The following is a 49,128-nucleotide window of genomic DNA, read 5'->3' as shown; positions in this document are numbered from 1 at the left end:
AACACCTCGTTATCATCGAATCTAAACCAAATCTAAAACCATAAAATAAATGAAAACCTACACCCCACACCCAGAAGCTAAGGAAGTAACTCTTGCCCCGACGACCCGCGCGGCGGAGAAGCGGATTCATGAAATTATGGTTGCCTATCCTGGTGTTTCGCTGGAGGAGCGGAAAGGCCTTTGTGATATTGAGAATTGGAACTACGAGGACCGCATTCCGGAGTTAGAGTAATGAGCCGCGCATTGGACTGGATGCTCTGCGTAAGATGTCTGAACGGCTAAAGGATAAAACCGAAACAGCTTGCTAAGGAAATGGACCAAATGATTGAGCGTTTTGGTAAGCCAAAGCATGTAGAGCAGATCAGCCCGGATCAGTACTGGCATGAAATGGCCAAAGCTTCTTTGTGGATTTCCCGGACGACATCGACCCGGAGGATATAAACTTTTACAGGAGGTCGACACGGCCTCAAGAATTTTTCAACGGGTAGCCGCCAATCGGGGGGCTGCCCATGAGATAATGAAAGCCCTCGACCGCTTTGACTTAGTGCCCAAACGTAAGATGAGCGATGCCGACCGTGCCCGCGAAGGCGCTCTCGGCCACATTCGCCATCATCAGAACCACTGGGTTGATTTGATACACCGGGTATCAGCCCACACCACAAGCCGCATCAGACCTGCACCGCCGCACACACACTGAAATCGCACAGTTCGCTATTCACAAACTGGTCTGACTATGAGTAATGACATCCGCGTAAGAGTTCTCGTCGCCACGGCTGAAGGCCAGCGCGAAATGAAGGAGTTTAACTCCTCCATGGGCAATATGGGCAAGCAGGCCGAGCAGACCAGGTAAACGCACCAGCTCCTATTTTAAAAATATATTCTCATAGCGAAGAAGTTTATAGGCGTTGCGGGTCTGGCCGGGCTGGTTGTAGGTGCTACAGGTGATCCGCAGCGGCTTTAACCGTATGATGGAGCGCGGCCAGGAGTTTGAATCATCCCTTGCCGAGCTCTCTGCCATCACCGGTATAACAGGCGCCGACCTTGATGATCTTGGATGCACAGGCTGGAACATCCAGCAGTACGGTACAGCCACAATGATGTTATTCAAGCGAATAAGCTGGTCGCCTCTCAGCTGGCTGAAAAGATTGACTTCGGTACTCATGAAGGTATTGCCCAGCTTCAGAAAATCATAAAGAAGCGGTGATTCTTCGACCGCAGCCGGTGTGGATCTGCCTACGTAGAAGTGCTCACCACGGCCATGAACCAGTTTAACATGGAGGCTGATGAGGCGTATCGCCTGATTAACTCCATTGCTGCCGGTTCCAAGTTTGGTGCTGCCGAGCTTCAGATCAGTCAGCCGTCTATCGTGAGGCCGGTACAGCTGCGGCTTCGACCAACCGATCCTTTGAAGAACTAAACGCCTCTGCTCGGTACTCAGCTAGGGGACGCTATTACCGGATCGCGGGCCGGTACACAGCTGCGGAAACATTTTTACACGTTTGGAAACCAGGGCTGATCGCCTTGCAAAGTATGGACTTGAAGAGGTGAACGTAAAGCAGGATGCATGGAATGTTACTCTTGATAAGCTCCGCCCTCTCCTGGATGATCTTAACGCCCTTGTAGATGTATTCAAAGAGGCAGCCAGCACGGCCAGAATATTGATCGACAGTGCCGATTTGCCCGTTGCTACGATGACGGACAAAGTAACCGGGTCCGATGTGGTGATGACAGGCAGAAGTAAGAATGCAAACATATGAAGGCGCCACTAAAAGACTTAGCGAAGCAATTACAAATGAATTAATCACCGCATTTCAAGAGACAAATGGAGCTATGGTGGTTGGTGCTGAACCTTAACCGAATTTACAGAAGCCAGCAGTGATGCGATAGTGGGATTAATGACTTTGTGGGAACTGAATCGATGTAATGAAATTATCCGGTTCCGTTCAAACCTTATATGAAAGGTTCTTTAAGATTCCTGCAGCTATAACAAATTTTTCTTGGTATAACTGAATCAACAAAAGCAACACGTGATTTTATCGAATCTTTAGAGGATTCAAATACAGAATTAAGTGAATGGATTCACCTACAAAAAACCGATCTCGATTTTTATAGTGAGAAATTAAGGAATAAGAGCTTGATATAGCTGCACGTGAATCTTACAACAGAGCTCTAAATAGATCCATTGATAATATTAGAACATTTAGAGATTCACTTGACACACAAATTCAAGCATTAATTGAATCTCGGGATCAACACGAAAAAGGTACTGTAGAGTATAACAGAGCATCAATTCAATTAAGGGGTCTTACTGAAAACTATGAAGAGGCCACCCGAATTATTGAAGATTATAATCAAAGCACCAGTGATAGTACTACTGAGCAGACTAAAAAAATTGGAGTTTAATCAGGAAGAAGAAGAGTCAGTTAAAAGTCTAAGTGCACAAATAAAAGAATTAAAAAATGAGTATGATGAACTCTTAAGCCAGGAGGAACTTAATACTCAGGATAGCTTTCGTTTACATCAGTTAACTGCAGAGATTGAACGCCTTGAGCAGTTATTGGAGAAAAAGAGTATTACTCTACCATTCAAATTGAAGAGCTGACTCTGGATGAAGAAGTTGCCCGATTACAGGAGGAGACTGCACAGCGCGAAAGAGAGCTTCATCAAGAAAGAATGGAGCGCATTGATGAAGATAAAGCTGAGACTCGTAAGGCTGAGGCTGAAAAAGGCGAGGCCTACGAGTGATTCAGCTAAAGAATATGAAGATGCCGCCCTGCAGGATTGTAAGTGCATCCATCATGCGGGCCGATTCAGCCGGTGAAGCAGCCAATGCAGCGATCGACGCCATCATGGCCGAAGTTAGTTAGCACTGGCCATCCGATCCGTGATGGAGAGAGTCCCTTTCCCTAGCAAACATATGCTGGCTGCGGCTGCGGCGGCAGGTGCGGCAAGAGCGATTACGAAGTGCTCGTCCGGAGTTTGCAGACGGTGGACTGATTATGGGCCCGGAACAGGACGATCAGATTCTTCTGTACTGATGAGAAGGCAGCCGCGGGGAGTATATGCTGAATGAGCGATCCACCCGCGCAATGGGAACATCCCGAATGGACAAGGTGGACCGAATCGCCTGCAGTGGCCGGTGCTGTTCGGCCGATTTGTAGACGGAATGCAGGAGCCTTCGTTTAATCTGAACGCTGTGGATAGAGCTGTGGCTACGAGATCGGGAGGTATTAACAATTCAGATATGGTTGAGGCTATTGAGAATCAAACACGCCGGCTTGAGAATGTAGAACGGCGAGTGGCTATCGATGTAGTGAATTTAATGACGCCTACGAAGCGTGGCGTTTTAAGCAGGAGGACTTGAGAGGTGGCTAAATAAAATCGCATATGAGGTGCAAAGGGCGGCTATGCCGTAACCTTGTTCTTAGAGGATGTTAGTGATACGGGCATCTCTATGGACTTGACCATTAAAGATGTTGTGGAGGTATCAGGAGAGCAGCCGTAAGATCCTGCGCGGCCACTTGCAAAGTGAAATTGATATTCGCTCATTGACAAATCAAATGAGATCGGTGAGTACTACAGCAACACGGATCGAACCATATATGCCGAGGTTGAAAAAGACTCACAGCTTATTCTAAGCGGCATCGCAGACATTCAGAACAAAAATGTACCGTCAGAAACACCACCTCACTTATTAACCTGGTTTGCAATGATGGTCTGAAATGTTGAACCGTCACAAAATCGGCTCCACAGTTTGGCCATAGAGCGACGATCTTCAATGCACTCAATGATGTGTTCGACCAAATGCCAACGGATCTATGACCGTTCAAATTCCTGCTGTAGCATTTATTTCCATAGCGGTACGTGGGCGCGGGTCCGGAGAGAATTGGTAACACACGATTTAAGGTTGCTGCATTAATGAAGGGCCGGTCAGATGAACTACTATGAGTACCTTCTGCAGCTTGCTGATGACTTACGGGGTTACGATCTTTCAGCAGAACGGCGTTTGGTGGCTATTGTCAACACATGCCAGAAGAGTGGGCATCACTCAAGTTTTTGATTTGAATACAGGACTTGAAACAGTTGATTTTAGCAGTACCCTGAGCTACTCTGATCTCAGAAAACAGAACAGTAATGAGCCTACTTATTTAAGGACCAAGTTGGTAAGGAACGCAGAAAGTGCATAGGAACAGGTAAGAGATAACGATGCCATCTTGAATCCGGAGTTTAATCAGTGGTCTACAGTGACATCTATCCTTTGGAATGGGAGTTTGAAGACCCCACCCGTTTCGAACGGCCAATTATGACTCAGGTGGGTATCAAGCCGCGCGAAGACACACGGCAAAATAGTGAGTCAGATAGTCCACGAGTTAATAAAGGCTTCACAGACGTTGATATTGATATCCGTTGTAGCAGTATGAAGTTTGAGAAGATCAGGCCGCAGGTCTACATACTATTCGCTATGCGCGTATCAGAGGGTATAGAGATCAGGATGAATATGGCTTTAATGAGAACACCAATGATTTTGAGATTGGCCATCATGGCTATTTAGAGTACACTCAAGAGTACCCTGAACTTGAAGAGCAGGTAGACATTGATTTTATACGAACGGTAACCCTTCAGCATCAACTAAATATTTTACTGGACATCTACTATGAGATTGAGCTTGACAATGCAGGTGGCTTGATTGATCTTCCAGGGTGGCTTAATGCAAATATAACTATACAGGATGCTGCTGATGTGATAGAAGAGAAGACAATGGAAGTGTCAGGCTCTCGAACAGTGAGTCAGCTCAGGCCTGACCGATCAGCGTTTAGGCTATCCTATATCAGACATGCAGTACATTTATGCCGGTACATGGAAAGATACGCGCGATGGATGGGGAACAGGATCGAATAAGAAGTATCAGGCATTGGCTCAAAGGATAGGTACGAATTTTTCAGGTAAAAGAACTATATATTCGATCTTAACGTGCCAAAGAGTATGACATTCAAACTCAATGATGAGATTGACTTCATATGGCGTGCGCCGGGATTTGGCGATGTGTACCGCTTCGAATACGTAAGCATGCAAGAGCACAATCAATCAACACTCACTACTAACCATAGGTAGCACGCCACAACCATCTAAACTAAAAACGCGGTTACGCTTACCATTTGTCGCAGTTACTTCAAGACAGAGGAGTTAACTGTAATAATGCTCTTACAATCCACGGCAGCATTCTCTTTTCAGGATGATGATTTCAACGGTGGACGAGAATTTGGGATAGGGGTTCCGCTGCTGGATTTCAAGGGATCTCTGCAAAATAATTTTATGTACCGGCTTCAGTTACAGCTTACCCGCACACCATCCGTAATAGATGCATTTGTCGGTTATCGATTTTCAGAAAAATTCCGGTTGATTGCCGGTGAAAAGAAGCCTTTTATGGTCTTGGAGCTGGATCCGAGTCCGGCCAAAACAGATATGATCAATCGCGCCAGACTGGTTGGAGCGATGGTCAATTCAAGAGAGACAGGTTTGACTTTTCTGGGCGATATTGACGAATTTTACTACCGTGCGGGAATTTACAACGGCACCGGTTACAGCCGGGCCAACGATAATAGATTTCTCTATACGGGGAGAATCGGATATAAAACAGGTGATTTCAATATTGGTTTGAATGCTTCACTGAACCGGACCCGGGCAGAATCTGTTGGTAACACAGGTTTAGTATCGGCCGGTGACAGGTCTATTTATGGCGCCTATTTTAAATACAGCGGTGAGACCTTTTTTGGAACTGCTGAATTTCTTCAAAGCCAATTTGATTTGGCCAATACAACGTTAGAAGAAAAAATTACCGGGTCTTACGGAACCGTTGGCTATCACGCTAATGAGGAAAATGATTTTTTGATTCGATGGGATCACCTTTCGTTCGATGTTTCGGGAAATGAGGATTCAGATCGGATTGTGTTGGGTTGGAATCGCCAGCTTACTGAACTGGTGAGCATTCAAGTGAATGGGCTCTATCAGATAAATGAGGTTTCGGATAACCAGGCCGGAGTTTCGGGTAATTTCCAGTTCTATTTCTAAAGAAACTATCGGTCAGTTTCTGAAGGGAACAGTTAAACCGGATCAACCTATACGCCACAGCGAAAAAGTGGAGATTTGCAGGATTTAAGAAATTTGTGAGATCAGCCGATAAGTGCTAATCACTAAGAAAATTAAAAAGAAGATTCTATGAAAAAGTTACCGCTATTTATTGCTGTTTTATTAATGCCTCTCTCACTGGCTTTCGGCCAGACAAGTTCGGATACCGTAGATGATTTAAAAGACCGGTTTAAATCGGAGGAGTTTAATGTAGGACTTCTGCTTCAATCTGTCGGAGTACTTTCTTTGGATGACGATAATTTCAATGGAGGACGTCAGTTTGAATTGGGAGCTACCCGGCTGGACTTCAAAGGGCAGTTGCCCAGTAATTTTGTTTACAGGATGCAACTCGACTTCCGCCGTTCTATGAGTGTAATGGATGCACAGGTGGGCTACCGGTTTTCAGACCGGTTCAGGGTTGTAACCGGAATGTTTAAGCCGTTTTTGAGTGCTGACCTGGATCCGAGTCCCGCTGCTACCGATTTTATTAATCGTGCACGCCTGGTCGGATCGATGTTGAATTCCCGGGAATTGGGAGTTACGGCTTTGGGAGAAACGGAAGGTTTCAACTATCGCTTTGGAATATATAATGGAAACGGGCGACAGCTTGGAAACGACGACAACCGTTTTCTCTACACCGCACGATTCGGCTATCAGGTAAATCTGGAAGATAATGGCACGGTAGACTTCGGCTTGAACGGAGCCGTTAATACTTCTGAAGGAGAATCAGTTGGCAACACCGGGTTAACTTCTGCCGGTGATCGCACGATTTACGGAGCGTTTGTGAAATACGACAGTGACACATTTTTTGGGACAGTCGAATTTCTCCAGACTGATTTTGAGTTGGCAGGAAGTGGACTGGACGAAACGATTACCGGGTTTTACACAACTGTTGGAAATAATCTTACAGATCAAACTCAGTTACTTGCCAGATGGGATCACCTGTCTTACGATCTCACGGGTACTGATTCAAACCGTGTAGTTCTTGGATGGAATTATCAGGCAACCCAGCTGGTCAGTTTTCAGGTAAATGGTCTGCTTCAGTTTAATGATGGAGTCGACAATCAGGCCGGTATTTCAGGGAACCTTCAGTTTTATTTCTAAGAAATATGAGCTCTATTTGTAATCTTTTCTGATTACGTTGAAAAAAGTATTTACTGATACGGAGAGTTTACTGGTTTGGCTCTATGTTGATTCGTGTAGGTAATGAAAATATTACCACAATAATGTACAATGGTTAACCTGCGCGCTTTAGATGGCAGTAGTAACATATTTGATGTTTCACATCAACGAACGTGCTTGCCCCAAAGTGGGCAATGTCAATAACATAGTGCATCGCGCTATGTAGGGTGTATCTCCCCAAAATGAAAGCCCTGTAAGGGCGTAAGCCAGGCAAAATAAATCAATGCCACAATTTCTGTCTAAAGTATACACGCATATCATAATCAGTACAAAACACAGAAAAAACCGGATCGCTGAAACGATCGAAAACGATTTTTATAAAACTATCAGCGGGCTATGTAAAGACCTGCAATGCATTCCTGTACAATAGCTTATTGGACCGGCGCCCACGTTGGGGCTGCCGAATGGGTTGATTGGCTATCATCGCGCGCTGCACGATGTTACTGACCGGCGCTCCTTTGGAGCTAAATCATGCTAACTCAAAATAAAGATGATGGTTCTGTATCTTTGTTAGGCGATCGAACTTTCAGCCTATAGCCTGTTTTTTAAGATAAAAACTGGTTACATCTGGTAATTCACACCCACGGATTAAAAAAAGGAGTGCCAGGCTTATCCCGACACTCCATTTTAATTTGATAATTAATTTACCACTTCACTTTTTTCCATAGTATCCAGATTCCGATCAGTACAAACGGGACACTGAGTAGCTGTCCCATGTCGAATGCAGCATTAGCCAGAAAATCAGCCTGAGTTGTCTTTGTGAATTCAACTAAAATACGTCCTGTGAAAAGAGTAACCAGAAATGTACCAAAAAGTGATCCTTCCGGCGGGCTGGTTTTGTATTTCTTATAAATGACCCAGAGTATTGCAAAAACAATCACACAGAGAATGGATTCATAAAGCATGGAAGGATGACGTGGTATCATTCTCTCCGCTTCATTTAGATAAACGGAATTCTTAAAAACAATACCCCAGGGAAGATCGGTTGGGTTACCGATAATTTCAGAGTTGAAAAAGTTGCCAATACGAATAAACATCCCGCCGATTGCAACTCCCGGAACAACCCTGTCTGCTACCCACATAAAGGAGGTGTTGGCTGTTCGTTTGGCATAGAGATACATTGCAATAATGATTCCAATCGCGGCTCCGTGACTTGCAAGGCCGCCGGTCCAGACCTGGGGAATCAGGTGGATATTCCTGAGGAAATACTCAGGATTATAGAAGAATACGTGTCCCAGTCGTGCACCGATTACTGTTGCTACAATTACGTAAATAAGGAGTCTGTCGAGCTCTTCCTGGCTGCGCCCCGCATCTTTATACATTTTTAGCCCAATGAAATAACCTGACATAAACGCCGTAGCAAACATCAATCCATACCAGCGAGGCTGCAAGGGACCGAATGAACTGATCGTTGGGGAATCTATAAACAGAAAGGGGAGCTGACCGAGAATAAACGCACCAATAATTAGGCTTGCTGCTTTCCATCCGGCCGGTTCGGGAGCCGGCTTCCCATTTTGAGCAGGAGGCTTGATTTTGCCCCAGCCGAAATAGATCAGAGCTGCTGCAATTACAAGTCCCCAGATTGAGATTGGAATTGGAAAAGTGATTTCGGGAATGTTGACCAATACGGGGTCAAAATCCCAGACAATATGATTACTGTTGTTCATAGGATGATTTTAATTCAAGTAACGCCGTCCAAAATACAAAAGAGTGATGGAAGCTGCATTTAGATTTTGTCTGCCAACTTATCACTAATTACCGCCAAATATTCTGCGAAGTACATCCCCGGCACCTTCTCGTAAGCGTTCCTGAATAATCTGCTGAATAACAGTTGTATCCGGTCTGACCTGGGGATCCTCAGATGTGCCCGTAATAAGAATAGGAACTGCCATTGTTCCATCTTCCCGCTGAAGTGCGTCGGCTGCCTCGTTAGATATAACTGTTGCGATACCGCGTTTAAACCTTTCGGGCAGAAACAGTGTGGCCTTATAATTGATTACATCGGAAATCATGTGCTGTGTTCCCTGCAGTTCCATCCCGATGTTGTCACTTGTAAGCCTGAAATCTTCCAGGGTCATTACAGTGTCTTTTAGGGCAAATGTTGCTGTAAATTCGTCCAGGTTCATTCTTTGGAGTTCATCCGCTCTCAGGAACTGAGCAAGCCGCTCTTGAATGGGATGCCCTTCAATGCGTCCCTCTGCTATTCCAAAAGTACCCGTGGCATCTGTTGTGGTGATGTCGGGTGCAGCCGTTTCATCCAGCTCGGTGTAGTAGTCGAACTCTGAGCTGAACAATCCGCTGATGTATTGGTGAAAGCGACCATCGCTTCCCATAAAACCGGTATCACGGAAAAATGCTTTGGCACGCAATTCATTGAGCGAACCCTGAAAACGGATGTTGGTTCGAAGCGGCTCCGGAACTTTCCAGATCATTGTACCGGTAGCTGTGCCTTCAAACATTTTGGCATCTGCTTCATCCAGAACCAGCTCATTGGGGTTCATGCGGCCTGAGCCGGTGATTTCTGTAATCGGTAATCCAAAAATGACAAGACTATCGATACGGGCCGTTACATCTGCCGTCAGATTTGGGAGATTAATCGGCAAGGGTTCTTCGTCTGTTTCCTCCTCCCAATCTATCATCTCATCCATGTCAAGAAACCGGCTGTGGTAGTTTCCGGTCATGTTAGGCATGGTGGCCTCCGAATTATGGTTCTCTTCAAGGAATCCAAGATATTTGCGAAGAGAGCCTTCCAGGTCAAAATCCGAAGAGCCGTAATTCATGGAGAACTGCTCTAAAGACATCATATCGGGAGATACATTCAATATTCCGTTAAGGTCAGTTACAGGCAATGGAATAGAATCTCCGGCAGCATTTACATTGCTTACCTCGAGCGAACCGTTTAGTGCTATCTGAGTCGGATCACCCACCGGACCTTTGGCATTCAAATTCATGACTGCATTTCCGGTCAGTTCCTGAATCCAGGGTTCCAGAGTGTAATACGTGGAGATGTCGGAAAAAATAGCATTCCCATCAAATGTTAAATCAATACTGGGATCTTCGCTTAAATAGTTACTGACACTTCCTGTCATAGCGAGGGCGTTGTCACCTGTTCTGAATCGTGCGTTACTGATAATGAGCCGTGTTCCTGTTGCCTCGGCTACAAATGTAATATCTTCCAGAGGACGGGCAACTGTTCTGTGAGAAATGTAGCCGTTTTGCAACTCAAAAGTACTTCTTTGGAGCAGTGCTTCCATGCGATCCGGATCGGGCTTTCCCTGCAAGCGAACCATGGCATCCAACTGTCCTCGCATCATCAAGGTGTCTTCATCAATGGGGTAGAACTCTTTGATGGAGGCCAGGTCGAAGTTCAAATTGGCTGACAGATCAACTGAACGGGTGTCTTCATTGAGTGGGTTCAATACAGAACCATTCATCGTAAATTGATTGGAAGCGGCTCTTAAACCTGAACGGTTTATGGTAATTCGATCTTGATTCGCCTCGATGTCTGCTTCAATATTTTCAATAGGCCGAGGTACATCCGCATATTTAAGTCTGCCTTCAGTAAGTTTGAATATTCCTGAAAATGTAGCCTCTTCGGGTTGATCCAGCCGACCGTTTGCGTTGGCATTGGCCTCCAGTATTCCGGCAAGCTCTTCAACACCAAACTCCTCAATAGGGTAGAATCGACTGAGGGTGCCCAGATCCACATCACCGTCCAGTTCAACGGAAAAGACGCCATCATCATCCAGCGGGCGCTCAATTGTTCCGTTTGCAGTAATTGTGTTGTCGCCGGCGCGGGCACGGAATTCACGTATGGTGGCCAGCTCATTATTAATTTCAACCTGAAGGATTATATCTTCGATTGCGTCAGGAAGATCCGGGTTTTGAACGAACCCGTTTGCAACATCAACCACGAGGTCAAAACTCGGCAAATCCTCTTCTGTAATTTGTCCGGAAACGGATCCTTCCAGCTGCATGGAGCCGCGGGTTTCGAGGCCGGCCAGAACATCATCATATTCGGGCGGCGCAAGACGTAGAAGTTCTCCAAAATTATCGGAGCTGGAGGAGAACTGAAGATCAAGAGAAGGAGCCTCAGCGCTCCAATTTGATATGTTACCGGTGAGGTTGAGTGCCAGGCCGCGAATGGAGAAAACGCCCTCAGAAAGCGTCAGAATTTCATTTTCCAGATCAACGGTGGACGTTTGATTAAGACTGAGCGATAAGTTGCTCACGTAATTGGTCTCGTCAATTGTGGCACTCAGTGAGCCGAGCTGTGCATCGACAGTGCTTTCAATTAAATCAGCAAAGCGCAGGGAGATATCAGCGTCAAGATCAGATAAGTTGATCAAAGATCGAGTGGTTTCATCTCTGTAGATAAGTTCTGCATTCTGAATTGTAAACTGTGAGATATCAATGGCAGTGCCTTCCTCTTCGCCGGCTTCGGCAGGCTCTTCGTTAGCTAATGCGAGCAGAAAATCTATATTTGATGTGGAATCTTCGTAGATATGATACGAGATAGATGGGCTGTTAATCGTCAGCTTGGAAATAGAAAGTTCACTTCTGAACAGCGGGAAAAGTTCAACGCCTACAAGAAGATTGTCGACTGTGGCCAGCGTATCGCCTTCGGGAGTTGGGAGCAGGAAATTTTCCAGTTCAACACCAAATTGCGGGAAGGTGCGAAAAAAGGTGAGCGACATGTTTTCAACCTGAACATCACTCCCGGTCATGGCTTTAACTTCAGGAAGAATCATACTCTTCAGGCGGTCATCCGTAAAGTAGATATTAAGCGCTACAATCACGATGGTGAGCAGGATGATGAAGCCTGCGAGGATCTTGAGAAAGGTTTTCATATGTCTCCGATTGTTATTGTACTATTTTAGATAAGATAACAGGTTTCAGCAAATTTTCGAGCTGGGAAAGGATACTCCCAAAGAAAAAAGCCTGTCATGCTCAATTCGTCAGCAAAACAGGCTTCTAAAAATTCCGAGTTGATTTTATGCTTTATCCAAGCTTTTCAAGGGCCGTATCGATTCTTTTGAGAACCGTTTCTTTTCCAAGAAGCTGCATTGAGGCAAAAAGATCGGGACCAAAACCCTGGCCGGTTACCGCGATACGCAGGGGCATCATCAGTTTACCGAAACCTACATCATTAGCTTCAATTACATCTTCCAATTGACTTTTGAGCCGGGCAGCCTCAAAGTCATCTCCCTCAAGCCCGTTAATTTTCTCTCTGTATTGTTTAACCAGATCAGAACTGTCGGCTTTCCACTTTTTGAGAGCTTTTTCGTCATACTCTTCAGGATCTTCGAAAAAGAAACTTCCCATATCCAGAAGCTCATCAATTTTACTGACACGGTCTTTCAAAAGCGAGATTGCTTTCTGGAGGTATTCCTTATCCGGAAATTCAACACCTTTGGCTTTTGCAATAGGACGTAATCTTTCGGCAATGGCTTTGTCCGTTTGTTCTCTCAGATAGTGCTCATTATACCACAGTAATTTTTTGTGGTTGAAAACCGCGCCGCCTTTGCTAACCCTGTCCAGCGTGAAGAGATGACAGAGCTCATTCAGTGAATGTATTTCACTGTCGTCTCCGGGACTCCAGCCCAGGTACGCAAGGAAATTGACCAGAGCTTCAGGCTCGTAATTTTGTTTGATATACTCTTTAGTATTTACCGGAATTCCTTCTTCTTCCGCTTTTCGCTTGGAGAGTTTCCCTCCACTTGGCGACATGATAAGCGGAAGATGGGCCATCTGAGGAGGTTCCCAGCCGAAAGCCTGATAGAGCAGAATGTGCTTTGGTGTACTGCTGAGCCACTCTTCACCGCGAACCACGTGAGTGATTTTCATCAAGTGATCGTCTACAACATTAGCGAGGTGGTAGGTTGGCATTCCGTCAGACTTCAACAGAACCTGATCGTCCAGCCCTTTCGATTCGAAAGAGACATGACCGCGGATCAGATCTTCGAAACGGATGGTTTCTCTTCGCGGTACCTTCAGGCGAACTACATATTCATCACCGGCTTCCAGTTTTTTCTCCACTTCATCCTGAGGAAGCGTGAGGCTGTTTTTCATCGACTGACGGGTAACAGAGTCGTATTTAGGTGAAGGATTTCCCGATTTTTTGAGGCGTTCACGCATTTGTTCGATCTCATCGGTTGTGTCAAATGCGTAGTAGGCCTGGCCATCCTCAATAAGCTGCTTTCGCGTATTTGTGGTAAATATCTTTTCTCTCACTTTGGCGATAGGGTCCGAAATCTCCTCCCTCGTTGGGACCTTCATCAATATCCATACCGCACCATTTCAGTGAGTCAATGATATCCTGTTCTGCTCCCTCTACATATCTGCTCTGATCGGTATCCTCAATTCTTAAAATAAATTTCCCGCCATTGTGGGATTTTGCAAACAGATAGTTATATAGTGCTGTCCGGAGTCCACCGATGTGTAAAAATCCTGTGGGTGATGGTGCAAAACGAACGCGTACTGATCCTTCCATGAAACTTGTTTTATGATGAAATTTAATTAGCTTTTAAAAATACGGCGATTTATGAACGAAGGCTAATCAAATCCAATTGGTTCTAATGATGAACCCAAAAGCCATTAACTAAAAATACTATTCATATGAAATTTGCACGAGTCCTACTCTATTTCACCTTTTTTGTGGCTTTAATCTTTTTAATGTCCGGTTATGGATATCAGTGGAATATCTGGGATCTGGGTACCGGTTTTACTCTGCTGAGGTATGGTGCTTATACCTCAATCGGAATTTTTTGGATTAGCTTAGTGTCACTTTGGTTTTTACGGAAATCCGGATTTAGAGCTGTTTCCTATTTAGTTATAGTTCTGATCCTTTCGGGCGTTGCTTCCGGTACGGCTCTCTACTGGCAGCAGAGAGCACAATCGGTTCCGGCTATTCATGATATTACTACCGATCTGCAAACACCTCCCGAGTTTGTTGCCATGGTGCGCTTGCGGGCTGATGCACCCAATCCTCCTGAATATTCCGGCGAAGAGACTGCAAATGCACAGCGAGAGGCTTATCCTGAAATTGAGCCGCTTCAGCTGAACGAGAATGTACAGCGTGTAATGGATGAGGCGGTGATGCTGATTGTTGACAGGGAATGGGAGTTGGTGGCTATCAATCGTCAGGAAGGAAGAATAGAGGCAACGGAAAACCTGGCGTGGTTTGGATTTAAAGACGATGTGGTGCTGAGGTTTACAGAAACTGAGGAAGGAACACGCGTGGACATGCGTTCCAAATCCAGAATTGGCCGGAGTGATGTGGGTGTGAATGCCAAACGAATTGAACAATTTCTGAATGATCTCCGGGATAGAGTCGAGTAAAGGTTTGTCTGAATAGGAACAAGGAACCGGTCTTGCTGATTTTGTTCTACAAAGATTCTGAAAGTATATTTGACCTGAGTTCAACATAAAATCGATAAAAAAAGTCCCCCTTGGAAGGGGGAAGACTCGAAAGAGCCTAAGGGGGATGATCCGCTGAGTGTTGATTTGATGCAAAAATTTAAAATCTGGCTTTAATATCACAATAGTTCAGCCCTCATTGCCCTCCACTAGCTGTTGGAGGAACACTTTCTAACAAATTCTTATCCCGAACTCGTGTTATTTAGTAAAAATTTTAATCACTCACTAAACCAGTTTACAGATTATGTCCGATTCAAAAATCCCGCGGTTTCATCTTGCCTTTCCCGTTAAAGAGTTAGAAAAAACAATGACCTTTTACAGAGACCTCCTTGGCTGTAAAACAGGTCGAAGCTCAGAAAAGTGGATCGATTTTGACTTTTGGGGGCATCAGGTGGTAGCTCACGTTAGCCCGGATGATGCGGGAAAATCGGCCTCAAACGAAGTGGACGGACACGCCGTGCCCGCCAAACATTTTGGTGTAATATTAGAGTGGGATGAATTTCACGAGCTGGCCGAGCGGTTAAAGCAGCATGAAATCGACTTTGTGATTGAGCCCTATGTTCGTTTTGAAGGAAAGCCCGGTGAGCAGGCAACAATGTTTTTCCTTGACCCAAGCGGAAATGCGCTGGAATTCAAGGCATTCAGAGATGAGAGTCAGATCTTTGCCAAATAAGTAAAGGTATTTTACCCTTCAATTTGTTTGAGTTTAAACTCCGAAAGTTCAAGCCGGGCGTGGCTTAAAACGCGTTTGGCTTTGTCCCTGTCTCTTCTGCGAATGTGTAGAGTGGCTGAGCCGTGATCAGCCCCCGGGAGATCATTCATGACTTTCATCGATTTTCCCACAAGTTCAATTTTGGCTCCAATCCAGCCCGCTTTATAATTTATCTCCTCCACATCCTCGAAAGGAATTATAATCTCTTTCAGCTCGGACTTGATGAGGCCAACAACGGTGTCCTGGCTCTCCAGCTCCAGGATAAGTTCATCGTCACCAATATGAAGCAATCCACGCGCTTCAGCCAAGCCGTAATTCAAATTTTTTATTCGGAAAGGGATTCGTTTGCTCATAGTAAAACTGATTAAGCCCGGAATATTCAGGTCGTATTTTCAGATAGTTAAAGTATTGTATTTCTGAATGATTCAAAATATAGATTCTCTTGCAGTGATCCTCTTCAAAATGTAAATTGAAAACACTGCAGTAAAAACAGAGAGAAAATTGGAATTGAAATGGGGACAATTCTAGCTAAGATCGTTGGATTATTATGTTTAACCGGTTTAACAGCCTATCCGGGAAGTCATCTCTTTGGGCAATCATCGGTCGTTATAAATGAGTTTATGGTGGATCCGCCACCGGAATTTATTTCATATGTGGAGTTATATAACAACGGCACAGAGGCTGTGAATCTTCAGGGTTGGCAGTTATTCCGTAGAGATGAGACAGAAAATATTGGAGGAGTGATTACAAACCAAGAGATCATTCTTCAGCCTAATGAGTTCATAGTAATTACCCCTGATGCCGCCACACTTGAATTTATATACGGTGATATGAACCAAATAGAGATGTCTATTTTTCCTGACTTTGGAAGAGAGGTTGGCGACGAGATCCGGTTGTTTAATAGTTCGGGAGAAGCAGTTGATTCGCTCAGGTACACCATTTCTGAATGGGGTGGAGCAGGAGTGGCACTGGAGCGAAGACGCGCGGACTATCCTTCAATCTATAGCGAGAACTGGGCCGAAAGTCCCGCCGAACTTTTAGGCACTCCCGGAAGTGCAAATCTGGTAGACAGTGAATATCCATTTACCATCATCGGAATACAGGTGAGTTCCAATAGGGATATTTTCCTCATTTTCAACTCTGATATAAATCCTGATGATATCTATCCCGGGCAGTTCGAACTGGATGGGCGCGAACCCGACTCTGCTGTTCTTGCCGATCCAAATATTGTGCGGCTTCAGTTTGATATGCAGCCGAAATCCGGAGAAAAAACGGTTCGAACCGGAGAAATCCGGAGTTTACCGGGATGGTCAATCGATGACGGTGAAGAGTTTACTTTTACGATTTACGACACCTACACTCCGGGTGATATTGTGGTTAATGAAATTATGTATAATCCTCCAACCGGTTATCCGGCCTATGTGGAGCTTTTCAACAGAAGTGACAAGTACTTAAACCTGAGAAACTGGAAACTGCTGCGCAAGGAGATATCTACAAATCCGGGAGGGGTAATATCCACCGGCCCCACTACTATTCGACCGAGAGATTACCTGGTTTTGACAGATAATTTTAGTGCGCTGGAAAATATTTTTGGAGAAGTTCATGCTGTTGAAATGAATGATTTCCCGGGTTTTACATCAACACTGCCGGATCAGGTTCGTGTATTTGATGCTTCAGGCCTGCTTGCAGATTCATTAGAATACGTACCGTCGGTTTGGGGAGGAAGAGAAGTTGCGCTGGAGCGGAAAAGCCGGAAAGTGGGTTCTGTTTATTCCGAAAACTGGGCAGAGTCGCCTGCCGTCTTGCTGGGTACACCGGGTGAAGAAAATCAGGTTCAGCCCGATACGGACAGGCCCGAGCTAAATGCAGTTAGCTTTTTCGAGAATCGCGGATTTCTACTTCAGTTCAACAAAACTGTAGATCCGGAAAGCGCAGTGGAGCAAAACCACTACGATCTGAACCCGGCGATCGGTATCCTCGAAATTATTGCAGACCGGAGTGAGGTATTCATTCAATTACGTCAGGAGTTTCAGAATGGGAGACAGTACACGATCACTGTTGATGGCGTGACGGACCTTTTTGGAAATCAGATGCTGCAAACATCCAGAACACTGGAATTCCTGGAGTTTGATGAAGTATCACCCGGCGATATAGTGATCAATGAAATTCTATATCGGAGAGAAAGCGCGGGGAGTCCTGAATTTGTTGAGGTTTTCAACAGAACGGACAAAACAATCGATTTAAGTGGGTGGCAGTTTTGTGTCGGATCAGGCAGTACCACTTTGCCACAAAACAGTGTTTTAAAGCAGAACGGTTTTCTGGTGTTTACAGACCAGCAGGATTTTGCAGACCAATCGCCTCAAATTATTTATTTGTCCGGTTTTCCGGGACTGAGCAATACCGGGAGCAGTGTTGGGTTCAGAAACGAAGATGGGGTCACCATGGATAGCCTGGCCTACAATCCGGAGTGGGGAAGTCATACGCCCGGTGTTTCCCTGGAGAGAAGAGACCCGGCTTCTCTTTCGATCGATCCTTTTAACTGGAGGGATAGCGCTGCGGAGAGCGGTTCCACGCCGGCTGCAGAGAATAGCCGATACGAGGTGGATTTAACTCCGCCAAAGGTTCAGTTTGCAAATCTGAGCCACCCCGATTCACTTGAAATTATTTTCAATAAATTTGTGGATCTAACCGACAATGGACAGGCGCAATTTTCAGGCTCTCCCTCTACCCAGGTGTCGTCATCAACCCGGTTTTTGGTTAATGGGGAAGAAGCTGACGTGATTCATTACGATGAGGGAAGAGCAAACCGGATTATTCTTGATACAGGGCAGATTTCCCCCGGTGAGGAGAATATTTTAAAAATAGAGGATTTAACAGATTTCAAAGGCAACACCACAGCTGATGAAATAAATATTGCGCAGCCTGTTTCAGAAGGCGATTTGGTTATCAACGAGATCATGTATCATCCGCTATCGGGTGGAACAGACGGAGTGCCCGATCAATCAGAGTATCTGGAGATTTACAACAAGCAGCCCTATGCAATTTCTCTGGAAGGGCTTATTTTTGCATGATGAACCGGACAACAGTAATAGCATCACCAGAATAGATCCCGTTTCATCCTCTCAGCGGTGGATTCCGGCAAACGGTTTTGCGCTGTTTTATCCTGAACCAGAGAATGTTTCTTTGTTTGAAAGCCGAACCGGAATTGCTTTTGGTCTTTCTGAAGATGATGACTGGTTAGGGTTGAGGGCAGATCGTGCCGGTTTGAGTTTAACGCTGTCGGGCCGCGCGGTGTATTTAGCAGACAGTTCAGGAATGGCAATTGACAGGGTGGACTATAAACCGGAATGGCATAATCCAAACCTGATTACAACACAGGGTGTATCCCTGGAGCGAATCAATCCGGATTTTGAGTCCAATGATTCATCAAACTGGGGATCTCATGCATCTGTCATTGGAGGAACACCTTTAGGCCGGAATAGCCTTCATCAGCAAACGGGCATCGAGAATGGTCCTGAGGGAGTTACGCTTTCTCCCAATCCCTTTTCGCCGGATGATGACGGGGTAGACGACAACTTGGTCATCAACTATCAATTTGAGGATCCAAATTACATGCTAAAGGTGCGGATTTATGATCGATACGGTCGATTGGTGCGAAATCTTGCAAATAGCCATGCTGCCGGATTAAACGGATCTTTAACTTGGGATGGGCGAACTGATGATGGGCAGAGAAACAGAATTGGAATTTATATTATCTATGTTGAAGCTTATAACGGATCGACGGGGAGTAAGAAAGTTTACAAGGAGCCGGCCGTGGTGGCGCGTCAATTTTAACCCAAAATATTCATAATTTTTAAGTAAATATTACGGGTTAAATGCCAATACGATCTGCTAATTCATTTACAAAACCAGCGTGCTCCTCTTTCATAAACACACTTCTCAGTATTTGAACATAATCCGTATCCGTCCGGTAGTTTGGAAAACGGGCTATAAACCGATCAGCGGGAATTTTGTATAAGCTGAGGTGATAACTGTCGGCCGGGTTTTTCTGATTCATCCCTTTTTCAAACAGAGAATGGCTCAGCTTATTAATTTCAGACGTATTGGTTTTTTCGGGAATACGAAAATAACCAACGATATCCAGGTCGGGCTCCTGATAGAGCTGAAAAGAACTGCTTTCCTTTAAAAGAATTGAGAACTGAACAGCGGCTTCCCGGGCTTTCTTAAGTACAGCTCCAAGACCGGTTTCAGTTAGGGGCAGCATCTGCAGGGTAGCCCAAAATGCTGCAGCAGAGGCTCCGGCTCGTGAACACTCAAGGCTGATCTCTCCCAGGTGAAGATCTTCTGAAGTGAAGTAGGTGTAGGGTGAATCGTGTTTGTAATATTTCCCCACAGAGGGATCCTTGTATAGAATACTTCCGCACCCATAAGGCTGCAGTCCATGTTTGTGTGGGTCAATGACAATACTGTCGGCCTCACTCAAAAACTCCCACTCCTCTTTTTTGGGTAGATCTTCTTTGATCAACGAGAAAAAACCGCCATAAGCTGCATCAACATGAATCCGAATAGAGTGTTTTGCGGCGATGTCGAGAATTTTAGAAAGAGGCTCGGTTGTTCCCAGACCTGTTGTTCCCATTGTAACCACGATTGTGCCTATATCCTCTGCGTGGTTTTCAATAAAATTGAAATCGGGAATATCGTTTACGTCTACCGGAATTTCCAAAAATTTAGTGTTCAATACATGGCACATCCGACTGTGCGTGTAGTGTGCGTTGCTCGTGGCAGCAATTGATTTCTTCGGATGAATTTCCCTGGCCACAAAAAGAGCTTCGAGATTGGCAATGGTTCCGCCGGAAGTCAGATGGCCTAAATAGGTATCGCCATATCCCACCATTTTAGCGAGTTCTCTTACGGCTTCTTTCTCCATTTCGGAGGTTGGCGGTCCGCCATCCAGTGCGTGGTTGTTCGGGTTGATGGTTGCTGTAAGAGCATAGGCAAGCCAAGCCACAGGGTGCGGAGGTTTGAGCATCTGTCCCGCATAGGAAGGGTGGTGAAAAGGATAATTTCCCTCCAGATGTTCGGTAAGCCGGCCTAAAATATCTTCAATCTGTCCGGAATTAGCCGAAGAGTCCGAAGAATCCTCTCCATATTGAGAGCGCCAAGCGTCCAGTTTACGCAGCGCTTGCTCTAGAAGCGGAATGTAAGGAGCGAATTGGTTCAAAATCCTGGTTTAGATTAGAATGAATGATACGCCCAAAGACAGTACCTGAGCCACCTGGAGCTCTTTGGAATAATCGTCATCATAGATGAAATCGAGTCGCAGCGAGGCGTTCATGAAGTCGTTGATTTTTCCTGTAATCTGATTGATTACAATGAGGTCTGTGCTGCTTACGGCCTTATTCATGTTTGTAAATGTTTCCACGGATGATGACAAGCTGAGATTGGAGGCTAACGTTTTTTGATAGTTAATTCCAAATGTCAGACCGGCTTCATTTTTGAAAGTTTCACCGACATCCAGGCCGTAAAGTGTGGAAAGTGACTCATCCCGGACAAACGTTTGCTGAAGTCCCAAACCGGCCTCAAAGGAAAAATTCTCGGAAGGAACATAGGCCAGACCCGCATTTTCTGAGAGGTAACCCGGCGCCATAAATTTTGAAATCAGGATGTCATTTTCATCCGGTGCTTCTGCATATTCAAACCCTTCCGCAAACTGAGTTCGGAAGTTTATGTTACCAAATAACTTGAAGTCACCGTCTGTTTCATCACCAAGGTCATATAGAAACCGATTCTTGATTGAAAGGCGGTCATCTGTTTTTCGAACACCTTCACTTTCAATCTTGGTTTGACCATAGCGGGTGTTTAGTGCAAATATGTACGAAAAACGCTGCTTTTTATAGGTTGCAGTAAATGCTGAATTTCCGGTAAATGCAACGTTATTTATTCCACCCTGAGACCAATTTGAGTATGAAGCCTGAGAACCGTTCAGTCCGGCTACCCATCCAATTTCCCATCCGTTCAAGGAATCGGGTACCGCCATGTCCTGAGCGTTTACTGTTAAAGAAGCAATAAGAGATAGTAGAGTGAGTGCGATTAACTTTTTCATAGGGGTGTCTATGATTAATTATTTCGTTGTAATTTCAATTTTCAGTTAAGACAATAGAATCGGGTACTCCCTCTTTTAAGCTTACTGTAATCTGTTCATTTAATTTTGTGGGAATATTCATTCCAATAACAGCTGCCTCTATCGGATACTTTCTATGTCCGCGATCGACTAGTACCGAAACAAAAATTTTATCAAAACGTTCTCTTCCGGTAATTTTGTCCAATCCTTTCAGAATTGTTTCTCCGCTAAAAATTACATCATCCACAATGACCAAGACGGTATTTTCGTTTACAGGTTGGGACAATGTGAAAGAATCATCCGAATGCGCCCAGAGTTGTTCAGAGTAAACCGGTGAATCAGATCCCTTTTTGATGAAATGACAGAGCTGTTCTGCCAACGCAAATCCCCGTTCATTAAGGCCGATTAACTGTATCTGTTTACCATGCGCTTCTTCAACAATTTGGTAAGCCATTCGTCTTACGGTACGTTCAATTCTGTTGCGGTCTGATAGAATCATGAGATTAAATAAGTTGTCTAAAATTATATAGAAAGTATTCAATTTAGTATACTATATACAAATACGGATAATGTAAATTCGAAGAACAAAAGGGAGCATTATGAAACATTTAGTTAAACAATCGATTTTAGCCGGCGGCACCTTTGCCGGGGGTGTGGTTGCAGGTTTTTTGATGGGCAGCAGGAGAGCTGAAGTGCAGAAAGCTTTTGATTCAACCAAAGAAAAATCAAAAATTATGGTTGATTCTGTTCTTAACCGAACAAACCGATATTCTGAGCTGGGCAAGGTTCGGCTGAACGCATTAAAAACCGACTTAGCGAAAAATTTTAAAGATCCAATTCCTGATCTTTATAAAGCAACCGAATCGCTCACAATTGATGATCTGGAACTGAAGCTTCCCCGATAAAATGAGGTCCCGATATAACGAATCCCTACTCCAGTGGATTTGGGAAAACCTGGAGTTTGATGTAGATCATCTCAGAACACAGGATGGTCATTCATTACAAATCCTGGATCCCGGCCGTAAAAACAGCGGAGCAGGCCCCGATTTTTTAAATGCGTGCATCTCTGTAAACGGTCTCAAGCTTTACGGCTCAGTTGAAATCCACAACCACGAAAAAGAGTGGTTCGAGCATTCCCATCAAACAAATCCGGATTTTAACAGTGTTATCCTACATGTGGTTTTAGAGGGGAACAGCGGTAGAGCAGTAACTTCAGATGGGCACAAGCCTGCGCTGTTCAACGTTAGTTCAAAGTTGAACAAAGCTCTCTACAAATTACTGAACATTAAAGAGAAGGGCGCTTTACCATGCGCGGGAAGTGTTACACACATTCATCAGCGTGCATTTGAAATTCAGATAGAGAGGGCGCACAAAGAGTATTTTAATTATAAAGTAGATGAATTAATGGCAGGTTACGATCCCGGTCTGCCGCCATCTACTGCCTGGCGAAAAGCTTTTCTTTTACAGCTGTACAGTGCCCTCGGTATTCCCGCCAACCGTATTTCGATGGGCCGATTACTAAAAGATATTATTCAACAATCAGACGCAGGCATCTACCGATAGAGATGAGTTTGTTCAGCAGGTGTTGGCGCTTGCTTTTGAAAATCCGCAAAGCGAAAAGTATAACTGGAACTTCTCAGGGATGAGGCCGGGAAGTCAGCCGAAAAACAGAGTTCGGCAAGCTGCAATTCTGCACCATCAATTTATAGATGTGAAGTTCGAAACTTATCTGAAATCGGGAACAGACTCCTGGAATTCGTTAATAGCTTCCTTGTCCAAGTCTGAGTTGCCCGGTAGTTCCCGGATGGAAATTATACACAAAACGGTTTTTCTTCCATCCATATATCTGCTCGGCGATCTGTTTTTTGCACAGAAGTTATGTTCAAGCGCATATAACGGCTGGGTAAACTCAATTGCGATACTTCCCAAAGAAGTACGCCGTCCCTTTGAAGAGTCAGGATTTGAGATTGGGAAAAGCGTTAAAAAATTTGGGCTTGCTCACCAGTATAAAAGATTTTGTAAGCAGAGGAACTGTCACAGATGCGAGGTGTTTAAAAGTGTAATTAATCCTTGACACATAAATATCTTGTTTCTATCTTTGGTTTCTGTCAATTCGATGAATTGCCCGGTCGTCTAATGGCAGGACAGCTGGTTTTGGTCCAGTCAGTGGGGGTTCGAATCCTCCCCGGGCAACATGTCATAATAAAAGGATGCCAGAGAGGTACTCCTTTTTCTTTTTTATAAAACTTTACTTGTCAATCCGTTGGATACGCCATTAGCTATTTTTGCCGGTCGAAGTAATCTTGCACTGGCCAGGGCCATTGCTGAGAGTTATGGTGCCGATTTAGGCGAGGTGACGATCAAATCTTTTTCTGATGGCGAATTGTATGTAAAGTACGAGCAGAGTATCCGTGGGGAAGACATATTTGTAATTCAGTCTACTCCGCCACCCGGCGATAACATCATTGAATTATTGCTCCTGTTGGATGCTGCAAAACGGGCTTCCGTTAAACGTGTAACGGCTGTTATTCCATATTTTGGATATGCGCGTCAGGATCGAAAAGATCAGCCGAGAGTCTCCATCGCTTCAAAAATGATGGCTAACCTATTGGTTGAGGCCGGCGCAGACCGAATATTGACAATGGATCTTCACGCTTCGCAGATACAGGGATTTTTTGATATCCCATTGGATCACCTCTATGCGAGCCGGATTTTTATTGAGCATTTTACTGAAAATCCGATTGAAAATTTGGTAGTAGTAGCACCCGATGTCGGAAGTTTGAAGATGGCGCGAGCCTATTCTAAGAAGCTCGGCGCGAGTCTTGCGTTCATCGATAAGCGCAGACCGAAGCAGAATGTTGCCGAGGTGATGAATATTATCGGTGAGGTTGAAGGAAAGAATGTATTGATCGTAGATGATCTGATTGATACTGCAGGAACGATAACGAACGCCGCAGTTGCTCTCAAGGAGAGAGGAGCGTTGAATATTGTTACAACCTGTACACACCCGATACTGTCGGGCCCTGCGTATCAGCGAATTGAAGATTCTCCGATCGATCAGTTGTTAGTAACGGACACGGTTCCATTGAGGAAGCCATCCGATAAAATTAAAGTATTAAGTGTTGCGGGTATTTTCGCAGAAGCGATTCAGCGGATTCATACCAACGAGACTATTAGTGCACTTTTTGATGATTAATCAATAATTTAAAAAACCATGAAGCAACCGGATATATATAAACTGGAAGGCGAGAAAAGAGATTTAGGGAAAAAATCAGTTGCTCACTTGAGAGATGAGCTGAAAGTACCTGCTGTTCTTTACGGTCCTAAAGTTAAAGAGAACGTCCATTTTTCCATTTCGGAAGTGGACATCGAGAAAATTCTTTCGTCATCAGAAACCAAGCTGCAAGAGTTGACTGTTGATGGCACAACCTATAAAACTCTACTTAAGAACGTTGAGTTTGATCCGGTTACCGACCGGGTTCTGCATGCCGATTTCTATGTATTGGACGAAACACAGCGTGTAAAACTGAAGATTCCAATCCGACTTACAGGAACGGCTATTGGAGTTCGAGACGGTGGTGGACGAGTATTCCAGACCATGCGCATTGTACGTGTAAAGGTAATGCCGGATAAAATTCCTGCAGAGTTTGAAATGGATATTACCGATCTCGGTATTGGAGATTCACTGCACGTAAGTGAGTTGGATATGGAAGGAATTGATCCATTGGATGATCCACGACGAACAATTGTAACCATCGCACCTCCTAAATCTGAAGCTCTCTTTACAACTTCTATTGAACCTGATGAGGAAGAACTTCTTGAAGGTGAGGAAGCTGAAGAACTTGCAGAAGGTGAAGAGGCTCCTGAAGGAGAAGAAGCACCTGAAGGCGAGGGCGAAGAAGAGAAAAAAGAAGAATAACATAGTATTCTGTTATGGCGCTGATTGTTGGCCTGGGTAATCCCGGTGCGGAGTATGATGGTTCTCGCCATAACATTGGTTTTGAGGTTGTAGACAGCCTTGCCGAAAAACTTTCCATTTCTTTTGATCCCGATAACGGCCTTTACCACAGAGGTGAAGGCCGTTTTAAGGGACAATCCGTAGTTCTGATCAAGCCTACCACATATATGAACAGAAGCGGTAAAGCCATTACAAAAGCATTAGCAGAAACAGACAGCCGAAAGTCTGATTGTTTGGTTTGTTACGACGACATTAACCTGGACGTTGGGCAGATCAGGTTGCGACCCGGCGGGAGTGCCGGCGGACATAATGGAATCTCAGATATTATTGAAAAACTGCAGACAAATTCGTTTCCAAGACTTAGAGTTGGGATAGGAAATGACTTTCCCAGAGGGAGACAGGCAGATTATGTGTTGCAAAAGTTTACAGCGGAAGAGCGGGAAACGATTACGAAAGTGATTGACCTTGCATCGGATGCAATTTTAACGTTTATTCGTGGTGGTATTGATACCGCAATGAATGAATTTAACTAACTACAGAGCGTTATTTATCGCTAAAAATAATCAAAATAATCATCATGCTTAACACAATAATTATCCTTATTCCGCTTGCCGGAGTACTGGCATTACTGTTTACTTATATCCGTGCAAAATGGGTGAGTAACCAGGAAGTTGGAACCGAAAAAATGGAACGCATCAGTCAGAACATTGCCAAGGGCGCGATGGCATTCCTCAAAGCTGAATATAAAGTTCTCAGTATTTTTGTAATCATCGTGGCAATTCTTTTAGGGCTTCAGGGTGCAAGCGCCGAGAATTCATCGATACTCGTATCTTTTTCATTTATTGTTGGGGCGCTATGTTCCGGCCTCGCTGGTTTTATTGGAATGCGTGTTGCTACCAAGGCCAACGTAAGAACAACGAACGCAGCAAGAACAAGTTTAGGACAAGGATTAAATGTAGCCTTCAACGGTGGTTCTGTAATGGGACTTGGTGTGGTAGGTCTTGGAGTTCTAGGATTAGGACTTCTATTTCTCTTATACACCAAAATGTTTGGTACTGAAATTAATAATGTTCAGCAGGTGCTCACTGTAATCACAAGTTTCTCATTCGGTGCATCATCTATTGCACTTTTTGCTCGTGTGGGCGGTGGTATCTATACAAAAGCAGCCGATGTTGGTGCTGATCTTGTAGGAAAAGTTGAAGCCGGTATTCCTGAAGATCACCCGTTGAACCCTGCAACCATTGCAGATAACGTAGGTGATAATGTTGGTGACGTTGCCGGTATGGGCGCCGACCTTTTCGAATCTTACGTCGGTTCTATAATTGGTACAATGGTACTGGGCGCCGCGTTTATGGGACTTGGAGGTTTCGAATTAACCAATGAGTTTGGCGGATTAAATGCCGTGTTACTGCCGTTGGTTCTTGCCGCAGTAGGAATTGTAACATCCATCATTGGCACATTCTTTGTAAAAGTAAAAGAGGGTGGAAATGCTCAAAGAGCGTTAAATACCGGGGAATTTGTCTCTGCTTTCATTATGTTGGCTGCATCCTATCTGATTATTAACTGGATGCTTCCGGGATCGTGGGAGTTTGGCGGAATTACCTATACCGCAATGGGAGTTTTCTGGGCTACAATTTTTGGCCTTGCTGCAGGTTTGTTAATTGGCCTGATTACTGAGCACTACACAGGAACTGATACCAAGCCGGTATGGTCTATTGTGAAGCAGTCTGTTACAGGTGCTGCCACAAATATTATTGCGGGAGTTGGGGTCGGTATGATCTCAACAGCTATTCCTATCGTAATTATTGCTGTCGCCATTTTGGGCGCTTACCATTTTGCCGGACTTTATGGAATTGCGATTGCCGCTGTTGGAATGCTTTCCAACACGGGAATCCAGCTCGCCGTAGATGCTTACGGTCCTATTTCTGATAATGCCGGTGGTATTGCAGAAATGTCTGAGCTTCCGCCTGAAGTGCGAGAGCGAACAGACAAACTGGATGCGGTTGGTAATACAACGGCAGCGATCGGTAAAGGATTTGCGATTGGATCCGCTGCCTTAACGGCACTTGCGCTTTTTGCAGCGTATATCACAGCGTACAACACAACAAACCCTGAAAGCATCATTACGGCGATTGATATTACTGCGCCGAGTGTAATGGCTGCTCTTTTTGTAGGTGCTATGCTGCCTTACCTGTTCTCGGCACTGTCGATGCAGGCTGTGGGACGTGCTGCAATGAGCATGATTGAAGAGGTTCGTCGTCAGTTCCGTGACATCCCTGAGCTTACCAAGGCACTGGATGCCATGAGAAGAAACGAAGGTAAACTGCTTGCAGACTGGAGCGATGATGACCGTGTGCTGTTCGATGCAGCTGATGGAAAAGCGGAGTACGAGAAATGTGTAGCCATTTCAACTCAGGCTTCTATCCGTGAAATGATTGCTCCCGGTCTTCTTGCCGTGATCGTACCGGTTCTTTTCGGTTTCCTGGGCGGACCGTTGATGCTGGGTGGTCTTCTTGCAGGAGTTACTGCATCCGGAGTTCTGCTTGCACTCTTTCAATCTAACGCCGGTGGTGCTTGGGATAATGCCAAGAAGATGATTGAAGAAGGCGTGGATATTGATGGAAAATCGTACGGTAAAGGTTCTGAAGCTCATAAAGCAGCTGTAGTGGGCGATACCGTTGGTGATCCGTTTAAAGATACATCAGGGCCTTCTCTGAACATCCTGATTAAGTTGATGGCTGTAGTTGCACTTGTTATCGCAACAATGATCTAATCAACTGTAATCGTTAAAGTTTTATTGAAAACCCCGATGAGAAATTGTCGGGGTTTTTTATTTGTTTGAAATTCAAAGCTACAAAAAGCAACGGGTGATTATGGCAGACTTGTTTAAACTGATTTATGAGCACGATATACGACTTGATCAACTGAGAGAACGGCAGCTCGATAGAGATTCGCAGGAGGTATCGGGAAGTATAGAAGATTTTTTAAAACCGGATCCCACCTATTCAAAGTTCTATTTTTCGGGTACGGTATTGAACAAAAAAGAGTTCGGGCTGAACTGCTTATCACACTATGATGAATGGATAGATCGATTTTCTGAAGCTCTTATGGAGTATCAGGTATTTCGTGATGAAGATCAGGTTTCAATAAAAGACGGTATTGAAGGTTCAAAAATGGGAGAGCCTCTCATACTATCCAAATCCTATAAAAACAGCTGGACAGATCAGGATTTAAAGCTTGATTATAACAGCAACGTAGGTCATAAGAAATCCGGACTGGCTAATGTTTTAGAGGGTGATGATCTTGTTCTATATAAAGAGCCTGCCCACAACGGATACGATCTGCACCTCTTTTCAAAGCAAAATATTTACAGGCCATTTTTTGAACAGTTTAAAAAAATGGTTTCCGATGAGTTTCGATTTTTTAGCATCAACGGAAAAAGAGTGCGATCTGAGCGGAAGTTCTATTTTGAAACATGGACCCTGGACCGTCCGCCGCATGGTGCAGAAGAGGTTTTTAAGGATACAGTATTGTAGCGGTTTATTTTATCAATTTGGCGACGATGATCATGCGGGGAGATTCTGAAAGAAATGGAGCTCCATCATAATTGCCGTACGTTTCAATTATTTTAAAGCCGCACTCTCCAAGTACCTCGTTAAACCATTCAAGTCCGTAAAGTTTTACCCGTTCTATGTATTTAACAGGCTTATCTAAAGATTCACCCGAAAACTGTATGGTTTTAAAAACCATACCGTCTTTAATTTTTCGAGTTACGTTGTAGATAAGGTTTTCGTAGATACCGCTCTCTGATGGTACAAGATTTTTTTCCACGTAATGAGGGTTGAGATAATCAATAAAGAGAACTCCTCCTTCGATTAACATTTTTGGGGTGTTTCTCAGAACTCTCCGATTCTCTTCATCCTCCAGAAAATATCCAAATGTTGTAAACAGATTTACTATTGCATCAAACTGCTTGGGCATCGGATCTCTCATATCCCGTACGAGGAACTCAACATTGTGAAGCTTCTTCTGTTTGGCATTTTTTTTAGCTTTTTTAATCGCTTTTTCAGAGAGATCGATCCCGGTAACCTGATAGCCTCTTTGTGCAAGAGTGATAGAGTGACGGCCACGGCCACATCCCAGATCCAGAATGTTTTGATAATGTGATACAGGAATAACTTCCTCAATCAAGTCGGCTAAAAATGCTGCTTCCTTCTCATCTCTGTTTGAGTATAGTTTTTCGTACAAAGGGCTGTCAAACCACTCTTCAAACCAGCTCATTTTGTTTAAATGTTAATTAAGTGTTGTTTGAATACGGGCTCAATCTTAGGCTTTTAATTATTATCTTCCAAAAGTTTAGAATCAAAAGCAGATATGAATTATTCAGACAAACTAAGAAGGGCGGTACAGTCGGCAAATTCAACTCTTTGTGTAGGATTAGATCCGGTCCCGGAAAAAATACCGGCGCCACTCAGGCAGAAATACACCAATGAAGCGGATCTTATTTTCGAATTTTGCAGGCGGGTGGTGGAATCGACCAAAATCCATGCCTGCGCCTTCAAGCCAAATGTGGCTTTTTTTGAGGCATTAGGATCTCCGGGCTGGGAGGCATTTGAAAAGCTTCTGGACGTAATTCCAAGCAATCGGATTGTGATTGCGGATGCCAAAAGAGGCGATATTGGGAATACCGCCAGGATGTATAGGCGAACCTATTTTGAACGCTATCAGACTGACGCACTCACGTTGAATCCCTTGATGGGGCTCGATACGCTGGACCCTTTTCTGGAAGATGAATCGAATGCAATTTATACGCTTGCATTGACATCAAATTCAGGATCAGCAGACTTTTTTCAGCGTCGGTTTCAAGGAAGGATGACACTCAGTGAATACATTGCCGAAGAACTATCTAAAAAACAGGAGATGAGTAAGGCTCATTTAGGAATGGTGGTTGGAGCAACCCAGATTGATTCAATAGCTCCTGTAATTCGTGCATTTCCCGAGGCCAGTTTACTTATACCGGGGATTGGTGCACAAGGCGGTTCAATTGAAAAATTAAGTACTCTGCTTAAAGATCACATTGGGATTCCGGTTATAAATTCATCCCGGGGTATCATCTACGCCGGGGGTGATGAAGAAAACTGGGCGGAACTCATTTCACAAAAAGCATCAGAACTCAAAGAAAATCTGAAAACAATTACCCTAAGATATGTCGAATAAATTGCCAGAAGTGATTTTATATACAGATGGTGCATGCAGCGGAAATCCCGGTCCGGGCGGATGGGGAGCGCTGTTGATTTGGAATGGAAAACGCAAAGAGCTAAAGGGCGGTGATCCGGCAACGACCAACAACCGAATGGAGATGCGTGCGGTTATCGAAGGACTTAAATCGCTGAATAAAAAATGTCACGTAAAAATCCATAGCGATAGCGCGTTGATTATCAATGCATTTACACAGGGATGGATTGAAAACTGGCAAAAGCGCGGCTGGAAGAAATCAAACAAAAAACCGGTTGAGAATAAAGAGCTTTGGCAGGAAATGTTAAAGGCAGCAGAACCACATAAGGTTAGCTGGATTAAAGTGAAGGGGCATTCAGATAATGAGCTCAATAACCTCGTTGATGCTTTGGCTGTTGCTGAGTCGCAAAAATATCTATAAAGACAGTTAACAATAAAGAACACTGTGTGAAATGAGAAGAGCCAGAAAAGAGACACCTCGCGCATCCAATAAAGAGATCTTTGGGTGGGCGATGTTCGATTTCGCCAATCAGGCATATACGCTGCTGATTATTACGGTGATTTTTCCCGTTCTGTTTACAACAGTTATCGTTGGAGATGCGGACAATGATTTTAGGCTTGGAAATTTACTTTGGAGTATTGCTCTTTCGGTGAGCTATTTTATTGTGGTCCTGTCCGGTCCTGTTTTTGGGGCGATTATGGATTATTCGGCCCTTAAAAAGAAGTTTCTGTTTTACAGCTATCTGCTGACGATTATCTCCACTGCGTTTCTCTATTTTGTTGAACCGGGCCTGGTTGTACTCGGTGTAATATTAATCATCATATCAAACTTTGCTTATTCCATAGGGGAAAACTTTATAGCCTCCTTTTTGCCAAGTCTTGGACCTCCGAGCGATTTGGGAAAAATATCCGGATTTGGCTGGGCATTAGGCTATTTGGGTGGATTGGTAGCTGCAGGTTTTGTGATCGTATATCTGGGAGATGCCACTGCTGAAAATTTTGACCGGATCCGATGGGTTGGGCCATATGCGGCATTCTTTTTTATGATTACGGCTATACCCACATTTTTATGGGTGAAAGAGCCCGGTCCCAGAAAAGAACTGCCCGAAGGTGAGACGTTTTTCTCAATGGGATTTAAGCGTTTAGGGGATACAGTTAAGGAAATTGGATCGTTTCGTGATCTGGCAATCTTTTTAATTTCCGTGTTCTTTGCGATGGCGGGAATATACATTGTTGTATCATTCGCCTTCATTTACGGCGATCAGGTTGTTAAATGGGACGAGACCGTGAGGGTGCTGATGTTCGTAGTGGTTCAGATTACAGCGGCTATTGGGGCCTTTTCGTTTGGGTTTCTTCAGGATAGATTTGGTGCGAAGATCATATATAACTTTAACACTGCTTTTGTGGTTTATTGGAGTTTTGGGAATCTGGGCGGTGACAGATATTACAGTGTGGATTAACACAACCTTTTCGACAGCTTTTGAGGCTCAATATGTATTTCTGTATATCGGAATTATTGCAGGTTTAAGCCTGGGATCGAGTCAATCGGCGAGCAGAGCACTCGTTGGATTGTTCAGTCCGGAGCAGAAATCAGCGGAATTTTTTGGATTCTGGGGACTATCAAACAAAATTGCAGGTGTTTTTGGAATTATCGGCTTGGGTCTTCTGCAGGCCGAATTTGGTCTTCAGCAGTCTGTACTCTTCTGTGCGGCGCTTTTTTTGATGGCTATTTTGGTCTGTCTGTTTGTTGATCAAAACAGAGGAGAAAAAGCGGCTGACTGGTATCATGACAATCGAGAGTAGCACGGAAGTTTTTCTCGAAAAAGTCGAAAAAAAGGTAGGAAATTCCCCCTAATGTGTTAAATTGAGCCGATTAAGGTACAGGGATGGAAATATATCTTTGCACTGATTACAGGATGAGTTATCTCATCAGATAAATTACTAACTAAATGGAATATTGATATGAGCAGAATGGACGAAATTAAAAACCTTGCAGGCGAACTGGAAGGCGAACTGGACAAGTTCTACAATAAAGGAAATAAAGCTGCAGGTACACGTGCCCGTAAGCAACTTCAAGAGCTGAAAAAGTTATCTCAAGAAATCCGACTTGAAATTCAGGATATTAAAAACAAAGACTAAAAGGGTCTATAGTTTTGCAGGCCACCCCGATTTTATCGGAGGTGGCTTTTTTTATGCGATCTATTTTCCCGGTTTATCTGTTTTTGGAAAACTATTGTACTCTCTACAGGTAAAGATGTAGTTTTGGGTCAAATCTAATATTGTCTTACATGAAAAATACTCCATTTCATAAACTACCTCCTCGCGCCATCAAAGTTTGGCAGATGGGAAGTGCGGTCGGTAATCTGTTTTTCTTTGGTATTCCGGCAGTATATGCCGCTGTTTTTGGTACCGGATCTTTTCACTTCTGGATAGTTTTGACCTCATCGGTTGTTATTTTTGGATTCTGGATATTCACGGTAGCATTTCTTCCGTTCTTAAGCTGGAAAAACTGGAGATATGCAGTGGATTCCGACGAAATTGATTTAAAAAGAGGGGTTTTGATAAAGAGTCGAACTCTTATCCCGCTCAGCCGCGTACAGCATGTAGACACACGGCAGGGCCCGCTACTCAGATGGTATAGTTTAGCCACGGTTACTATTTCCACGGCTGCAACAACTCATGAGATCCCGGCTCTGGATGTAGTGATCGCGGATCGGGTACGGGATCAAATTTCTAAATACGCACGACTGGCAGAAGAAGATGTTTGATTTTCAAAGGCAACATCCGGTTGCAGCTGTAAGCAGAGCCTTCAGTCTTATAAAGGGCAATCTGGTTACGATAATCGTATTTCTGGTTGTAGGAGCACGCAGCGAGAGCTTTCCGTTTTTATGGTGGATTGGAGGCGGTTTTGCTTTTTTGCTTGTAGTGGGTGTGGCAAACTGGTGGCGATTCCTGTTTAAAATAGAGGAGGGAGAGCTCCATATAAAAAGCGGAATTTTTGTACGAAAAAATCTATACCTCTCTAAAGACAGAGTGCAGGTCATTGATATAACTTCAGGGGTTATTCAGAGACTGTTCGGACTTGTAAGAGTGGATATTCAAACTGCCGGATCATCTTCTCGCGAAGCGGCAATCGATGCAATTTCTTTAGATAAGGCAAGGGAGATAAACCGGTTACTAAGAGATGAAGACAGTGAAAGTGAAGAGGGAGAGGAGAGTGTTTCGCAAGTAGAAAGCGCTAAAAAAGAGTTTGGCTTACCGGGCAAAGAACTGCTCATTGCCGCATCAACATCCGGTAGTTTTGGAATTGCACTCTCAATCTTGGCAACCGTTTTTTCCCAGGTTGAACCCTTAATCAGTGAATCTGAACTTTTCGAGTATGTATTCGAAATTCTGCCGTCTCAAACGGATGTTGTATTCTTTGTTACCGTAATTGTGATCTTTGTAGTTTTTGCCTGGCTGCTCTCCTTTTTTAGTACACTGTTCAGCTACGGTAATTTCAGCTTGACAGTTAAAGAGAAGGAGATGGTAATTACCCGGGGTATTTTTGAAAAGAAGAGAGTTACGGTTCCTTACAATCGAATACAAGCTATTCATGTTGCTGAAGGGATGATACGTCAGCCTCTTGGTTATACTTCCCTGCATCTTGAAAGCGCCGGGTACGGAGATGAAAAGGGGACAGGCTCTATCGTACTCTTTCCATTAGTGAAGCGATCAGAAGTACTTCAGTTGCTGAATGAAGTGGTGCCATCCTATCAAAAAGAGATGGATGGACTGAAACTGCCAAAAAGAGCTTTGAGGCGTTATCTATTCCGGTCTACCTTCTTTATTACAGCAGCAATTGTTCCCCTCTATTTTTGGCTAAGTTTAAATAACTGGATTTGGTTAATACCGGCGCTTGCTATGCTGTGGGGATGGTTAAAATACAGAGCTGCAGCAGTGGGCTGGAATGAGGGTTCATTTATCTTCAGAAGCCGGACACTGTCGAAATCAACCGCTTTTATCAACCGGAACAGGATTCAAAATATTACGATAAGTCAAAGTCCTTTTCAGCGATGGCGAAAATTGTGTACAGCAGAAATTCATGTAGCATCCGGCGACAGGGGGAAATCATTCTCTGTGCGTGATTTGGAGGCAAGGACCGGGGTTGAGCTTATGAGAGAGATGAAAATAAAAAAAGGTTCAGATGAAATTTCTGAACCTTTTGAAAACAGTGATCGAATTTTAAAATTACCGGGCTGGAATCAGGCGGCAAACTGAACGGTTTGAATAGCTTCCTGAAGCTGATTCATTCTGACCGGTTTCAGTAAATAAGCTGAATTTTGTACCGTAGTTGCCTCTTGTTTGATTCGTAAATCATTCTGGGCAGTTATGTAAACAACTGGAACATCAGAATTATTACGAATTGTTTTCATTGCCTCAATTCCTGAGACGTTATCAGCCAGCATAATATCCATGATAACAAGATCCGGCTTCATTTCTTCTACCGTATCAACTGCATTTCGTCCGCCGGGACAAGTAGCAAGCACTTCATATCCCATGGATGTAGCCATTTTTTTAAGAACGATGGAGAGCAACCGATCGTCTTCTACTATAACAACTTTTCTTTTCATAAGTGAGAGACACCTTTCGTGAATTTTTCTTTCTCTAAAAATACACTTAAACAAAGATACATTCAGTTAGCAATAGTTAAGTATGGCCGGTTAACATGAGAATTTATTAACAGATGGCAGTTAAATACCATCTGTTTAACAAACTATCAGGCTGTTGCAGGCTCTTGGCCTTCCGTATATTCTTCCAATGGCAGGCATGAACATATAAGGTTTCTGTCCCCATACGCATCATCAACTCTGCCTACAGCAGGCCAGAACTTGTTAAATCGAAGATTAGGCAGCGGGAAGACGGCTTCTTCACGGGTATATGGGTGATTCCATTCTCCGGAAGCAATGACCCGCATGGTATGCGGAGCATTTTTCAGCACATTGTTCTCCTTATCTGCTTTATCATTTTCAATGTCACGGATTTCATTTCGGATTCCGATCATTGCCTCGCAGAACCGATCCAGCTCATCTTTTGATTCACTCTCAGTCGGCTCTATCATTAAGGTTCCGGGTACGGGGAACGACATGGTCGGTGCATGAAAGCCATAATCCATCAGGCGCTTTGCAACATCCGGGGCGTCAATTCCTGCACTCTGTTTAAATCCGCGAATATCGATGATAAATTCGTGTGCAGATCTTCCGCTCTTACCGGTATACAAAATCGGGTAGTGATCTTTCAGCCGATCCTTTATGTAGTTTGCATTTAAAATAGCGGCTTCAGTTGCCTTAGTAAGTCCTTCGCCTCCCATCATTCGAATATAGGCGTGAGATATGGTCAGGATGCTGGCACTGCCCCAGGGTGCTGCTGCAACAGCCGGAATGGCATTGTCTGACCCTGTCGACACTACATCATGTCCCGGCAGAAAAGGAGTCAGTTTTTCAACCACGCCAATTGGCCCCATTCCGGGCCCTCCACCGCCGTGTGGTATTGTAAATGTTTTATGCAGATTGAGATGGCACACGTCGGCACCGATTGCTGCCGGAGAAGTGTAACCCACCTGGGCGTTCATGTTGGCACCGTCCATATAGACCAAACCGCCGTGCTGGTGAATCACTTCGCAAATTTCCTTTATATCTTCCTCAAACACACCGTGTGTTGATGGGTACGTAACCATCAATGCGGATAGACGATCGCTATATTTCTCTGCTTTTTCACGCAAATCATCCAGATCGATGTTCCCATTCTCGTCGCACTTCGTTACCACCACTTCCATTCCGGCCATAACAGCACTGGCTGGGTTGGTGCCGTGTGCAGAAGACGGCACGATTGTGACGTTTCGTTTATTATCGCCGTTAGCCTGGTGGTAAGCTCTGATTGTCATCAGTCCGGTGTACTCACCCTGTGCACCCGAGTTGGGCTGAAGTGAAATTGCATCAAAACCTGTAATTTCGGCCAGCCATGCCTGTAGTTCATCAAAGAGCTGATGGTATCCTTTTGCCTGATCAAAAGGTGCAAAAGGATGAATTTTACCAAACTCCGGCCACGTGAGCGGGATCATCTCAGCAGTGGCGTTCAGCTTCATAGTGCACGAACCGAGTGAGATCATGGAGTGTGTTAAATCCAGATCACGGTTTTCGAGCTCTTTCAGATAGCGAAGCATTTCATGTTCGGAGTGGTACTGGTTAAAAACCGGGTGGTCCAGGAATTCTGAAGATCGGGTTAGTTTCTCGGGAAATTCAACCGATAGATTTTCAGAAGCTTTTGTGACATTGAACGACAATTCTTTGTCCACGGCTTTAGCAAAAATGTTTAGAACCTCTTCGGCATCTTCAAGATGCTTGGCTTCATCAAATGAGATGCCAATCAAGCCATTTTCATACCGGAAGTTGATATTTTTTTGAACAGCCAGCTCCCTAACTTTTTCAGCAACCTTGCTGTCCACGTCCGTTACCGTGATGGTATCAAAAAAGTGTTCATTGGAGATACTGAAACCCAGCTCCTGCAATCCCTGTGCGGTCAGTTTTGTGAGACCGTGTATCTTGGATGCAATTTTCTTCAGGCCCTTGGGTCCGTGGTAAACGGCGTAGAACCCGGCTATTACAGCCAGTAATACCTGGGCTGTACAAATATTGGATGTTGCTTTTTCCCTTCGAATATGTTGTTCACGTGTTTGGAGAGCCATTCGGTAGGCAACATTTCCTTCAGAATCCTGTGTAATTCCGATAATTCTACCCGGTATCTGACGCTTGAATTCCTCGCGTGTAGCGAAGTAGGCAGCGTGTGGTCCGCCATATCCCATTGGAATTCCAAATCGCTGAGTAGAGCCGACAACAACATCAGCGCCCATTTCTCCGGGAGGAGTGAGGAGAGTGAGTGCCATCAGATCGGCGGCTACCGTTACATAAACATCGTTTTCATGCGCTGCGTCAATCAGCGAGGAATAATCTTTTACGGAACCGAATGTGTCAGGATACTGCAGAATCATTGCAAAAAGCTCAGGATCTGTTACATCAACGTCTTCAGGTTTTCCAATTTTTAGCGTGATATCGAGTGGTTCCATTCTGTTTTTCAGAACGGAGAGGGTTTGCGGATGACAAGTGTCGGCTACAAAAAGTGTATTGGCAGATTTCCTTTTCTTTCCTTTTCGACGGCTATAAAGCATGGATGCAGCTTCTGCCGCAGCCGTTCCCTCGTCCAGTAGCGAGGCATTGGCAAGCTCCATTCCGGTAAGATCAGAAACCATCGTCTGAAAATTAATAAGCGCTTCAAGACGGCCCTGAGCAATTTCTGCCTGATAGGGTGTATAAGCGGTATACCATCCCGGATTCTCCATTACGTTGCGGAGAATTACGTGCGGGAGAATGGTATCGTAATAGCCCATTCCTATATACGACTTAAATACCTTGTTCTTTGAGGCAGTCTCTTTAATATGGCTAATGTAGTCTACCTCGCTCAGTGGTTCGGGTAAACTTAAAGGCTTTTCTAAACGTATCCCCTCCGGAATAGTCTCGTCAATTAGCTGTGAAATAGATTCAGCGCCAGACACTTCGAGCATTTCTTCAATCTGCTTTTCGTCAGGACCGATATGACGCGTGGAAAATTGCTCTTTATCAAATGAAATTTTCATGGATGGGATAATATATTTTTGCTTAATGGTAGTCTGTTGAGCAAACAATCTTTGTTTATAAACGGTTCAGCCAATCTCTAAAAAAAGCATAAAATTTACCGCTTAAACTCCAAATAATTTTATCTGCAAAATATAAGGTTTTTTAGGGGGCATTACATCCCCGGCAGATTACTTTTTTAAGATCATATTTCATTAATTGTATTCTCTGTGTAGTGACTCCTGAAGAACACATTCAACGTGAAATAATTATTTTTAGCCAAGGCTAAATATTTGTACATTTAAAACAAAAACGACCTATGGAACTTATACCTGATTGGTTTTTTGAACTAAACCCAATGATTCAAGCCCTCACCGGCGGGCTCTTTACATGGGGAATGACAGCATTGGGGGCTGCCGTTGTATTTTTAACAAAAAATGTTGGCCAGAAAACCCTGGACAGTATGCTTGGATTTGCGGCCGGAGTTATGATTGCTGCCAGTGTTTGGTCGCTCATTATCCCTGCTATTGAAATGACGGAAGCAATGGGCGGTATTGGCTGGATTCCTGCTGCGTCAGGATTTTTAATTGGGGGTCTTTTTCTAAGACTTTGTGATGCTTACATGCCTCACCTTCACATAGGTTTGCCAATGTCTGATGCCGAAGGTGTTGGCACCAGCTGGAGAAGATCTACTCTTCTTGTGCTTGCAATCACGCTCCATAATATCCCTGAAGGATTGGCAATCGGTGTGTTGTTTGGTGCTGCGGCAACCGGAATTGATCCAACTGGAACGGCCACCATTGCCGGTGCAATTGTATTGGCTATCGGTATTGGAATTCAAAACCTGCCTGAAGGCACAGCTGTTTCTGTTCCACTTCGCCGGGAAGGTGTTGGAAGAGGAAAAAGCTTTTTTTATGGACAGCTCTCCGGTGCTGTTGAGCCGGCTTTTGCCGTAATTGGTGCTCTTGCGGTGATATTTGTTCAACCTATTTTGCCTTTTGCTTTGGCATTTGCTGCCGGTGCCATGATCTATGTGGTTGTTGAAGAACTGGTTCCGGAATCTCAACATCATGGAAATACTGATTTGGCAACATTGGCCACGATGGTGGGATTTGTGCTGATGATGACGCTTGATGTGGCTTTGGGATAAATAGTTGAATAGCTAACTTCTCTTTATTGAATGACTACCCCATCCTCAGATGCTTGTTTAATCACATTTCCGGAAGTAAAGGCATAGAAAGGGGAGATGGGATACCCGGTTTTTCGTAAAGCTTTAGCGGTCCACTTATTCGAGGTTCTGGGTAAAATGTAAATTTTCTCTGATTCCAGAAAGACGCTGTTTCGATAGAGTCCATCGGCATAAAAGACCGGATCTCCGTCTTTATTTTTCTTGATGGTTTGGTCTATAAATTTACCCAGCTCAACGGCTCCTTCTTCCGTGATCTTGATCTCAACAACTTTACTTCCCGAAAAGTACATCTCAACAGGAACATCGAATCCTACAACGTGAATAGCACTTTTGGTTGGTAGCAGTGCGGCTCGCATCATGATCCAAAAACCCGCTTCAGTATCTGAGTAATACCTGGCATCCCCCCATCCGAATTTTAAGAATTTAGTATCCGGGATTTCAGGGTGTTCAGGAATCTGATTTAAAACGTATTCCGACTCTATTGCAATTCCTGCGTGCCATCCGTGACTTACAATGTATACGGGAACGGTACGCAAATCGGGGTCATCAGGATAGAGATTTCGCACGGGGTTCAGGCAACCGGTGAGAATCACCAGAGTGAATAAAAAAAGAAGTGGTTTATTCTGTTTCATTGATTACTGATTTGTTTTTACAATCTAACAGATAGAAAACAAATCTCAGAATAATTCGATTTAACGGGCGTGGTTTACAAGCTTCTTGAAAATATTTCGCTGTCTTTTAACCTGAATTAAGTATTCCGGGTGCCACTGTACGCCTATTACAAATGGAAAACCGGAGTGTTCAAAGCCTTGGGTGATGTCGGTATAGAGCTCTTTGGCAACCAGCTGAACTCCCTTGCCCGGATCGTGAATCGCCTGGTTATGAAGTGCATTTACATTGCAAACATCGGTATCCAATATTTTTTGCAACTTTGATCCCTTTCTCAGCTTGACTCTCTTTTTTGGAAAGATAGACGCAATTTGAGGGCGCTCTGTGTAAAAGCCACTTATATCCTGATGCAGTGTTCCCTGAAAATGGACATTCATCAACTGCATGCCCCTGCAAATACCCAGTACCGGTTTATTTTGATTCAATGCATATTCTAGCAACTGCAGCTCAAGTTTATCCCTTTCGATATCAATCGGTGAGGTTTTGGTTGATCGAAAATATCGGCCAATCCAGTAAATGGGGAAAAAGATGATGGAAAGTATCCACTCAAATATATTTCTCTTGTTTTTCACCAAGACGGATTTTTCAATACGTTCCTGTCCATATTTTTTTGGTTCAACATCAGCTCCGCCACCAAGAATTAACCCGTCAATCTGGTTTACATCAGCAGGTCTGTCCGGGGTGATTCTGAGTGGTTTACCACCGGCTAAGCGCACGGAAAGGGCAGTAAAAAACCATGCGGCGCCACCGCCTTGGTTGGGTCCGGTTATTCCGATCGTTGGCCGTTTATTCCCAAACATGCTTCACCCAGCGGTCCATCAGTTTAATCCATTTATTGTCGAAGCGAATAAGTGTTTCCCGTTTCATTTTCAGATATGCTCTCGAATATTGGTTTAACGATTTTTCATCTGAAGCGAGTTCTTCTACCAGTACCCATCGATTCCATTCCTGAGATAATGACCATGATTCATCTTCAAGTGAGCAGTTGGGTAATCTATAGTGATACGTAGGCCGTGATGATGTGATACTGTCGGAAATTAAGGACGAGGTTAACTCTTCATTTAAAAACATGAACAGAGGCAACATATCAAGCGGGCGATTGCGGGAATTGTCAAACGTAAAGTAGTCTTTGATCAGCTGATTCAGGTTCGGCTTGTAGTCCGGATTCAGAATATGAATAATATAGTCCTCCTCATATTCATTGATATACGGTGTGATCTGCCGGCTGATATTGATTTTAGAGTCTTTGCGAATCCAGTGTGCGAGTAGAATGTATGCGCGCAGATGATTCAATACAGATTCAACAGTGGAATCCGGAATCTCAGGATTGAGGTGCAGTCCGAACGCATAGATAAATGAGCTCCCTGTTCCTTTCGCTTTATGAGCCCTCAACTCATCAACAAGCTTATTAAGTTCACTCATTTTGGAAAGCTGGATGGGTGGAGTGATGATCTCGAATGGAACCACCGAAGAGGCCATCCCCTTCAACGAATCTTCTAATGATTCTCTTTTTTTGAAGGAGCTGATATCTATTCCAATCTTTTCGAATATCTCCTCATATTTTTTATCCCTTAAAAGCTGAGCATCCAGTTCTAATCTGAATGAACCGAAAGATGTATGATTAACAGAGTATGCATAAGTTGATTCTTGTTGAATCTCACCTCCATAAATGGATTGTATAATTTCGGAGGCAAGCTCCATGGATATCCCGGTAAACTCGAACTCATAACCCACTTTTCTCTCTTTCCCCTGAGGGTTTAAGAGTGATGGTGGAGATTTGAAACTGTTTATTTTCATCCGATAACTGTTTGATGGGTAGCAGGCAATTACAACAAATACTAACTTAAAAACGTGTTGTCAGAATGCCGGATTTTCAATCCGGACTATTAAAACGAAGGGTGAGAGGGAATTCTTGATCTGATGCAGGCTTCTCTCTGAGAAACATCAGTTCGAAAAGCTCTCCGTTATTCCAGGTTTCAACGAATTCATCATAAGTTTTGGAACCCGGATTTCCACTTTGTCCTCCGGGATAAACGCCATATCCGCGTACTCCTTCGGGATCCAACTCCACGATCATTCTCCAGGACGGGCCGTGGCTGCCCCAAATAGCGTTTACAGATTCATTGCTGCCATCTGTGAAGAGGTCGGTTACTCCCATTCCCGGGATCTGTCCCAAGTGATTTAGGTTTGTGTTGTTATAGTGTCCCCACTTCCAGTTCTCTTTGTTAGCACCAAATCTGTCATTCAGGTTGGAAATGGCTTGTTTAAACGCCGGGTATGTTAAATCGGAAAACGTCTCCACAGCTTCGGTTTCCGGGTTATTAAACCATGGTGAGTCAGGGTTGTTGATGATTAAATCTACCGTTACATCGCGATCCGGTTTCCTCATGGGAATTTGAGTGCTGTACTTATTATCCCAAATCGAACTGTAGAGCTCACGCCACCACTCTCTGAAAATTGCAGGGGCTATTTCTTCTCCAATATTGTTGTAATTCCAATTATTCAGAATATCTATGATCTCTTTTTCTGATTCTTCCAGTTCGTCAAGGTTGATTGTAGTTAACAGTTTGGGCAGCAATCTTTCCCCATGATAGCTATATGAGTCGAGGTGTAGATCTTTAAAATCCTTCCACGGTAACGTTCTCCATCTCAGCAAGGCGATCGTTTATTCTTCTGCCGCGTTCAAACGGAGCGAATGATTCACCCAGATAGTGAGGGTATGTCTCATCTGTAGGATATTGGTTGGCCGCACTCAGATAGCCGCGTTCCGGATTTAAGGAATACGGGTTTTGTTCATATGGAATATAGTCAGTCCAATCGTATCGCGAATCAGATCCGTCGCTGACGGTTCTGCCCTGATACTCCCATTTCAACGGGAGTTTGCCTCCGGTTTGAATCGCAATATTTCCGTCCGTGCCCGCATAGTTCATATTTTGTGCAGGTGCTTTATACGTTATAAAAGCCTCCTTAAAATCGTTGTAGTCTTCTCCCCGATTCAGTTTGTAAAAGGTGCGAAGCTCATTCGAGGGTTCGTGTGCAATCCACTTTAAAGCATGATCCCGTTGGATGGTTTGTGTAACAGGTGTTTCTTCGCGGGTCTCATAAACAGGACCGTGATGTGTAAAGAGAATGGTGTCTTGCACTGCTTTACCGGATTTTGAACGGATGGTTTCAACTCTCTGCTCTACGGGAAGCCAGGAGCCGTCGTGTAAATATTCGCTGCGGTTGTCATTTCGAAATGTGATTTCATACCAGTCCATGACGTCGGCGCCTGTGTTGGTTGAGCCCCAGGCGATATTTTCATTATATCCGACAATAATGGTTGGTGCACCCTGCAGGCTTACCCCGTATACATTAATATCAGGTGTGTGCAGCTGAACTTCGTACCAAATGGATGGCATGCTCATATTCAAGTGCATGTCGTTTGATAAAATCGGGTAACCGCCCGCACTTTTGGTTCCGTCAACAACCCAGTTATTGCTGCCATTAAAAGGATGGGGCTGCCAAAGTTCAATATCCTGAGTAAACGTTGGCTGATAGAGTTGGTTCGGTGCCTGTGCAGAGGTAGTAGAAAAATCCCAGTCTGTTTCAGCGGGTACAATAGGATCCATCAGGTCAGGTCGCTTGCTCAAAAACCGATTGACAAAATCTTCTCCGAGATGAGCCATTGTGTTGCTGGTCCGTACGTCTTCTGATCGGGCAGCCAGCATTTGGGTCATGTATTTTAGCAATATAGCCGTGTTGATTGGCTTCCATTCGGCCGGTTCAACTCCTAAAATTTTATACTCCAATGGATATTTTTCGTAATACAATGACTCTATGTATGTATTAACTCCATCGGCATAGGCCTGGATCGCGTTGGCTATGACAGGATCTGAAGTTATCTCTTCCATTGCACGTTCTGCTCCGTAAACCATGCCCAGCCGTCGCTGATTTTTATCGTAATTGATCAGGTCGTCTCCCATCCATTCTGCGAGATATCCTCCGGCCGCCCTTATTTGCAGCTCCATCTGAAAAAGGCGGTCTCTGGCCGTTACATAACCTTGAGTGTAGTATAAATCGTAATCATTTTCTGCAAAGATGTGAGGTACTCCGCGATCGTCAAAATACACCTCTACCGGACCCTGCAGTTTATCTGATTGAAGAGATATTTCTCCCTTAACCTGATGTGTTTCAGCATTAGCCCAGAAACCACTGATGGGGTGAAAAAACGACCCGATTGCAGGCAGCGGACCCAATGGAATTGAGTACAAAAACAGGAGTGCACCTAATAGAAATAGAGAGAGAACAGCGTAAATTTTGGCAGACATTTTATCTTATTTAATTGAACAGGTTTACGTTACCAAAATTGATTGAAAGGGTAAAGTTTAGATGTAACCGTGTTAGTTCACTTTTACAGTTGATTAAAACGAGAGAACAATCCCGTTTTTCAGCTCATATGTTAGATTGGGCACGTCAATAACCGGTTCAACGTCGTAGGTCATAGTAAAGCTGACTCTAAATGTAATAGATCGGCTCATACGTATGTTAAGCTGATTTTCTGAAGTTGCGCGAGGTTTTAAAAATCGATCCGGCCTGGCTTGATAGTACCCGATCATGGTAAGAGACGTTTGAGAATTCAGCTGGCCTCGAACCACAATATTACTCGTACTTTTTAGATATTCATTCTTTTCGGATAGGCCATCACTTAAGCCCCACTCTTCAAACTCATACATTAATCCCGTGGAGATATGCCCCCTCAGGTTTGGTTGAGACAAAAAGGTATATCGAATGCCCGCACCGCCAAGTGCACGGTTCAGTAAGCCAAGATTGTTGTTATATTGATACTGAACAAAAACTTCCGGGGAGAAACTGTTTTTCCGGTTCAATGTTGAACGTAAATGCACATATCCGTTGCTGACGAGAGAGTTGCCGTCTACATTTACCAGATCGATATTGCTGAGTAGAAGATATCCGTGTTTTTCAGAAAAGTAAGCCGTATTAGCTTGTCCGCCAATTTTTAAAATGCGTTCATTGTATTTATTGAGCGAAAAATCCGCGCCCAGTTCGCCGGTCCATCCTGTAGTATCCGCATCGGCTCGAACCCGCTCCACATTAAGCACTTGTGCATGTAAGATGTTTGCAGAGAGAATAAAGATTGTAAGAAGTAGTAGCTTTCTCAACGGGAATGAATTTTTATTAAAATTTAGCTTGTATAAACTGAGTTTTTAACAAATCGTTTCTGCATAAAAAAAACGGAATCGCTGTGAAAACGATCCCGTTTACGTTCGGGACTGTTAATTTATCGATAAACTGTAAATGGAAATTACCAAAGAAGCATTTTCATACAGAAAACACTTCCGCCACTTTTTATAAACTCAAATGTGCTGTATTCGTGAACAGAAAACCCTTCATCACGAAGTTTTTGATTTACATCGGTACAGCCCTGCTGAATGAGTACATTTTTACCATCCGGACATGTGGCATTGACGGCAAAGAGTTTTTCTGCTTCATACTGGGTGGCCTCGATGACGTTATCAAATAGTTTATGAATCATCTCCAACCCGTCCTTCTTAAATGCGTCCGGATAAATAAGAACACTCTTTTCGTTAAGCATGGCCATGCAGGTATCCATGTGATAGAATTTATCATCGGATAATTCCAGTGCGATGACCGGAGTGTCAAATTTATCAACAATCTGATTGTATGCTTTTAATGAGGAGCGAAATCCGTAACCACCCCACAGAAGTCTTTTTTTGAAGTGCCACAGTGCATCGCCCATTCCCTCAAAATCATCAACTTCGGAATCGTCTAAATATTCAATTTCATAATCTTGTTCTTTGTACCATTTTTCGATGTAGGGCACCTCATCCTTGCGTTCCTGAGAGTGCATGATGCTCATCAGTGCTTTTCTGTTTCCCTTTTCATCAATGAACGGAAGGCTTTGATTGGCGCAAAAAACCATATCCGGCAGCCCTTCCACGCCGTCCAGCTGATGAACTTTAAAACCCAGCTCCTCATAGCCGTCTACAAGATGCTCCCACTCATTTAAGGCCTGCATTTTGTCAACATTTCCAATATGATCTTTCATGTGCGGGTTGATCACATACTCAACATCAAAATAGGTTGGATTTACCATCAACACTTGTTTAGGTGCCGGCATTGACGGGATGTCGTTAAGGGTAAAATCTATTTGATCAGCCGAAGTGTATACTTTTTTCATTAGAACGTAGTTTAAGTGAAGTCTCTCAGTTAACCCGTGAGCAACGGTCAGTCAAAACCTAATCGCTTTTTTTAGAGTTTATAAGAGTAAGAAATTTCACTGCCATCTTCCACAAAAAGCATTTAATAAAAATCAGTTTTTGCCGATAAAGACGAAAAAGGATAGGTTCTATTATGTTATTGGATCCAGATATTTTAACTCAATTAGCTCCGCTGGAGATGAAAGCCCGCCGGATTGTGGAAGGATTTATTTCCGGACTGCACAGAAGTCCATATCATGGCTTTAGCGTGGAGTTTGCCGAACACAAACCGTACAATCAGGGCGATGACTTTAAGCACATAGACTGGAAAGTTTATGGTAAAACGGAGCGATTTTATGTAAAGCGCTATGAGGCTGAAACAAATCTTCGAGCTCATGTAGTACTGGATGTAAGCAGTTCGATGCATTACAAATATTTCGCGGACTGGAGCAAGCTTAAATATGCCATTCATTATGCCGCGTCACTAATGTATATGATGCATCGCCAAAGAGATGCATGTGGCATGGTTCTGTTTGATGATGAAATTCGGACCCAGTTTCCAACGAAATCTTCCTACAGCCACCTCCGTCTGCTTTACACCGAACTTGAGAAATTGCTTCAAGATGAAGAGAAGGAAAAGGAATCACGAAAAAAATCCGCGTCGGCCAATGCCCTGCACACATTGGCCGAAAGTTTGAAGAACAGAAGTTTGATAGTGATTATTACCGATCTGTTTGAAAACGTAAGCGGTCACGATTCATTGATTTCGGCGATGCGGCACTTGCGGCACCAGCGGCACGAGGTGCTTTTGTTTAACGTGCTTGAGCACAAAAGTGAACGAGAACTCGATTTTCCGGACGGCAGATATCTTTTTGAGGATATGGAGACAGGGGAGGAGATGGAGATGAATCCGGCCCAATTCAGGGAGTCGTATAAGAAAAAAGTAGAAGAGTACACGCAGAAATTTAAAATTGCATGTAATGAGGCCGGAGTAGACTTTGAGGAGATTGACACTCAAAAACCGTTTGACCTCGCACTACTTGCCTATTTAAATAAAAGAAAGCGTCTGGGCTGATTTGATCTGCTAGGTAACACTCACCCGTTTTAGAATTTTGTTGAACAGTCCGGGCACGAATCGTTTCAGATACACTCCCATCAATTCGGCGCCGCCCAGGTAGATCTCATCTTTCCTCCCAGTCAGTTTCGGAATTAGTTTTTTTGCAAACTCCTCAGGCGGCATCGCATTTTTCTGTCCCTTACCCATTTTGTTATACTTCTCACCAGATCCGGTTAAGGCATTTACAGTAACATCGGTTTTCACATAGCCGGGACATACGAGGGTTACATCAATATTGTGATCGTAAACCTCCTGTCGTAAAGAGTCGAAATATCCGTGAAGAGCATGTTTTGATGCGGCATATGTGGAGCGTAATTTTGTACCGAATTTCCCCATTACACTGCTGATAACCACAATGTGTCCGGATTTTTGTTCAATAAATTTTGGGAGTACTGCTTTGGTGAGTGCCACAGTTCCAAAAAAGTTGACTTCCATCACCCTTCGTACGGTAGACATCTCAGTATCTACAGCATATGATCTCTGACTTATTCCCCCGTTATTTATGAGCATATCTAAATGGCCGAAATAAGCCAGGGCTTCCAGAACTTTATCCTCCATGATTTCAGTATCCGCCAAATCTAAAGGAAGAATTTTTACGCTCTCCTCGCTGTTGGAGCAATTTTCTTTAACGCGCTCAAGCTCCTCAATCCTGCGTGCTGATAGAATTAAGTGTGCTCCTTTTTTGTTAAATTCGTACGCGAGAGCCTCACCTATCCCGGAAGAAGCTCCTGTTATCCAGATTACTTTTTTTTGAAGTGTCATTTGACTGATCTTATTTTCAGTTCAATGAAATATAGTCTAATCAATTTCAACTCTAAACTTAATTTCAAACAAAAACTGAGTCGAATCTGAGTTAGATTTAGAATCAGTTGAGTCAAACAAGTGAACAATTAAAACAGATATGCAGCCAAAACCCACCATTCTTTTAGTTGAAGACGAAATTGAGCCGGCAGAAATGCTAGCTAACTTTTTAGAACTGAACAATTATAACGTTTTGGTAGCGCACGATGGGCTTAAGGCTCTTGATCTGATAGATCAGCATGCGAGCGATATTCATTTGGCTGTATTGGATATCATGGTACCGAATGTTGACGGAAAGGAAATTTGCAGCGTAATACGAAAACACCCGGTAATGAGTGAAATCCCGGTTATTTTTCTCACTGCCAAGGATAAGGAAAAAGATGAAATTGAAGGGCTGGAATTGGGCGCCGACGATTATATTTCAAAACCGGCCAGTTTGAAGCTTGTAAAGGCACATATCGAATCGCTTCTGAGAAGACAGCAGCCTCAAAACAGCAAATGGATTCAGCATGGTGAACTGTTTCTGGATACCAGCGGAAAAGATCTCTATTTAAAAGATAAACGTGTAGAACTTACCTCAACGGAGTATGCTATTGTTGAAATGTTTTTTCAAAATCCCAAGCGTGTCTACTCTCGTCAGCAGATTTTAGAGCACATCGGTGGAGATGATCGTTTCGTCTTCGATCGTACGGTGGATGTGCACATCAAAAACCTCAGGTTAAAGCTGGGAGA

The 49,128-nt window shown here is 43.9% G+C and carries 47 protein-coding genes, 1 tRNA gene and 2 pseudogenes (1 of these 50 cut by a window edge); 32 read left to right on the top strand and 18 right to left on the bottom strand.

Going from position 1 to position 49,128, the window contains the following annotated elements:
- The first annotated feature begins 49 nt into the window (after positions 1 to 49).
- The 10 genes from U5K35_RS18310 to U5K35_RS18265 all read left to right on the top strand — a co-directional run bounded on the left by U5K35_RS18310 (position 50) and on the right by U5K35_RS18265 (position 7,230).
- Positions 50 to 232 (top strand): hypothetical protein, encoded by a 183-nt coding sequence (locus tag U5K35_RS18310; RefSeq protein ID WP_322572967.1) that lies wholly within the window; start codon positions 50 to 52, stop codon positions 230 to 232.
- A 733-nt stretch (positions 233 to 965) separates the two neighbouring features.
- On the top strand, positions 966 to 1,193 hold the full coding sequence (locus tag U5K35_RS18305; RefSeq protein ID WP_322572966.1) for a hypothetical protein: 228 nt from the start codon (positions 966 to 968) through the stop codon (positions 1,191 to 1,193).
- Positions 1,194 to 1,258: 65 nt separating this feature from the next.
- On the top strand, positions 1,259 to 1,417 hold the full coding sequence (locus U5K35_RS18300; protein ID WP_322572965.1) for a hypothetical protein: 159 nt from the start codon (positions 1,259 to 1,261) through the stop codon (positions 1,415 to 1,417).
- 82 nt (positions 1,418 to 1,499) lie between these two features.
- Positions 1,500 to 1,757: a hypothetical protein gene (locus U5K35_RS18295; protein ID WP_322572964.1), complete on the top strand. Its 258-nt coding sequence runs from the start codon at positions 1,500 to 1,502 to the stop codon at positions 1,755 to 1,757.
- A gap of 605 nt (positions 1,758 to 2,362) precedes the next feature.
- Entirely contained in the window at positions 2,363 to 2,602 is a 240-nt protein-coding gene (locus U5K35_RS18290) for a hypothetical protein (protein WP_322572963.1), read from the top strand.
- A 537-nt stretch (positions 2,603 to 3,139) separates the two neighbouring features.
- A complete protein-coding gene (locus U5K35_RS18285) occupies positions 3,140 to 3,364 on the top strand; it encodes a hypothetical protein (RefSeq protein ID WP_322572962.1) in 225 nt (74 codons plus the stop codon).
- Positions 3,365 to 3,944: 580 nt separating this feature from the next.
- A complete protein-coding gene (locus U5K35_RS18280; protein ID WP_322572961.1) occupies positions 3,945 to 4,187 on the top strand; it encodes a hypothetical protein in 243 nt (80 codons plus the stop codon).
- Between the two features lie 47 nt (positions 4,188 to 4,234).
- A complete protein-coding gene (locus tag U5K35_RS18275) occupies positions 4,235 to 4,552 on the top strand; it encodes a hypothetical protein (RefSeq protein ID WP_322572960.1) in 318 nt (105 codons plus the stop codon).
- Positions 4,553 to 5,196: 644 nt separating this feature from the next.
- Positions 5,197 to 6,069: a porin gene (locus U5K35_RS18270; RefSeq protein WP_322572959.1), complete on the top strand. Its 873-nt coding sequence runs from the start codon at positions 5,197 to 5,199 to the stop codon at positions 6,067 to 6,069.
- A 147-nt stretch (positions 6,070 to 6,216) separates the two neighbouring features.
- On the top strand, positions 6,217 to 7,230 hold the full coding sequence (locus U5K35_RS18265; protein WP_322572958.1) for a porin: 1,014 nt from the start codon (positions 6,217 to 6,219) through the stop codon (positions 7,228 to 7,230).
- A gap of 722 nt (positions 7,231 to 7,952) precedes the next feature.
- Here U5K35_RS18265 and lgt read toward each other — a convergent pair.
- From lgt to gltX, 3 genes and pseudogenes are all read right to left on the bottom strand, one after another.
- Positions 7,953 to 8,975, bottom strand: coding sequence for a prolipoprotein diacylglyceryl transferase (lgt, locus tag U5K35_RS18260; RefSeq protein ID WP_322572957.1), 1,023 nt, complete (start codon positions 8,973 to 8,975; stop codon positions 7,953 to 7,955).
- An 84-nt stretch (positions 8,976 to 9,059) separates the two neighbouring features.
- Positions 9,060 to 12,158, bottom strand: coding sequence for an AsmA-like C-terminal region-containing protein (locus U5K35_RS18255; protein WP_322572956.1), 3,099 nt, complete (start codon positions 12,156 to 12,158; stop codon positions 9,060 to 9,062).
- 151 nt (positions 12,159 to 12,309) lie between these two features.
- Positions 12,310 to 13,801: pseudogene (gene gltX, locus U5K35_RS18250) on the bottom strand (glutamate--tRNA ligase).
- A gap of 125 nt (positions 13,802 to 13,926) precedes the next feature.
- Between gltX and U5K35_RS18240 the strand changes: the two are divergent.
- Complete coding sequence (locus U5K35_RS18240) at positions 13,927 to 14,649, top strand: DUF1499 domain-containing protein (protein ID WP_322572953.1); 723 nt, start codon at positions 13,927 to 13,929, stop codon at positions 14,647 to 14,649.
- A 322-nt stretch (positions 14,650 to 14,971) separates the two neighbouring features.
- Positions 14,972 to 15,400: a VOC family protein gene (locus U5K35_RS18235; protein WP_322572952.1), complete on the top strand. Its 429-nt coding sequence runs from the start codon at positions 14,972 to 14,974 to the stop codon at positions 15,398 to 15,400.
- A gap of 11 nt (positions 15,401 to 15,411) precedes the next feature.
- Here U5K35_RS18235 and U5K35_RS18230 read toward each other — a convergent pair whose 3' ends face one another.
- Complete coding sequence (locus U5K35_RS18230) at positions 15,412 to 15,792, bottom strand: hypothetical protein (protein WP_322572951.1); 381 nt, start codon at positions 15,790 to 15,792, stop codon at positions 15,412 to 15,414.
- A 159-nt stretch (positions 15,793 to 15,951) separates the two neighbouring features.
- Between U5K35_RS18230 and U5K35_RS18225 the strand changes: the two genes are divergently transcribed.
- On the top strand, positions 15,952 to 18,510 hold the full coding sequence (locus tag U5K35_RS18225) for a lamin tail domain-containing protein (RefSeq protein WP_322572950.1): 2,559 nt from the start codon (positions 15,952 to 15,954) through the stop codon (positions 18,508 to 18,510).
- Entirely contained in the window at positions 18,476 to 19,273 is a 798-nt protein-coding gene (locus tag U5K35_RS18220; RefSeq protein ID WP_322572949.1) for a gliding motility-associated C-terminal domain-containing protein, read from the top strand. Before U5K35_RS18225 ends, U5K35_RS18220 begins: the two co-directional genes overlap by 35 nt.
- A 37-nt stretch (positions 19,274 to 19,310) precedes the next feature.
- Here the strand turns inward: U5K35_RS18220 and U5K35_RS18215 are convergent, their stop codons facing one another.
- Genes U5K35_RS18215 through U5K35_RS18205 form a run of 3 tightly spaced genes read right to left on the bottom strand, consistent with a single transcriptional unit; the run spans position 19,311 to position 22,059 of the window.
- Positions 19,311 to 20,660 (bottom strand): pyridoxal phosphate-dependent decarboxylase family protein, encoded by a 1,350-nt coding sequence (locus U5K35_RS18215; protein WP_322572948.1) that lies wholly within the window; start codon positions 20,658 to 20,660, stop codon positions 19,311 to 19,313.
- 9 nt (positions 20,661 to 20,669) lie between these two features.
- Positions 20,670 to 21,542: a DUF3078 domain-containing protein gene (locus tag U5K35_RS18210; protein WP_322572947.1), complete on the bottom strand. Its 873-nt coding sequence runs from the start codon at positions 21,540 to 21,542 to the stop codon at positions 20,670 to 20,672.
- Positions 21,543 to 21,576: 34 nt separating this feature from the next.
- Entirely contained in the window at positions 21,577 to 22,059 is a 483-nt protein-coding gene (locus U5K35_RS18205; RefSeq protein WP_322572946.1) for a phosphoribosyltransferase family protein, read from the bottom strand.
- A 100-nt stretch (positions 22,060 to 22,159) separates the two neighbouring features.
- On the opposite strand from U5K35_RS18205, the gene U5K35_RS18200 reads away from it, so the two are divergent.
- The 9 genes from U5K35_RS18200 (at position 22,160) to U5K35_RS18160 (ending at position 29,054) form a co-directional block, all read left to right on the top strand.
- Positions 22,160 to 22,465 (top strand): hypothetical protein, encoded by a 306-nt coding sequence (locus U5K35_RS18200; protein WP_322572945.1) that lies wholly within the window; start codon positions 22,160 to 22,162, stop codon positions 22,463 to 22,465.
- A gap of 1 nt (position 22,466) precedes the next feature.
- Positions 22,467 to 23,123, top strand: coding sequence for a DUF2851 family protein (locus U5K35_RS18195; RefSeq protein ID WP_322572944.1), 657 nt, complete (start codon positions 22,467 to 22,469; stop codon positions 23,121 to 23,123).
- Positions 23,124 to 23,145: 22 nt separating this feature from the next.
- Positions 23,146 to 23,634, top strand: a complete 489-nt coding sequence (locus U5K35_RS18190) for a hypothetical protein (protein WP_322572943.1) — start codon at positions 23,146 to 23,148, stop codon at positions 23,632 to 23,634.
- A 48-nt stretch (positions 23,635 to 23,682) separates the two neighbouring features.
- Positions 23,683 to 23,753: transfer RNA gene (locus tag U5K35_RS18185), tRNA-Gln, on the top strand.
- 70 nt (positions 23,754 to 23,823) lie between these two features.
- Positions 23,824 to 24,756, top strand: a complete 933-nt coding sequence (locus tag U5K35_RS18180) for a ribose-phosphate pyrophosphokinase (RefSeq protein WP_322572942.1) — start codon at positions 23,824 to 23,826, stop codon at positions 24,754 to 24,756.
- 18 nt (positions 24,757 to 24,774) lie between these two features.
- Positions 24,775 to 25,479: a 50S ribosomal protein L25 gene (locus tag U5K35_RS18175; protein ID WP_322572941.1), complete on the top strand. Its 705-nt coding sequence runs from the start codon at positions 24,775 to 24,777 to the stop codon at positions 25,477 to 25,479.
- A gap of 14 nt (positions 25,480 to 25,493) precedes the next feature.
- The gene (gene pth / locus U5K35_RS18170) at positions 25,494 to 26,051 is read left to right on the top strand and encodes an aminoacyl-tRNA hydrolase (protein WP_322572940.1); all 558 of its coding nucleotides are present in this window, start codon (positions 25,494 to 25,496) and stop codon (positions 26,049 to 26,051) included.
- Between the two features lie 44 nt (positions 26,052 to 26,095).
- Complete coding sequence (locus U5K35_RS18165; protein ID WP_322572939.1) at positions 26,096 to 28,291, top strand: sodium-translocating pyrophosphatase; 2,196 nt, start codon at positions 26,096 to 26,098, stop codon at positions 28,289 to 28,291.
- A 100-nt stretch (positions 28,292 to 28,391) separates the two neighbouring features.
- On the top strand, positions 28,392 to 29,054 hold the full coding sequence (locus tag U5K35_RS18160; RefSeq protein ID WP_322572938.1) for a hypothetical protein: 663 nt from the start codon (positions 28,392 to 28,394) through the stop codon (positions 29,052 to 29,054).
- A 4-nt stretch (positions 29,055 to 29,058) separates the two neighbouring features.
- Here U5K35_RS18160 and U5K35_RS18155 read toward each other — a convergent pair whose 3' ends face one another.
- The gene (locus tag U5K35_RS18155; protein ID WP_322572937.1) at positions 29,059 to 29,799 is read right to left on the bottom strand and encodes a class I SAM-dependent methyltransferase; all 741 of its coding nucleotides are present in this window, start codon (positions 29,797 to 29,799) and stop codon (positions 29,059 to 29,061) included.
- A 93-nt stretch (positions 29,800 to 29,892) separates the two neighbouring features.
- On the opposite strand from U5K35_RS18155, the gene pyrF reads away from it, so the two are divergent.
- From pyrF to U5K35_RS18120, 6 genes and pseudogenes are all read left to right on the top strand, one after another.
- Positions 29,893 to 30,735: an orotidine-5'-phosphate decarboxylase gene (gene pyrF, locus U5K35_RS18150; protein ID WP_322572936.1), complete on the top strand. Its 843-nt coding sequence runs from the start codon at positions 29,893 to 29,895 to the stop codon at positions 30,733 to 30,735.
- Positions 30,725 to 31,174 (top strand): ribonuclease HI, encoded by a 450-nt coding sequence (rnhA, locus tag U5K35_RS18145; protein ID WP_322572935.1) that lies wholly within the window; start codon positions 30,725 to 30,727, stop codon positions 31,172 to 31,174. Before pyrF ends, rnhA begins: the two co-directional genes overlap by 11 nt.
- A 31-nt stretch (positions 31,175 to 31,205) precedes the next feature.
- Positions 31,206 to 32,556: pseudogene (locus U5K35_RS18140) on the top strand (MFS transporter).
- A gap of 159 nt (positions 32,557 to 32,715) precedes the next feature.
- Positions 32,716 to 32,892, top strand: a complete 177-nt coding sequence (locus tag U5K35_RS18130; RefSeq protein ID WP_322572932.1) for a histone H1 — start codon at positions 32,716 to 32,718, stop codon at positions 32,890 to 32,892.
- Positions 32,893 to 33,041: 149 nt separating this feature from the next.
- On the top strand, positions 33,042 to 33,521 hold the full coding sequence (locus U5K35_RS18125) for a PH domain-containing protein (RefSeq protein ID WP_322572931.1): 480 nt from the start codon (positions 33,042 to 33,044) through the stop codon (positions 33,519 to 33,521).
- Entirely contained in the window at positions 33,514 to 35,013 is a 1,500-nt protein-coding gene (locus U5K35_RS18120; RefSeq protein ID WP_322572930.1) for a PH domain-containing protein, read from the top strand. The genes U5K35_RS18125 and U5K35_RS18120 overlap by 8 nt, the downstream gene beginning before the upstream one ends.
- On the opposite strand, the gene U5K35_RS18115 is transcribed toward U5K35_RS18120, so the two are convergent.
- Both U5K35_RS18115 and gcvP read right to left on the bottom strand, forming a co-directional pair.
- The gene (locus tag U5K35_RS18115; protein ID WP_322572929.1) at positions 34,998 to 35,366 is read right to left on the bottom strand and encodes a response regulator; all 369 of its coding nucleotides are present in this window, start codon (positions 35,364 to 35,366) and stop codon (positions 34,998 to 35,000) included. The two genes, U5K35_RS18120 and U5K35_RS18115, sit on opposite strands and share 16 nt — an antisense overlap.
- Before the next feature lie 146 nt (positions 35,367 to 35,512).
- A complete protein-coding gene (gene gcvP / locus U5K35_RS18110; protein ID WP_322572928.1) occupies positions 35,513 to 38,422 on the bottom strand; it encodes an aminomethyl-transferring glycine dehydrogenase in 2,910 nt (969 codons plus the stop codon).
- A 296-nt stretch (positions 38,423 to 38,718) separates the two neighbouring features.
- Between gcvP and U5K35_RS18105 the strand changes: the two genes are divergently transcribed.
- Positions 38,719 to 39,549: a ZIP family metal transporter gene (locus U5K35_RS18105; protein ID WP_322572927.1), complete on the top strand. Its 831-nt coding sequence runs from the start codon at positions 38,719 to 38,721 to the stop codon at positions 39,547 to 39,549.
- Between the two features lie 23 nt (positions 39,550 to 39,572).
- Here the strand turns inward: U5K35_RS18105 and U5K35_RS18100 are convergent, their stop codons facing one another.
- From U5K35_RS18100 to U5K35_RS18070, 7 genes are all read right to left on the bottom strand, one after another.
- Positions 39,573 to 40,220, bottom strand: a complete 648-nt coding sequence (locus U5K35_RS18100) for a DUF2459 domain-containing protein (RefSeq protein WP_322572926.1) — start codon at positions 40,218 to 40,220, stop codon at positions 39,573 to 39,575.
- Positions 40,221 to 40,280: 60 nt separating this feature from the next.
- Positions 40,281 to 41,057 carry a type 1 glutamine amidotransferase gene (locus U5K35_RS18095; protein ID WP_322572925.1) on the bottom strand — a complete coding sequence of 259 codons (777 nt, stop codon included), beginning with the start codon at positions 41,055 to 41,057 and terminating at the stop codon, positions 40,281 to 40,283.
- Positions 41,044 to 42,054: an amidoligase family protein gene (locus tag U5K35_RS18090; protein ID WP_322572924.1), complete on the bottom strand. Its 1,011-nt coding sequence runs from the start codon at positions 42,052 to 42,054 to the stop codon at positions 41,044 to 41,046. Before U5K35_RS18090 ends, U5K35_RS18095 begins: the two co-directional genes overlap by 14 nt.
- Before the next feature lie 76 nt (positions 42,055 to 42,130).
- The gene (locus U5K35_RS18085) at positions 42,131 to 42,913 is read right to left on the bottom strand and encodes a penicillin acylase family protein (RefSeq protein ID WP_322572923.1); all 783 of its coding nucleotides are present in this window, start codon (positions 42,911 to 42,913) and stop codon (positions 42,131 to 42,133) included.
- Complete coding sequence (locus U5K35_RS18080) at positions 42,876 to 44,567, bottom strand: penicillin acylase family protein (protein WP_322572922.1); 1,692 nt, start codon at positions 44,565 to 44,567, stop codon at positions 42,876 to 42,878. The genes U5K35_RS18085 and U5K35_RS18080 overlap by 38 nt, the downstream gene beginning before the upstream one ends.
- A gap of 93 nt (positions 44,568 to 44,660) precedes the next feature.
- Positions 44,661 to 45,419 carry a DUF481 domain-containing protein gene (locus tag U5K35_RS18075; RefSeq protein ID WP_322572921.1) on the bottom strand — a complete coding sequence of 253 codons (759 nt, stop codon included), beginning with the start codon at positions 45,417 to 45,419 and terminating at the stop codon, positions 44,661 to 44,663.
- A 143-nt stretch (positions 45,420 to 45,562) separates the two neighbouring features.
- Entirely contained in the window at positions 45,563 to 46,459 is an 897-nt protein-coding gene (locus tag U5K35_RS18070) for a dimethylarginine dimethylaminohydrolase family protein (RefSeq protein WP_322572920.1), read from the bottom strand.
- A gap of 173 nt (positions 46,460 to 46,632) precedes the next feature.
- Between U5K35_RS18070 and U5K35_RS18065 the strand changes: the two genes are divergently transcribed.
- Positions 46,633 to 47,553: a DUF58 domain-containing protein gene (locus U5K35_RS18065; RefSeq protein WP_322572919.1), complete on the top strand. Its 921-nt coding sequence runs from the start codon at positions 46,633 to 46,635 to the stop codon at positions 47,551 to 47,553.
- Positions 47,554 to 47,562: 9 nt separating this feature from the next.
- Here the strand turns inward: U5K35_RS18065 and U5K35_RS18060 are convergent, their stop codons facing one another.
- Positions 47,563 to 48,357 (bottom strand): SDR family oxidoreductase, encoded by a 795-nt coding sequence (locus tag U5K35_RS18060; protein WP_322572918.1) that lies wholly within the window; start codon positions 48,355 to 48,357, stop codon positions 47,563 to 47,565.
- Positions 48,358 to 48,496: 139 nt separating this feature from the next.
- Here U5K35_RS18060 and U5K35_RS18055 point away from each other — a divergent pair, with 139 nt between their 5' ends.
- Positions 48,497 to 49,128, top strand: partial view of a response regulator transcription factor gene (locus U5K35_RS18055; protein ID WP_322572917.1) — the 5' portion only. Its footprint extends 64 nt past the window's final position; only the first 632 of its 696 coding nucleotides appear in the window; its start codon is at positions 48,497 to 48,499; its stop codon lies off the right edge, out of view.

This window comes from Rhodohalobacter sp., assembly GCF_034521535.1.
Taxonomy (GTDB): domain Bacteria; phylum Bacteroidota; class Rhodothermia; order Balneolales; family Balneolaceae; genus Rhodohalobacter.
The sequence above is the reverse complement of the archived record's forward strand: the minus strand, read 5'-3'. Positions and strand labels throughout refer to the sequence as shown.

Coding starts and splice junctions, on each gene's coding strand:
- U5K35_RS18310 (WP_322572967.1), top strand. CDS start 50: ATGAAAACCTACACCCCACACCCAGAAGCTAAGGAAGTAACTCTTGCC.
- U5K35_RS18305 (WP_322572966.1), top strand. CDS start 966: ATGATGGAGCGCGGCCAGGAGTTTGAATCATCCCTTGCCGAGCTCTCT.
- U5K35_RS18300 (WP_322572965.1), top strand. CDS start 1,259: ATGAACCAGTTTAACATGGAGGCTGATGAGGCGTATCGCCTGATTAAC.
- U5K35_RS18280 (WP_322572961.1), top strand. CDS start 3,945: ATGAGTACCTTCTGCAGCTTGCTGATGACTTACGGGGTTACGATCTTT.
- U5K35_RS18270 (WP_322572959.1), top strand. CDS start 5,197: ATGCTCTTACAATCCACGGCAGCATTCTCTTTTCAGGATGATGATTTC.
- U5K35_RS18265 (WP_322572958.1), top strand. CDS start 6,217: ATGAAAAAGTTACCGCTATTTATTGCTGTTTTATTAATGCCTCTCTCA.
- lgt (WP_322572957.1), bottom strand. CDS start 8,975: ATGAACAACAGTAATCATATTGTCTGGGATTTTGACCCCGTATTGGTC.
- U5K35_RS18255 (WP_322572956.1), bottom strand. CDS start 12,158: ATGAAAACCTTTCTCAAGATCCTCGCAGGCTTCATCATCCTGCTCACC.
- U5K35_RS18240 (WP_322572953.1), top strand. CDS start 13,927: ATGAAATTTGCACGAGTCCTACTCTATTTCACCTTTTTTGTGGCTTTA.
- U5K35_RS18235 (WP_322572952.1), top strand. CDS start 14,972: ATGTCCGATTCAAAAATCCCGCGGTTTCATCTTGCCTTTCCCGTTAAA.
- U5K35_RS18230 (WP_322572951.1), bottom strand. CDS start 15,792: ATGAGCAAACGAATCCCTTTCCGAATAAAAAATTTGAATTACGGCTTG.
- U5K35_RS18225 (WP_322572950.1), top strand. CDS start 15,952: ATGGGGACAATTCTAGCTAAGATCGTTGGATTATTATGTTTAACCGGT.
- U5K35_RS18220 (WP_322572949.1), top strand. CDS start 18,476: ATGCAATTTCTCTGGAAGGGCTTATTTTTGCATGATGAACCGGACAAC.
- U5K35_RS18210 (WP_322572947.1), bottom strand. CDS start 21,542: ATGAAAAAGTTAATCGCACTCACTCTACTATCTCTTATTGCTTCTTTA.
- U5K35_RS18205 (WP_322572946.1), bottom strand. CDS start 22,059: ATGATTCTATCAGACCGCAACAGAATTGAACGTACCGTAAGACGAATG.
- U5K35_RS18200 (WP_322572945.1), top strand. CDS start 22,160: ATGAAACATTTAGTTAAACAATCGATTTTAGCCGGCGGCACCTTTGCC.
- U5K35_RS18195 (WP_322572944.1), top strand. CDS start 22,467: ATGAGGTCCCGATATAACGAATCCCTACTCCAGTGGATTTGGGAAAAC.
- U5K35_RS18175 (WP_322572941.1), top strand. CDS start 24,775: ATGAAGCAACCGGATATATATAAACTGGAAGGCGAGAAAAGAGATTTA.
- pth (WP_322572940.1), top strand. CDS start 25,494: ATGGCGCTGATTGTTGGCCTGGGTAATCCCGGTGCGGAGTATGATGGT.
- U5K35_RS18165 (WP_322572939.1), top strand. CDS start 26,096: ATGCTTAACACAATAATTATCCTTATTCCGCTTGCCGGAGTACTGGCA.
- U5K35_RS18160 (WP_322572938.1), top strand. CDS start 28,392: ATGGCAGACTTGTTTAAACTGATTTATGAGCACGATATACGACTTGAT.
- U5K35_RS18155 (WP_322572937.1), bottom strand. CDS start 29,799: ATGAGCTGGTTTGAAGAGTGGTTTGACAGCCCTTTGTACGAAAAACTA.
- pyrF (WP_322572936.1), top strand. CDS start 29,893: ATGAATTATTCAGACAAACTAAGAAGGGCGGTACAGTCGGCAAATTCA.
- rnhA (WP_322572935.1), top strand. CDS start 30,725: ATGTCGAATAAATTGCCAGAAGTGATTTTATATACAGATGGTGCATGC.
- U5K35_RS18130 (WP_322572932.1), top strand. CDS start 32,716: ATGAGCAGAATGGACGAAATTAAAAACCTTGCAGGCGAACTGGAAGGC.
- U5K35_RS18125 (WP_322572931.1), top strand. CDS start 33,042: ATGAAAAATACTCCATTTCATAAACTACCTCCTCGCGCCATCAAAGTT.
- U5K35_RS18120 (WP_322572930.1), top strand. CDS start 33,514: ATGTTTGATTTTCAAAGGCAACATCCGGTTGCAGCTGTAAGCAGAGCC.
- U5K35_RS18115 (WP_322572929.1), bottom strand. CDS start 35,366: ATGAAAAGAAAAGTTGTTATAGTAGAAGACGATCGGTTGCTCTCCATC.
- gcvP (WP_322572928.1), bottom strand. CDS start 38,422: ATGAAAATTTCATTTGATAAAGAGCAATTTTCCACGCGTCATATCGGT.
- U5K35_RS18105 (WP_322572927.1), top strand. CDS start 38,719: ATGGAACTTATACCTGATTGGTTTTTTGAACTAAACCCAATGATTCAA.
- U5K35_RS18100 (WP_322572926.1), bottom strand. CDS start 40,220: ATGAAACAGAATAAACCACTTCTTTTTTTATTCACTCTGGTGATTCTC.
- U5K35_RS18095 (WP_322572925.1), bottom strand. CDS start 41,057: ATGTTTGGGAATAAACGGCCAACGATCGGAATAACCGGACCCAACCAA.
- U5K35_RS18090 (WP_322572924.1), bottom strand. CDS start 42,054: ATGAAAATAAACAGTTTCAAATCTCCACCATCACTCTTAAACCCTCAG.
- U5K35_RS18080 (WP_322572922.1), bottom strand. CDS start 44,567: ATGTCTGCCAAAATTTACGCTGTTCTCTCTCTATTTCTATTAGGTGCA.
- U5K35_RS18070 (WP_322572920.1), bottom strand. CDS start 46,459: ATGAAAAAAGTATACACTTCGGCTGATCAAATAGATTTTACCCTTAAC.
- U5K35_RS18065 (WP_322572919.1), top strand. CDS start 46,633: ATGTTATTGGATCCAGATATTTTAACTCAATTAGCTCCGCTGGAGATG.
- U5K35_RS18060 (WP_322572918.1), bottom strand. CDS start 48,357: ATGACACTTCAAAAAAAAGTAATCTGGATAACAGGAGCTTCTTCCGGG.